The sequence below is a fragment of the Primorskyibacter marinus genome (assembly GCF_003313245.1).
GTDB classification, from domain to species: Bacteria; Pseudomonadota; Alphaproteobacteria; order Rhodobacterales; family Rhodobacteraceae; genus Primorskyibacter; species Primorskyibacter marinus.
Genome location: NZ_QJSD01000003.1, coordinates 224113 through 279894 on the forward strand (window position 1 = coordinate 224113; position 55782 = coordinate 279894).

The 55782-nt window shown below is 61.6% G+C and carries 55 protein-coding genes and 1 pseudogene (2 of these 56 cut by a window edge); 28 read left to right on the top strand and 28 right to left on the bottom strand.

What is annotated here, in order from left to right:
* From DMZ65_RS07875 to trpS, 11 genes are all read right to left on the bottom strand, one after another.
* On the bottom strand, positions 1-727 hold the 5' portion of the coding sequence (locus DMZ65_RS07875; RefSeq protein ID WP_116598349.1) for a sulfite exporter TauE/SafE family protein. It extends 188 nt beyond the left edge of the window; only the first 727 of its 915 coding nucleotides appear in the window; its start codon is at positions 725-727; its stop codon lies off the left edge, out of view.
* Between the two features lie 99 nt (positions 728-826).
* A complete protein-coding gene (locus tag DMZ65_RS07880; RefSeq protein WP_116598350.1) occupies positions 827-1792 on the bottom strand; it encodes an ABC transporter permease in 966 nt (321 codons plus the stop codon).
* Positions 1792-2886 (bottom strand): ABC transporter permease, encoded by a 1095-nt coding sequence (locus DMZ65_RS07885; protein ID WP_116598351.1) that lies wholly within the window; start codon positions 2884-2886, stop codon positions 1792-1794. Before DMZ65_RS07885 ends, DMZ65_RS07880 begins: the two co-directional genes overlap by 1 nt.
* A 38-nt stretch (positions 2887-2924) precedes the next feature.
* Entirely contained in the window at positions 2925-4625 is a 1701-nt protein-coding gene (locus DMZ65_RS07890; protein WP_232824925.1) for an ABC transporter ATP-binding protein, read from the bottom strand.
* A gap of 5 nt (positions 4626-4630) precedes the next feature.
* Positions 4631-5620 carry a BMP family lipoprotein gene (locus DMZ65_RS07895; RefSeq protein ID WP_116598433.1) on the bottom strand — a complete coding sequence of 330 codons (990 nt, stop codon included), beginning with the start codon at positions 5618-5620 and terminating at the stop codon, positions 4631-4633.
* A gap of 153 nt (positions 5621-5773) precedes the next feature.
* Positions 5774-6208, bottom strand: a complete 435-nt coding sequence (locus DMZ65_RS07900) for a GNAT family N-acetyltransferase (RefSeq protein WP_232824926.1) — start codon at positions 6206-6208, stop codon at positions 5774-5776.
* On the bottom strand, positions 6205-6888 hold the full coding sequence (gene tsaB / locus DMZ65_RS07905) for a tRNA (adenosine(37)-N6)-threonylcarbamoyltransferase complex dimerization subunit type 1 TsaB (protein ID WP_116598352.1): 684 nt from the start codon (positions 6886-6888) through the stop codon (positions 6205-6207). The genes DMZ65_RS07900 and tsaB overlap by 4 nt, the downstream gene beginning before the upstream one ends.
* Before the next feature lie 20 nt (positions 6889-6908).
* Positions 6909-7472: a NifU family protein gene (locus DMZ65_RS07910; protein ID WP_116598353.1), complete on the bottom strand. Its 564-nt coding sequence runs from the start codon at positions 7470-7472 to the stop codon at positions 6909-6911.
* Between the two features lie 186 nt (positions 7473-7658).
* The gene (locus DMZ65_RS07915; RefSeq protein WP_116598354.1) at positions 7659-8114 is read right to left on the bottom strand and encodes a universal stress protein; all 456 of its coding nucleotides are present in this window, start codon (positions 8112-8114) and stop codon (positions 7659-7661) included.
* 108 nt (positions 8115-8222) lie between these two features.
* The gene (locus DMZ65_RS07920; protein ID WP_116598355.1) at positions 8223-9089 is read right to left on the bottom strand and encodes a branched-chain amino acid aminotransferase; all 867 of its coding nucleotides are present in this window, start codon (positions 9087-9089) and stop codon (positions 8223-8225) included.
* A gap of 297 nt (positions 9090-9386) precedes the next feature.
* Complete coding sequence (gene trpS / locus DMZ65_RS07925) at positions 9387-10433, bottom strand: tryptophan--tRNA ligase (RefSeq protein WP_116598356.1); 1047 nt, start codon at positions 10431-10433, stop codon at positions 9387-9389.
* Positions 10434-10509: 76 nt separating this feature from the next.
* On the opposite strand from trpS, the gene DMZ65_RS07930 reads away from it, so the two are divergent.
* On the top strand, positions 10510-11199 hold the full coding sequence (locus tag DMZ65_RS07930; RefSeq protein ID WP_116598357.1) for a rhomboid family intramembrane serine protease: 690 nt from the start codon (positions 10510-10512) through the stop codon (positions 11197-11199).
* Positions 11200-11221: 22 nt separating this feature from the next.
* Here DMZ65_RS07930 and DMZ65_RS07935 read toward each other — a convergent pair whose 3' ends face one another.
* From DMZ65_RS07935 to DMZ65_RS07950, 4 genes are all read right to left on the bottom strand, one after another.
* A complete protein-coding gene (locus DMZ65_RS07935) occupies positions 11222-12706 on the bottom strand; it encodes a phospholipase D family protein (RefSeq protein WP_116598358.1) in 1485 nt (494 codons plus the stop codon).
* A 9-nt stretch (positions 12707-12715) separates the two neighbouring features.
* Entirely contained in the window at positions 12716-14260 is a 1545-nt protein-coding gene (gene murJ / locus DMZ65_RS07940; protein WP_116598359.1) for a murein biosynthesis integral membrane protein MurJ, read from the bottom strand.
* An 87-nt stretch (positions 14261-14347) separates the two neighbouring features.
* Positions 14348-17161: a [protein-PII] uridylyltransferase gene (locus DMZ65_RS07945; protein WP_116598360.1), complete on the bottom strand. Its 2814-nt coding sequence runs from the start codon at positions 17159-17161 to the stop codon at positions 14348-14350.
* A complete protein-coding gene (locus DMZ65_RS07950; protein ID WP_116598361.1) occupies positions 17121-18302 on the bottom strand; it encodes a penicillin-binding protein activator in 1182 nt (393 codons plus the stop codon). The genes DMZ65_RS07945 and DMZ65_RS07950 overlap by 41 nt, the downstream gene beginning before the upstream one ends.
* A gap of 92 nt (positions 18303-18394) precedes the next feature.
* On the opposite strand from DMZ65_RS07950, the gene rsmI reads away from it, so the two are divergent.
* From rsmI to DMZ65_RS07970, 4 genes and pseudogenes are all read left to right on the top strand, one after another.
* Entirely contained in the window at positions 18395-19273 is an 879-nt protein-coding gene (gene rsmI / locus DMZ65_RS07955) for a 16S rRNA (cytidine(1402)-2'-O)-methyltransferase (RefSeq protein WP_116598362.1), read from the top strand.
* Positions 19263-19605: pseudogene (locus DMZ65_RS07960) on the top strand (YraN family protein). Before rsmI ends, DMZ65_RS07960 begins: the two are co-directional and overlap by 11 nt.
* Positions 19606-19681: 76 nt before the next feature.
* Positions 19682-20617: a glutathione synthase gene (gene gshB / locus DMZ65_RS07965; protein ID WP_116598363.1), complete on the top strand. Its 936-nt coding sequence runs from the start codon at positions 19682-19684 to the stop codon at positions 20615-20617.
* Positions 20614-21528, top strand: a complete 915-nt coding sequence (locus DMZ65_RS07970) for an alpha/beta hydrolase (RefSeq protein WP_116598364.1) — start codon at positions 20614-20616, stop codon at positions 21526-21528. Before gshB ends, DMZ65_RS07970 begins: the two co-directional genes overlap by 4 nt.
* Here the strand turns inward: DMZ65_RS07970 and DMZ65_RS07975 are convergent.
* Positions 21494-23008, bottom strand: a complete 1515-nt coding sequence (locus DMZ65_RS07975) for a YifB family Mg chelatase-like AAA ATPase (protein ID WP_116598365.1) — start codon at positions 23006-23008, stop codon at positions 21494-21496. The genes DMZ65_RS07970 and DMZ65_RS07975 overlap by 35 nt on opposite strands.
* Before the next feature lie 406 nt (positions 23009-23414).
* On the opposite strand from DMZ65_RS07975, the gene DMZ65_RS07980 reads away from it, so the two are divergent.
* The 6 genes from DMZ65_RS07980 (at position 23415) to DMZ65_RS08005 (ending at position 30145) form a co-directional block, all read left to right on the top strand.
* Entirely contained in the window at positions 23415-24293 is an 879-nt protein-coding gene (locus DMZ65_RS07980; protein WP_116598435.1) for an RNA polymerase factor sigma-32, read from the top strand.
* A gap of 214 nt (positions 24294-24507) precedes the next feature.
* Positions 24508-25707, top strand: a complete 1200-nt coding sequence (gene coaBC, locus DMZ65_RS07985; RefSeq protein WP_116598366.1) for a bifunctional phosphopantothenoylcysteine decarboxylase/phosphopantothenate--cysteine ligase CoaBC — start codon at positions 24508-24510, stop codon at positions 25705-25707.
* Between the two features lie 19 nt (positions 25708-25726).
* Positions 25727-26206 carry a dUTP diphosphatase gene (dut, locus tag DMZ65_RS07990; RefSeq protein WP_438942705.1) on the top strand — a complete coding sequence of 160 codons (480 nt, stop codon included), beginning with the start codon at positions 25727-25729 and terminating at the stop codon, positions 26204-26206.
* A complete protein-coding gene (locus DMZ65_RS07995; protein ID WP_116598367.1) occupies positions 26206-27249 on the top strand; it encodes a HesA/MoeB/ThiF family protein in 1044 nt (347 codons plus the stop codon). Before dut ends, DMZ65_RS07995 begins: the two co-directional genes overlap by 1 nt.
* 64 nt (positions 27250-27313) lie before the next feature.
* Positions 27314-29326, top strand: a complete 2013-nt coding sequence (locus tag DMZ65_RS08000) for a M3 family metallopeptidase (protein ID WP_116598368.1) — start codon at positions 27314-27316, stop codon at positions 29324-29326.
* Positions 29327-29479: 153 nt separating this feature from the next.
* Positions 29480-30145: a DUF2161 domain-containing phosphodiesterase gene (locus DMZ65_RS08005; RefSeq protein WP_116598437.1), complete on the top strand. Its 666-nt coding sequence runs from the start codon at positions 29480-29482 to the stop codon at positions 30143-30145.
* Positions 30146-30155: 10 nt separating this feature from the next.
* Here the strand turns inward: DMZ65_RS08005 and DMZ65_RS08010 are convergent, their stop codons facing one another.
* Positions 30156-31100, bottom strand: a complete 945-nt coding sequence (locus DMZ65_RS08010) for a DMT family transporter (RefSeq protein ID WP_116598369.1) — start codon at positions 31098-31100, stop codon at positions 30156-30158.
* 268 nt (positions 31101-31368) lie between these two features.
* Here DMZ65_RS08010 and DMZ65_RS08015 point away from each other — a divergent pair, with 268 nt between their 5' ends.
* From DMZ65_RS08015 to DMZ65_RS08030, 4 genes are all read left to right on the top strand, one after another.
* The gene (locus tag DMZ65_RS08015; protein ID WP_116598370.1) at positions 31369-31680 is read left to right on the top strand and encodes a co-chaperone GroES; all 312 of its coding nucleotides are present in this window, start codon (positions 31369-31371) and stop codon (positions 31678-31680) included.
* A 57-nt stretch (positions 31681-31737) separates the two neighbouring features.
* Positions 31738-33384: a chaperonin GroEL gene (groL, locus tag DMZ65_RS08020; RefSeq protein ID WP_116598371.1), complete on the top strand. Its 1647-nt coding sequence runs from the start codon at positions 31738-31740 to the stop codon at positions 33382-33384.
* A gap of 183 nt (positions 33385-33567) precedes the next feature.
* Positions 33568-34209: a phage tail protein gene (locus DMZ65_RS08025; protein ID WP_232824927.1), complete on the top strand. Its 642-nt coding sequence runs from the start codon at positions 33568-33570 to the stop codon at positions 34207-34209.
* 70 nt (positions 34210-34279) lie between these two features.
* Entirely contained in the window at positions 34280-34762 is a 483-nt protein-coding gene (locus DMZ65_RS08030) for a GNAT family N-acetyltransferase (protein ID WP_232824928.1), read from the top strand.
* Between the two features lie 4 nt (positions 34763-34766).
* Here DMZ65_RS08030 and DMZ65_RS08035 read toward each other — a convergent pair whose 3' ends face one another.
* Positions 34767-35204: an NUDIX domain-containing protein gene (locus DMZ65_RS08035; protein WP_116598373.1), complete on the bottom strand. Its 438-nt coding sequence runs from the start codon at positions 35202-35204 to the stop codon at positions 34767-34769.
* A gap of 62 nt (positions 35205-35266) precedes the next feature.
* Between DMZ65_RS08035 and DMZ65_RS08040 the strand changes: the two genes are divergently transcribed.
* Both DMZ65_RS08040 and DMZ65_RS08045 read left to right on the top strand, forming a co-directional pair.
* Positions 35267-36046 (top strand): alpha/beta fold hydrolase, encoded by a 780-nt coding sequence (locus DMZ65_RS08040; RefSeq protein WP_116598374.1) that lies wholly within the window; start codon positions 35267-35269, stop codon positions 36044-36046.
* A complete protein-coding gene (locus tag DMZ65_RS08045) occupies positions 36015-37181 on the top strand; it encodes an alpha-D-ribose 1-methylphosphonate 5-triphosphate diphosphatase (protein WP_116598439.1) in 1167 nt (388 codons plus the stop codon). The genes DMZ65_RS08040 and DMZ65_RS08045 overlap by 32 nt, the downstream gene beginning before the upstream one ends.
* Before the next feature lie 93 nt (positions 37182-37274).
* Here the strand turns inward: DMZ65_RS08045 and DMZ65_RS08050 are convergent, their stop codons facing one another.
* From DMZ65_RS08050 to DMZ65_RS08060, 3 genes are all read right to left on the bottom strand, one after another.
* Entirely contained in the window at positions 37275-38345 is a 1071-nt protein-coding gene (locus tag DMZ65_RS08050; protein ID WP_116598375.1) for a 5-(carboxyamino)imidazole ribonucleotide synthase, read from the bottom strand.
* Positions 38346-38424: 79 nt separating this feature from the next.
* Positions 38425-38922 carry a 5-(carboxyamino)imidazole ribonucleotide mutase gene (gene purE, locus DMZ65_RS08055; RefSeq protein ID WP_116598376.1) on the bottom strand — a complete coding sequence of 166 codons (498 nt, stop codon included), beginning with the start codon at positions 38920-38922 and terminating at the stop codon, positions 38425-38427.
* Between the two features lie 61 nt (positions 38923-38983).
* Positions 38984-39208 carry a YdcH family protein gene (locus tag DMZ65_RS08060; RefSeq protein ID WP_116598440.1) on the bottom strand — a complete coding sequence of 75 codons (225 nt, stop codon included), beginning with the start codon at positions 39206-39208 and terminating at the stop codon, positions 38984-38986.
* A gap of 156 nt (positions 39209-39364) precedes the next feature.
* On the opposite strand from DMZ65_RS08060, the gene DMZ65_RS08065 reads away from it, so the two are divergent.
* Together DMZ65_RS08065 and DMZ65_RS08070 are read left to right on the top strand one after the other, a co-directional pair.
* Positions 39365-39778: an Hsp20 family protein gene (locus DMZ65_RS08065; protein ID WP_116598377.1), complete on the top strand. Its 414-nt coding sequence runs from the start codon at positions 39365-39367 to the stop codon at positions 39776-39778.
* Between the two features lie 4 nt (positions 39779-39782).
* On the top strand, positions 39783-40010 hold the full coding sequence (locus DMZ65_RS08070) for a DUF1150 family protein (protein ID WP_116598378.1): 228 nt from the start codon (positions 39783-39785) through the stop codon (positions 40008-40010).
* Positions 40011-40546: 536 nt separating this feature from the next.
* Here DMZ65_RS08070 and DMZ65_RS08075 read toward each other — a convergent pair.
* Positions 40547-42259, bottom strand: a complete 1713-nt coding sequence (locus DMZ65_RS08075) for a bifunctional sulfate adenylyltransferase/adenylylsulfate kinase (RefSeq protein WP_116598379.1) — start codon at positions 42257-42259, stop codon at positions 40547-40549.
* 209 nt (positions 42260-42468) lie between these two features.
* Positions 42469-43440 carry a thioredoxin-disulfide reductase gene (gene trxB / locus DMZ65_RS08080; protein ID WP_116598380.1) on the bottom strand — a complete coding sequence of 324 codons (972 nt, stop codon included), beginning with the start codon at positions 43438-43440 and terminating at the stop codon, positions 42469-42471.
* A 218-nt stretch (positions 43441-43658) separates the two neighbouring features.
* Here trxB and DMZ65_RS08085 point away from each other — a divergent pair, with 218 nt between their 5' ends.
* On the top strand, positions 43659-44159 hold the full coding sequence (locus DMZ65_RS08085) for an Lrp/AsnC family transcriptional regulator (RefSeq protein WP_116598381.1): 501 nt from the start codon (positions 43659-43661) through the stop codon (positions 44157-44159).
* Between the two features lie 51 nt (positions 44160-44210).
* Here DMZ65_RS08085 and pgeF read toward each other — a convergent pair whose 3' ends face one another.
* From pgeF to lgt, 3 genes are read right to left on the bottom strand one after another with little or no spacing between them, the layout of a single operon-like run.
* The gene (pgeF, locus tag DMZ65_RS08090; protein WP_116598382.1) at positions 44211-44966 is read right to left on the bottom strand and encodes a peptidoglycan editing factor PgeF; all 756 of its coding nucleotides are present in this window, start codon (positions 44964-44966) and stop codon (positions 44211-44213) included.
* A complete protein-coding gene (locus DMZ65_RS08095) occupies positions 44963-46024 on the bottom strand; it encodes a class I SAM-dependent methyltransferase (RefSeq protein ID WP_232824929.1) in 1062 nt (353 codons plus the stop codon). Before DMZ65_RS08095 ends, pgeF begins: the two co-directional genes overlap by 4 nt.
* On the bottom strand, positions 46021-46917 hold the full coding sequence (gene lgt, locus DMZ65_RS08100; RefSeq protein WP_116598383.1) for a prolipoprotein diacylglyceryl transferase: 897 nt from the start codon (positions 46915-46917) through the stop codon (positions 46021-46023). Before lgt ends, DMZ65_RS08095 begins: the two co-directional genes overlap by 4 nt.
* A 96-nt stretch (positions 46918-47013) precedes the next feature.
* Here lgt and DMZ65_RS08105 point away from each other — a divergent pair, with 96 nt between their 5' ends.
* On the top strand, positions 47014-47265 hold the full coding sequence (locus DMZ65_RS08105; protein WP_116598384.1) for an accessory factor UbiK family protein: 252 nt from the start codon (positions 47014-47016) through the stop codon (positions 47263-47265).
* Positions 47266-47284: 19 nt separating this feature from the next.
* Here the strand turns inward: DMZ65_RS08105 and DMZ65_RS08110 are convergent, their stop codons facing one another.
* Positions 47285-47938 (bottom strand): TetR family transcriptional regulator C-terminal domain-containing protein, encoded by a 654-nt coding sequence (locus DMZ65_RS08110; RefSeq protein WP_116598385.1) that lies wholly within the window; start codon positions 47936-47938, stop codon positions 47285-47287.
* Positions 47939-48170: 232 nt separating this feature from the next.
* Here DMZ65_RS08110 and DMZ65_RS08115 point away from each other — a divergent pair, with 232 nt between their 5' ends.
* The 7 genes from DMZ65_RS08115 (at position 48171) to DMZ65_RS08145 (ending at position 55028) form a co-directional block, all read left to right on the top strand.
* Positions 48171-49421 (top strand): Zn-dependent hydrolase, encoded by a 1251-nt coding sequence (locus tag DMZ65_RS08115; RefSeq protein WP_116598442.1) that lies wholly within the window; start codon positions 48171-48173, stop codon positions 49419-49421.
* Positions 49422-49547: 126 nt separating this feature from the next.
* A complete protein-coding gene (locus DMZ65_RS08120; RefSeq protein WP_116598386.1) occupies positions 49548-49832 on the top strand; it encodes a GIY-YIG nuclease family protein in 285 nt (94 codons plus the stop codon).
* A 55-nt stretch (positions 49833-49887) separates the two neighbouring features.
* Positions 49888-51348, top strand: a complete 1461-nt coding sequence (hydA, locus tag DMZ65_RS08125) for a dihydropyrimidinase (RefSeq protein WP_116598387.1) — start codon at positions 49888-49890, stop codon at positions 51346-51348.
* Positions 51349-51405: 57 nt separating this feature from the next.
* Positions 51406-52194, top strand: coding sequence for an ABC transporter ATP-binding protein (locus DMZ65_RS08130; protein ID WP_116598388.1), 789 nt, complete (start codon positions 51406-51408; stop codon positions 52192-52194).
* Between the two features lie 159 nt (positions 52195-52353).
* A complete protein-coding gene (locus DMZ65_RS08135) occupies positions 52354-53223 on the top strand; it encodes an ABC transporter permease (RefSeq protein WP_116598389.1) in 870 nt (289 codons plus the stop codon).
* Positions 53220-54002 carry an ABC transporter permease gene (locus DMZ65_RS08140; protein WP_116598390.1) on the top strand — a complete coding sequence of 261 codons (783 nt, stop codon included), beginning with the start codon at positions 53220-53222 and terminating at the stop codon, positions 54000-54002. Before DMZ65_RS08135 ends, DMZ65_RS08140 begins: the two co-directional genes overlap by 4 nt.
* A gap of 42 nt (positions 54003-54044) precedes the next feature.
* Positions 54045-55028 carry an ABC transporter substrate-binding protein gene (locus DMZ65_RS08145; protein WP_198662651.1) on the top strand — a complete coding sequence of 328 codons (984 nt, stop codon included), beginning with the start codon at positions 54045-54047 and terminating at the stop codon, positions 55026-55028.
* Between the two features lie 169 nt (positions 55029-55197).
* Here the strand turns inward: DMZ65_RS08145 and DMZ65_RS08150 are convergent, their stop codons facing one another.
* Positions 55198-55782: the 3' portion of a DUF1045 domain-containing protein gene (locus DMZ65_RS08150; protein WP_116598392.1), read on the bottom strand. Its footprint extends 108 nt past the window's final position; the window shows 585 of its 693 coding nt (coding positions 109-693); its start codon lies off the right edge, out of view; its stop codon occupies positions 55198-55200.

Genomic DNA, 55782 nt, shown 5'->3' on the forward strand with positions numbered 1-55782 from the left:
CCAGCGGCATGTCGACCGTCTGGTTGGTGACCGCGTGCAGCATTGTCGTGAAGGCCGTGACAAAGATGATCTGGAACAGTGACGTGCCGATCACCACTTTGGTGGGCATTCCCAGCAGGTAGATCATCGCGGGGACCATGATAAAGCCACCGCCGACCCCCATCACCGCCGCCAGCACACCGACGGCGAGCCCCACAAGGAGCGGCGGAATCACCGAGATATACAGGCCCGATGTGCGAAACCGCATTTTCAGCGGCAGGCCGTGGATCCAGTTGTGCTTGTGTCGTTTGGCCTTGCGGCCCTTGCGGGTGTTGCGGATGGCATTCAGGCTTTCGATGAACATCAGCGTGCCGATGATGCCAAGAAAAACGACGTAGCACAGCCGCACCAGCAGATCGACCTGACCAAGGCTGCGCAGGTAATTGAACAGCATCACGCCAAGTGCCGCGCCGACAAGCCCGCCGATCAGCAGCACCACGCCCATTTGCAGATCGACGGTCTTGCGTCGGAGATGTGCCAACAGCCCGGAAAAGGACGAGGCGACGATCTGGTTCGCCCCCGTCGCAACGGCCACTGCCGGCGATATTCCCATGAAGAACAGCAGCGGGGTTATCAGGAAACCGCCGCCAACCCCGAACATGCCCGAAAGCACGCCGACAAGCGTGCCCGCCCCGAGAAGCAGGAACAAATTGACCGACACCTCGGCGATGGGAAGGAAAATCTGCATGGGATGAGTTTGCGGCAGGGCAACAGGCGATGCAATATGCGAGCGCGCCTTAACAGCGTATCAAGCCGCCCCGCGGGATATTTTGCGGGGCGGTTCTGTTCAGCGTTCTTTCACATAGGGCTCGCCGCCCGCGCGTGGCGGGATCGCCTTGCCGACAAACCCTGCAAGGATCACCACTGTCAGGATATAGGGCAGCGCGTCCATGAACTGAACGGGGATCACCAGCCCGCCGACCTCGATGCTCTGGTATCGCAGCGCAACGGCTTGCAGAAGCCCGAACAGCAGGCAGGAATACAGCGCGTACCACGGCCGCCATTTCGCAAAGATCAGCGCGGCCAAGGCGATAAAGCCACGCCCGGCCGTCATGTCCTTGACAAAGCCCGCCTGCAAACCCGTCGCCAGATAGGCACCCGCGATGCCGCACAGGACACCGCAGATCGCGACGGCGGCAAAGCGCAGCCCCACAACCGACACGCCCGCCGTGTCCACCGCTGCCGGGTTCTCGCCCACCGCGCGCAACCGTAGCCCGAAACGGGTCCGAAACAGGATCCACCACGTCAGCGGGACTGTCAGAAATCCGACATAGACAAGGATCGAATGGCCCGAGATCAATTCGTAGTAGATAGGGCCGATCACCGGCACGCCGCGCAGCGCCTCGGCGAAGGGCAGGGTGATGCCCTCGAACCGGCCCCCGCCGAACAGCGACGGCGTGCGCCCGCCCTGGCTGAACCAATCCTCGGCAATCAGGACCGTCATGCCTGCCGCCAGAAAATTGATCGCCACGCCCGAAATCAGCTGATTGCCCCGAAAGGTGATAGAGGCCAGCCCGTGAATGCCCGACAACACCAGCGACGCGCCAATGCCCGCCGATAGACCCAGCCAGACCGACCCGGTCAGCGACGCCACGGCGGCAGAGAAAAAGGCCGCGGCCAGCATCTTGCCCTCAAGCCCGATGTCGAAAATGCCCGCGCGTTCGGAAAACAGCCCTGCAAGACATGCCAGCAACAGCGGCGTCGCCAGTCGGACGGTCGAGTCGAGCACCTGAAGAACGGTCATCAGATCCATCAGCTTTTCCTCCGGCGGAAGGACAGGAATATCCGCTCAAGTGGCATGCGCACCATGTTGTCCAGCGCGCCGGTGAACAGGATCACAAGCGCCTGAATGACGACGATCAATTCGCGCGGGATGGTGGTCCAAAGTGCCAGTTCCGCCCCGCCCTGATAAAGAAACCCGAACAGGATGGCGGCCAGAAAGACACCAAGCGGGTGGTTGCGCCCCATCAGAGCCACGGCGATCCCGATGAAACCCGCACCCTCGATGGAGTTCAGGATCAGGCGTTCAGCCTCACCTTGTGTGGTATTGACGGACATCAGCCCCGCCAGCCCGCCAGAGATCAGCATCGCGATGACAACGGTGCGCACCGGGCTGATGCCGGCATAGCGCGCAGCAGGTTCGGAATGACCCAGGGCGCGGATCTCATACCCGAGACGGGTGCGCCAGATCAGCAACCAGACCAGCACACAGGCAATGACGGCCAGAAAGAAGGTCACATTGGCAGGCGCCCCGCGAAACATCGGGTCCGCTGCGGTCGAGAACATGTCCTGAAAGGTCGGAAGATGCGTGGCATCGGGAAACTTGGCCGTTGCCGGGTCCATCGCGCCCACGGGCCGCAGCACGTTGACCAGCACATAGTTCAGCAAGGCAGCGGCGATGAAGTTGAACATGATCGTGGTGATCACGATATGGCTGCCGCGTTTGGCCTGAAGATAGGCCGGGATCAGCGCCCATGCCGCCCCGAACAGGGATGCGCCCACGGCCGATCCCAGCAGCGCCAGCGACCAATGCGGCCAGGGTATGTAGAGACAGACCAGCGCCACACCCAGCCCGCCGATCATCGCCTGGCCTTCGCCACCAATGTTGAACATCCGCGCATGAAAGGCCACGGCGACGGCCAGTCCGGTGAAGATGAAATTCGTGGCGTAATAGAGCGTATAGCCCCATCCGGCAGAGCGCATCAGCGCGCCGTCCACCATCAGCTTGAACGCGGCCACGGGGCTTTCGCCGATGCCGATGATGACCAATGCCGACAGGAAGGCCGCCAGCAACAGCGAAATCAGGGGCACGAGGATCGCATCGGCCCAGCCTGGCATTCTATCCATGCGCGCCACCGTTCAGCCCGGCATCAAATGTCTTGCGTTCAGCCATTCTTTCTGGCCTCCCGAGCCTCTTTTTGGTGTAACTTTTCGTCCACCGCCTCGATCAGAGATTTGCTTGGATCGACTGGTTCTGCGCTTGCGGCATCGGAGATCGTCCAGCCCTGCATCGCCTCTGTATCGGCACCGCCCAGTCCGGCCATAAGACAGCCCAAGCCGACCTGATCGGCGGTTTCTGCGGGGCCGTAGCCCATGATCTCGCCGTCGAACATCACAACGATGCGGTCCGACAGGGACAGGATTTCGTCCAGCTCGACCGAGACCAGAAGCACGGCCTTGCCTTGATCGCGCAGGGCCACGATCTGCTGGTGGATGAACTCGATCGCGCCAATGTCCACCCCGCGCGTCGGTTGCCCGACCAGCAGCAGATCGGGGTCGCGCTCGATCTCGCGGGCGACGACGATCTTCTGCTGGTTCCCACCCGAGAAATTCTTGGCGGTCAGATGCGCGTTGGGGGGGCGGACATCGAATTTCTCGATCTTGCGCTCCGTATCCTCGATCATCGCGCGGTGGTTCATCAGGAGGCCGGATTGGTATTTCGGATCGCGGTGATAGCCGAAAGCCGCGTTTTCCCAGGCAAAGTAGTTCATGATCAGGCCTTCGCGCTGGCGGTCCTCTGGCACATGGGCGATGCCGCGCGCGCGGCGCGACTGGCCATCGGAATGCTTGCCTGTCAGGTCAAGCGACTGACCGTTCAGGCTGATCTGGCCCGTCCCGTCAGCATAGCCGCCCAGCACTTCCAGCAGCTCTGACTGGCCATTGCCCGACACGCCGGCGATGCCGACAATCTCTCCGGCATGCACGTCAAGGTCGACGCCTTTCAGCCGGACAATGCCCTTGTCGTCCTTCACGCGCAGGTCGCGGACCTCCAGCACATTCTTGCCGGGGGTCGCGTGCGTCTTGTCGACCCGCAGCAGCACCTTGCGGCCCACCATCAGCTCTGCCAGTTCGGCGGGATCGGTCTCGGCGGTCTTGACGGTGGCCGTCATCTCGCCGCGCCGCATGACGCTGACCGTGTCGGTGATCTCCATGATCTCGCGCAGTTTATGGGTGATCAGGATGATCGTCTTGCCCTCGCGGCGCAGGTTGTCGAGGATGCGGAACAGGTGATCGGCCTCTGCGGGGGTCAGCACGCCCGTGGGCTCGTCCAGAATAAGAATATCGGCCTGACGGTAGAGGGATTTGAGGATTTCGACCCGCTGTTGATGTCCGACGCTGAGGTTCTGGATCAGCGCGTCCGGATCGACGTTCAACTCATATTCCGCGGCCAGTTGTTTCAGCACGCCGCGCGCCTTGGCAAGGCTGGGACGCAACAAAGGCCCGTCCTCGGCACCGAGAATGACATTTTCAAGAACGCTGAAATTCTCGACCAGTTTGAAATGTTGGAACACCATGCCGATGCCCGCCGAAATCGCGGCTTGGCTATCGGGGATCTCGGTCTTGCGACCGTGGATGAACACCTCGCCGGCATCGGCCTTGTAAAAGCCGTAAAGGATCGACATCAGCGTCGATTTGCCAGCGCCGTTTTCGCCGATGATGCCATGGATTGTGCCCGGCATCACGCGGATCGCAATATCCTTGTTGGCCTGCACCGGACCAAAGGCCTTGGAGATGCCTTTAAGCTCGATCGCCGGCGCGGTGGAAGCGGCCTGATCCGGCCGCCCCCCATTAGTCACGTCCACCACCAGGCTTACTCGACCGGGCAGGCGTTGTCCGACATGTAGTCGTGCACCATCAACTCGCCCGAGCCGATCTTGGCGGCAGCTTCGTCCACGGTAGCCTGCATATCGGCGCTGACCAGATCTGCGTTGAATTCATCCATCGCATATCCGACGCCTTCATTGCCGACGCCCATGACGTAAATGCCGGTTTCGATGTCTGCGCCTGCCTCCATCGCGTCATAAACCGCGTTGTCGACACGTTTTGTCATCGATGTCAGGATCTTGCCGGGATGCATGTAATTCTGGTTGCTGTCGACGCCAATGGACAGAATGCCTTCGTCCGCGGCTGTCTGAAGCACGCCAACGCCGGTGCCGCCCGCGGCCGCATAGATCACGTCTGCGCCCTGACTGATCTGCGATTTGGTCAGTTCCGACCCTTTGACCGGATCATTCCACGCCGCAGGGGTGGTGCCTGTCATGTTCTGGATGACGGTCGCGTCGGGCTTGACGGCTTTTACGCCCTGCACATAGCCGCAGGCGAATTTGCGGATCAAGGGGATGTCCATGCCGCCGATAAAGCCGACAGTGTCCGATTCCGAGGCCATGGCGGCCATCATGCCGACCAGATAGCTGCCTTCATGTTCGTTGAACACGACAGAGCGCACATTGGGCGCATCCACAACCATGTCGATGATCGCGAATTTGGTGTCCGGGTAGTCGGGCGCGACTTCGCCCAGCACGTTGCCAAAGGCAAAGCCGGTCATGATGATCGGATCGTTGCCGTTCTCGGCAAAGCGACGCAGGGCCTGTTCGCGCTGCGCTTCGGACTGAAGCTCGATTTCACGGAAGGTTCCGCCGGTTTCGTCTGCCCAGCGTTTCGCGCCGGTGAAGGCTGCTTCGTTGAAGGATTTGTCGAACTTACCGCCAAGGTCGAAGATCAGCGCGGGCTCTGCCGCGGCGGCACCGGCGCTGAGGGACAGCGCGGCGGCTGTGGCAAGGAATTTGTGCATAAGGGTCATGGATCGCTCCCAGGTGTTGGTCATGCGGGGGCCACGCATGGCCGCACCGTCAATTCTCGGATCGTGTCCGATCAGCCGCAATTAAGGATGGGCAGGCCGACAGGGTCAACTCATTTTTCGCTTAGATGCCGTCACGTTGGCACCGTAGGTGAGTTAACCCAAGGTAAGCGCCTTCGACAGAACCAACGCAGCGACGGCGGGACCGTCCGCTTGCGGGTAGTACCCGCCGCGTTTGCCGATCCCCTTGTATCCGCGTGCGGCGTAAAAGGCGCGGGCCGGGGCGTTTGTTTCCGCCACTTCCAGAAAGCAGGTGGCCGCACCGCGCGTGCGGGCTGTCGTCTCGAACCGGGTCATCAGTGTGCTGGCGATACCGTGGCGCTGGCGGTCGGGGTTCACGGCAAGCGCCAACAGCTCAGCCTCGTCCAGCACGACGCGACCAAGCGCAAAGCCCTGCGGATCGGAGATGCAAAGCGCATGCGCCGAGGCAATCATCTCGGCCAGGGCCAGCGCCGACCAGGGCGGCATATGTTGGTAGGCGCGGGCCTGAAGGGCGGCCATGTCGTCCGGCGACATCACCGCGATGGTCATGGCAGAATGACCGGCGGCGCATCGCGCGGCGGGGCGGCATCGGCGCTGCGGACATAAAGCGGCGCGGGCGGCGGTGGTGAGCCGGGTGCCGCCAGACGGTCCAGCGCGACGCGGGTCAGGGTTTCGGGCAATGTGATGATGGTCGCAACAGTGGCGGGCAAAGCAGCACCGGCAAACGCATTGGCGATCTGTGTGGCCTGCGCGCCGATCACCTGACAGCCTGCGGGAAGGGGCAGATCGGCAGGCGGATTGTCCGGGTCGATCTGGCGGGGTGGCTCGGTCGCGCAGCCCTTGGTGAAAAGTTGCACATAGACGGACCCGCGCGGGGCGGGCAGGCAAAACAATTGATGCTCTGCTGGTTCGGCTTCGGCCGCGAGCATTTCGAATGCCGAGACGCCGGCCGCCGGGATGCCAAGAGCCAGCGCAAGGCCGCGTGCGGCAGAGACGGAAATGCGGATGCCGGTGAAATTGCCGGGCCCGACACCGACCGCAAGCGCATCGAGGTCGGACCACCCCAGGCCCTCCGCGGTCAGCATGTCCTCCAGCAGCGGCATCAGCCGTTCGGCCTGTCCACGGGGCATGTCCTCGGTTCGGCTGAGCAGGACGTTGTCTCCATGTCTCAGCGCGGCCGCGCAATGCGCGACCGACGTGTCAAAGCCGAGGATAAGCGGGGCGTCCATGAGATGTGTGCCGTTGGCGGTCAGACCGCGACGGGGCGCACTTCGGTGACTTCGGGGATGTAATGGCGCAGCAGGTTCTCGATCCCCATCTTCAGCGTCAGCGTGGATGAGGGGCAGCCCGCGCAGGCCCCTTGCATATGCAGGTAAACCACGCCGCGATCGAAACCATGAAAGGTGATGTCGCCACCATCCTGGGCCACGGCAGGGCGCACGCGGCTGTCCAGCAACTCTTTGATCTGCCCGACGATTTCGGAATCCTCGCCACTGTGTTCGGCATGGCCGGAGGACGCCTGCACATCACCGGCCATCACCGGCTGACCGGATTGGAAATGTTCCATGATCGCACCCAGAAGGGCGGGCTTCACATGGTCCCATTCGGTGTCGTCCCCCTTTGTCACGGTGATAAAATCGGTTCCGAAGAACACGCCTGTGACGCCGTTCACCGAAAAGATCCGCTGTGCCAGAGGCGAGGCAGAGGCACCATCCGCGTTCGGGAAATCAGCTGTTCCGACCTCAAGCACGGTCTGGCCGGGCAGAAATTTCAACGTTGCGGGGTTCGGGGTGGATTCGGTCTGAATGAACATGGGACATGCACCTTTTTATGGCTTGTCTTGGATATGCGCCCGGCATCGTCCGGAGTCAAGGTTTGGAACGATTCTAAACATGTTTCTGCGTTCCTGAACGGAGTTGGACTGGGCGGGCGGTGGAGCGAGGGGCCAGCCCCTCGCGCTCCCCGGAGTATTTTTGCCAAGAAGAAGGGGGGGGGGTGATCAGGTGATCGCTTCGAGCCGTTCCTTGGACAAATCGCCCGGAACGATGGTGATGGGGATCGGCAGGGTGCCGGAGTTTCGGGTCAGTTGCGTCACCAACGGGCCAGGGCCTTTGTTGCTGCTGCCGGCCCCTAGCACCAAAATGCCGATTTCAGGATCTTCGTTGATCTGCGCCATGATCTCGGTGACGGGTTCGCCTTCGCGAATCACCAGTTCCGGGTCGACATTCTGCTTGTCGCGCATCCATTTCGCAAAAACCTCGAAATGCGCCTCGATGCGTTCGCGGGCCTCTTCACGCATGATGTCACCAACGCCGATCCAGTGATTGAATTCATCCGGCGGGATCACCGACAGCACCGCGACGCCGCCGCCGGAGTTGGAGGCGCGCATAGCGGCAAACCGCAGGGCATTCAGGCATTCGCGACTGTCATCAAGGACGACGAGGAATTTGCGCATTTGTGGACTCCTGTGGTGCCGATCATGGCGATTTCCGGAGGCATGTGCAATTCATCGATTGCGGTGTTTTCCGCGTTGGGTGGCGGTTTGTTGCGGGTTAGTGGTGGTCTATTCCTGGTTCGAGGCGGCCCAGTCCCAATACAGGGCGCGGATCCGCCGGGTGATGGGACCAACCTGATATTGACGCGCGTCGAAGGCGGTGACCGGCGTGATCTTGTTCATGTTGCCGGACAGGAAGACCTCGTCGGCGTCGTTGAAATCATCGAAGCCCAGCACGCATTCATGCACTGTCATGCCATCGGCGCGCATATTGGCAAGATGGCGCGCGCGGGTGATTCCCGCAAGGAAGGTGCCGTTGGCAACGGGAGTGAAAACCTCGCCGTCGCGGGTCATGAAAACGTTGGATGTGGCGGTTTCCGCGACATTGCCGATCGCGTCTGCGACCAGAGCGTTGTTGAAGCCCTTGGCGCGGGCTTCGGCCAGCATGCGCGCGTTGTTGGGGTAGAGGCAGCCCGCCTTGGCGTTGACCACCGCATCCTCCAGCACCGGGCGGCGGAACCGTGTGCGGGTCAGGGTGACGGACGCTGTTTCAGGGGCCATGGGGATGGCTTCAAGGCAGATCGCAAAGCCGGTCTTGTCGGGTGTGGGGACAATGGCCGTGGCGTCGCCGTCGATGCCCCAATACATCGGACGGATATAGACAGCTTGATCCGGCGTGTAGGCGGCGAGCCCGTCGGCGATGATTTCGAGCATCGCATCGATGGTCACGGTGGGTTGCAGCATCAGCGCCTTGGCCGAGCGGTTCACACGGGCACAATGGGCGCGCAGATCGGGGGTGCGGCCGTTCACCATGCGGGCACCGTCGAACACGCCCGATCCAAGCCATGCACCGTGATCGGCAGCACGCATGATCATGGTGTCGCCGTCATGCCACTGCCCGTTGAAATAGGTGCGGATATCCGTGCCGGTTGCCATTTTGAATGCCCTTTGCTGCCCTGACCAGAACGTATGGCGTGTGTCGGCAGAGGTCCAGAGCGGATGCTTTTCGATCAGGCAACGATCAAAGAGGATCCGGGGACAGGCGGCGGCGCGTGGGGGCAGACGCAGGTTGGGACACGCGCAGCCTGTCAGGACGATGTGACGTTGGTATGGCGGGCGAACAAGTGTGACGGATGGGGCGAGGCCCCGACTCGGGGGCCGGGGCGGGGTGCGTTTGCCGCAACGTTTGGCGCTGTGCGGATGACAGTGCCGCAGGAGAGGCTGCGGGGCGTGTTAGCTGCCGACCAGACCGACGATCTCGTAGGTCTGCTTGATGACAGGCGTTGCGATTTCGCGGGCGCGGGCGGCACCGCGGCCAAGAATGGCGTCAATTTCGTCGGTATGCTGCATCAGGCGTGCCATCTCGGTCGAGATCGGGGCAAGCCGCTCTACCGCGAGTTCGGATAGCTTTGGTTTGAAGGCCGAAAACTGTTGCCCGCCGAATTCGCTTAGCACGGCGTCCACCGTCGAATCCGACAGGGCCGCGTAGATGTTGACGAGGTTGCGCGCCTCTGGCCGCCCTTCCAGCCCCTTGGCGTCCGACGGGAGCGCATCGGGATCGGTCTTGGCCTTGCGGATCTTGGCAGCGATCGTGTCGGCATCGTCGGTCATGTTGATCCGGCTGGCATCGGACGGATCGGATTTCGACATTTTCTTGGACCCGTCGCGCAAAGACATGACGCGGGTTGCGGCCCCCTCGATCACCGGTTCCGGCATCGGGAAGAAGTCGGTCTGGTAGTCGTGGTTGAACTTGGCGGCGATGTCGCGGGTCAGTTCGACATGCTGTTTCTGGTCTTCGCCCACAGGCACATGCGTGGCGTGGTAGATCAGGATGTCCGCTGCCATCAGCGCGGGATAGGCATACAGCCCCAGACTGGCTTTCTCGGCATTCTTGCCGGCCTTGTCCTTGAATTGGGTCATGCGGTTCATCCAGCCCAGACGGGCCACGCAGTTGAACATCCAGGCCAGTTGGGCGTGTTCGGGCACCTGGCTTTGGTTGAACAGGATGGATTTTTCCGGATCGATGCCACTGGCGATAAAGCCTGCCGCCAATTCACGCGTCGCATTGCGCAGATCCGCAGGGTCTTGCCAGACGGTGATCGCATGCAGGTCCACCATGCAGTAGATCGATTGAACACCACGCTCTTGGGCATCGGCAAAGCGCTTTAGCGCGCCAAGGTAATTGCCAAGGTGCAATTGCCCGGAAGGCTGGATCCCCGAAAACACACGCGGCGTGAAACCCGCATCGGCGGCGGGAGGAGTTTGGACCCCCTCGGTCATGGCAATTCTCCGTCTGGATTAATTTGTCCGGCTGGCTTACCCACGGGGCCAAGTCCCGTCAAGCAAAGGTCAAACGATGGCACATCCCGACGATACCAGCCCCCTGAACCCGTTGCCGCCTGTCGTGGCGGCGCTGGCTTTGGTCATCATCGGCATCGAGGTGATCTTTTCGCTGGGCGCGCGCGGCTTGATCGGCGGGGCGGATGCGGTGGGGTGGCGGCTGGCCGCGATGCAGCGGTTTGCCTTCTCGGGCGAGGTTGTCGACTGGATGATCAGCACCGGGCAATATCCGGTGCAACATCTGATCCGCTTTGTGACCTATCCGTTTGTGCATGCCTCCTTCACACATGGATTGTTCGCGGCTGTCATGTTGTTGGCGCTTGGCAAAATGGTGGGCGAGGTGATCGGCAGCGTTCGGGCTTTGGTGATTTTCGTGGTGTCAGGGATCGGCGGCGCGCTCTGCTACGCATTGTTCCTGAATGCAGGCACACCGCTGATCGGGGCGTTTCCGCCGGTTTACGGCATGATCGGGGCCTTCACCTACCTGCTTTGGCTGCGGCTGGGCATGATGGGGGCAAGCCAGATCCGCGCCTTCAACCTGATCGGCGTGTTGCTTGGCATCCAGTTGATCTTTGGCCTGCTATTCGGCGCAAGCAACGATTGGGTGGCGGATCTGGGCGGCTTTGTCACCGGGTTCGTGCTGATCGTATTTCTGGTGCCGGGAGGCTGGGCGCGTATCCTGAGCAAGCTGCGCCAGCAGGACTGACCGACCCAGAATCTGGCCGGGCCTAGAACATGTCGTCCGGGAACAGCGGCATCAGGCGCGCGAAGCGTTTGTTGCGTTCGTAAGGATAGGGCAGCAGGAAGCCGCGCCGGTCCTCGGGCGACATCTGGGCATTTTTTTCGGCATAGCTGCGCCAGTCTGCGGCGCAGGTCGTGTCGAGCCCGTGGCCATCGCCCAACCACTTATTGGCCAGCCGCTCGCGCGTGTGGCGCACGGCTTGCGGGTCGCGGAACAGCACCGAGGCTTCGGTGTCCCAGCGCAATGAGCGACCGTTCAGATTTGCCGAACCGACCATGCCCACCGCGTCGTCAATCAGTAGCACCTTGGAATGCACATAGATCGGTCCGGCCCCGTTGATGCGCCCATCCGCGCCCTTGGGGGCTGTTTCCGTCTTGGCGGGAGACAACAACATCAGCCGGTCGCCAAACGCCTTGCGCAACTGATCCAGTGCCGAGATTTGCAGCGATTGGGCATGGCGGGCGTTCCAGCTTTTATCGCCGTCGAACAGGATGCGGTCCGGTTCCGTCGGCATGACCATGATCAATTGCAGGTCATCGCGGGCGGTCCCGGCAGATGCCAGTGCCTTGGCGATCGGGGCGTGACGGAAAAACTGCGTCTCGATATAGACGTAATCGCGCGCCTCCTCGAAAAGCTGTACCAGCGTTTCTTCGTGTTCGGTCACATTGGGCAACGGACCCAGCACTGTTGGCCCCTGACAGGGCCGCGACAGGGTGCGCACCAGCCGGATATTGTCGCTGGAGGACGGTTCCGTGGCCTCTTCGGGGGCTTCTTCGCCCAGAAGAACCGGCGCGCCGCAGGCCAGAGCCTCGTTCCAGGTGTCAGTGAAATGCGCGCGCAGGATGGTGCAGAAGGGCCCTGTGACGGCCATGCTGACATCGTGCCAAGTCTCATCAGACGGAAGGTCGTGCGATGTGTCATCCCACCGGCGTTCATTGACATCCAGCCCGCCAATCACCGCGCGGGCGCTGTCGGCCACCGCGAACTTCTGGTGGATCGTGACCGGCCGCAGATGGGGTGCGGCAGCCAGAATCGCCTGCTCCACCGGTGTCAGGTCGTCCGCAGGGCGCTCGCGCCATTCGCGCAGCTTGGCAGCGATGCCGCGCCGCATCAAAAGGTGCCACAGCTTGCCTGCCATCTGGCCATGCGGTGCACAGGTCAGATGCACATCGCCTTTCAGGCGTTTTTCCAGCAACCGCGTGGCCCGCCATGCCTGTTCATGCAGATCGTCGGTGAATATCGGGTCGAAATCCGACAGCACGATGCGCAGAGCGACCCCGTTGCTCGCTAGATGTTCGAGAATATCGCCCCAAATGTTCAGGCCCAGCTTTTTGGCCTCGGGGCTGCGGGTGCGGGTTTCGGGATCGAAGATCCGAAACGACATGACATATTCCTGCTCTGCGGACAGGGCCAACCGCTCCAGCGCCGGAAATCCTTCGGCGGCGGTGATCAGCGGTGTGATTTCTGCCATGATGTCTCCTTATCTGCGGCGCCGCAGCGCAAGTTTGAATTCCGAAAGACGGAACGCACCAAGTGCCTGTCCGGTTGCAAAATAGCTGACGATGCCCACACAAATCAGCACGATCAGGGCGATGTAGCGCAGGCCGGGCATGCCCAGAAACGGCCCGATGACCAGCATTGCTGCCCAAAGTATGACACCCATGACGACAGCGGCCAGACAAATCCGCCAGATCCGGCGGCGGAACCGTGCGTCAAACCGGGCGACATCGCCCATCCGCCGCCCGCCGCGCGCCAGCAGGAACACGATCACCCAACCCGCCACGGTTGTGGCAATGGCCGGTGCGATCCAGCCGATCACCTGCGCAAGGCCGATTGCCAGCACCGCGTTCACAGCCATTGCCCAGACCGCGTAGCGAAACGGCGAACGCGTATCTTCGCGTGCGAAGAACAGCGGTTGCAGTAGTTTTTGCAGCACGAAAGCCGGCAGGCCCAGCCCGTAGATCGCCACGGCAATCGCCATGGCGGCGGCGTCGTCTGCGCTTGTGGCACCGCGTTGAAACAGCACCGAGACCAGCGGCAGGGGGATCACCACCAGTGCGACCGAGGCGGGGATGGTCAGCGCCATGCTGATCTCACCGGCGCGCGAGAACGCCTCGCGCGCGCCGGTGTCATCTTCGGCTTTCAGGCGGCGCGACAGGTCCGGCAGCAGCACGATCCCCACCGCGATACCGACCACGCCCAGGGGCAGTTGATACAGACGGTCAGCGGCATAAAGCCAGCCCACGGCCTTTTCGAAATGGCTTGCGACCTGTTGGCCGACAAGCAGGTTGATCTGCATGACACCGCTGGCAAGCGCGGCGGGCACAGCCACCACGATCAGGCGGCGCATATCGGGGGTAAAACGGGGGCGGGCGACTCGCAAACGCACGCCCGCACGCTCTGCCGCGACCCAGACCAGCACCAGTTGCGCCACCCCGGCCAGCGGCACTGTCCAGATCAGCGCCATGACCACATCGCCGCCCGCAAACGCCGCCCAGCCCATCGCGGCGATGACGAAGATATTCAGCAAGACGGGTGCCGCAGCGGCGGCCGCAAAATGCCCGGTGGCGTTCAGCGCGCCGGAAAACAGCGCCGCCAGCGAGATGAACAGGATATAGGGAAACACCACGCGTCCGAAGCCCACGGTCAGATCGAACCGCGCGCTGCCCTCGAACCCGCCCGCCGTGGCCCAGACCAGCGCGGGCATGAAGATCATCGCCAGTGCGGTCAGTGCCAGCAGCACCAGAGCAAGGCCGTTCATCGCGTCGCGGGCAAAGCCCAGCGGATCCTCGCCCGCCTCGTATTTCTTCGAGAACATCGGCACGAAAGCCGCGTTGAAGGCACCCTCGGCGAAGAAACGGCGGAACATGTTGGGCAGGCGGAAGGCGGCGACGAAAGCATCCATCACCGGACCGGGGCCGATCAGGCCAAGGATCAGCACCTCGCGCACCACGCCCAGAATGCGGCTCATCAAGGTCCAGAAGCCAACGGTCAGGACACCGGACATCAGGCGGATGGGTTTCATGTTTGCGGTGCCTTTTTGCGTCCGATCAGCTTGGCAATGGCTTATATCATCGGCAAGAGCGGCGGAAGAGGGCGCGGCGGGACCGGTTCAGGACCGCGCCCGCGCCGATCCGGCAGCAATGGCCTCGCGCAGCTTTTTCTCCAGGGATTTCTGCTTGGACGTCGATCGAAATTTCAGCCCGAACATATCCTTGACGTAAAAACTGTCCACCACCTGTTCGCCATAGGTCGCGATCACCGCCGAGGCGATATAGATATTCTGGTTCGCCAGCGTGCGCGTCAGGTCATACAGAAGGCCCGGACGGTCGCGGGTGTCCACCTCGATGATGGTGTAGATTTCCGAGCCATCATTGTCGAAAGTGATCGAGGTCGGCACCTGGAAAGCACGTTCGCGCTTTTTCATCTTGTCACGGTCTTTGATCGCGTCCTGCGGCACCACTTCGCCCAGCAACGTTTGGTGAATGGACTTGAGCAGGCGGGGCAGGCGCGATTCTTCGAACGGGTGGCCATCGGCATCCTGTATCCAGAAAACCGCCGTGGCATAGCCATCCTTTGACGTGTAGGTGCGTGCGTCCACGACATTGGCACCAACCAGCGCCAGAGCACCGGCAAGGCGGCTGAAAATGCCGGGATGATCGACCAGCGCGAAACAGACGCGGGTGGCATCGCGGTCAATATCGGGATGCAGGTCGATGCGGATCTCGTCGTCGTCGATATCTTTCAGAAGCTTCGCAAAAATCACATGGGCGGTGATGTGCAAACCTTGCCAATAGGGCGGATAATGCCGTGTGGTTTCGATGCGCAAATCCTTGCTGTTCCAATCATGGAGCGCGTCGCGCAGCGCCTTCTTGGCCTCGACCCCGCGATTTTCGCGGTTGAGGATTTCCAGCCCGTCCTCCAACGCCCGGCGGGTTTGCCGGTAAAGCGCGCGCAGCAGGGCGGCTTTCCAGTTGTTCCAGGTGTTCGGACCGACCCCGCGAATGTCGCAGACGGTCAGCACGCAAAGCAGATCCAGCCGTTCGCGCGTCTGCACGGCCTTGGCAAAATCGCGCACGGTGCGCGGATCGGCGATGTCGCGTTTCTGCGCCATGTCCGACATCAGCAGATGATAGCGCACCAGCCATTCAACCGTGGCGCATTCGGCCTTTTTCAACCCCAGCCGAGGCGCGATCTTGCGGGCGATCTTGGCACCCAGAACGGCGTGATCCTCATCCCGGCCCTTGCCGATGTCATGCAGCAGCAGCGCCACATACAGCACTTTGCGGTTGATACCCTCATCCAGAATCGAGGACGCGACGGGCAGTTCCTCGATCAGGTTCTTATGCTCGATCTCGGACAGGTTCCAGATGCACTGGATCGTGTGTTCGTCCACCGTGTAATGGTGGTACATGTTGAACTGCATCATCGCGACGATCGTTTCGAATTCCGGGATGAACGCTCCAAGAAAACCCAGCTCGTTCATCCGGCGCAAGGCACGGTCGGGATTTCCGTGCTTCAGCAACAGATCAAGAAAGATGCGGCGCGCTTCCTTGTTGTTGCGCATCTCGTCGTCGACCAGATGCAGGTTGGCCGCGACAAGCCGCATCGCATCCGGATGGATCAAAAGACCGGTGCGCAGCGCCTCTTCGAACAGCCGCAGCATGTTCAGCTTGTCCGACAGAAACGCCGCGTCATCGACCAGCGCCAGCCGGTTGTTCACGACGGTATAGGCTTTCTTGACGCGCGGGGGGCGGTTGAAGATCCGCATCAGCAGCGGTGCGCTTTTGGTGTGGTCCGCCTCCAGCGAGGTCAGGAAGATCCGCGTCATGTCGCCAACAGTGGTGGCGTGGCGAAAATAGGTTTGCATGAACCATTCCACGGCGCGCCGCCCGCCCTTGTCGGTATAGCCCATTGCCTCGGCTACCTCGACCTGCATGTCGAAGGTCAGTTGCTCCATCGGGCGACCTGCAATCAGATGCAGGTGACAGCGAACCCCCCACAGGAAGCGTTCGGCGACGATGAAGCTATGGTATTCCTCGGAGCGGAATACGCCCTTGCCGATCAGTTCTTCAGTGGTGTCGACCCGGTGGACGTATTTGGCGATCCAATACAGCGACTGGATGTCCCGAAGCCCGCCCTTGCCCTCTTTGACATTGGGTTCGACCATGTAACGCTGGCCGCCCTGCTTTTCGTGGCGCGCGTCGCGTTCGGCAAGTTTGGCTTCGACGAACTCGCGGGCGGTGCCTTTGAACAGATCGTCCCAAAGACGCGCGTCCAGCTCGTCCGCGAGGGCCGCGTTGCCGCACAGAAAACGGTGTTCCAGCATGGCGGTGCGGATGGTGAAATCTTCGGTTCCCAGACGCAGGCAATCCTCGACCGTGCGGCTGGAATGCCCAACCTTCATGCGCAGGTCCCACAGGATATACAGCATCGCCTCAATGACGCTTTCGGCCCAGGGGGTGATCTTGTAAGGCGTCAGAAACAGCAGATCGACATCGGAATGCGGTGCCATTTCGCCGCGACCGTAGCCGCCAACCGCCATGACGGCGATCCGTTCGCCCTTCGTCGGGTTGGGGTTGGGGTAAAGCCGTTCTGTCGCGACCGTCCAGATTTCACGGATCAGGCAATCGGTCAGCCATGTATAGGAACGGGTCGTGGGGCGTCCCTTGAACGGATCGGCCCGAAACGCCTCGGCGATCACGGCACGACCGCGCTTTTGGGTTTCGGCCAGAACCTTGACCAGGGCGGGGCGCGCCGGTTGGCCAGCCTCGACCCCGTCCAGAGCTGCGCTCAGCTCGGCGCGCAGCACTGCCGGGTCGCAGATTTCGGATGCCGGACAAATCAGGTTTTCCGGCATCCCGTTGCTTGTAAGGGGTTTCTGTTCAGAAACCGGCACCGCCGAAGCTTCTTGGGGCAGGGTCAAGGATCACCAATTGATTGTTGCGCACCGTTGCGACGGCAAGCCCACGTTCGTTGGTCCCATCCGCCTTCAGCCGAAATACACCTGACGTGCCCTGGAAGCCAGCCGATTGCGTCAGCGCGCCTCGGGTCAGGGCATTGTTCTTGCCACGCGATGCAAGCGCGCCGATGGCCGCGATACCATCATAGGCCAGCCCGCCCAACTGGTGCGGCGCAGACCCGAATGCGCTGGCATAACGGCCTTCGAACGCCGACACGGTCTGTTGGTTGGGCAAGGCGAACCAGCCGCCCTGGGCCCCGCGCAGTTGCAGCGTTTGCGCAGGCACATCCCAGCGAGAAAGCCCCAGATACTGGGTGCTGGCTGTCGCGACGCCGGCCTCGGGCAGCAATTGCAGCAAGAGCGGCAGAGCGCCTGCAGGCGTCGAGGTCAGGAAGACCGAATCGGCCCCCGTCGCGTTCACGGTGCCCGCGATGCGCGGCGCGGCGGCGGCCACGGCCTGTTGCGAGAAGGCAAAGCTTTCGACAGCCGCGACGTTGACCCCGTTGCGGGATGCGGCCTGTTGGATGGCATTGCGGCCAAAGGCACCTTCGGTATTGTCAGGATGCACGATAACGACACTGCGTTTGCCTTGTCGCGCTGCAAACCCCATCAACCGGTTCGCATTGTCGTCGAAGGTCGGGCCCAGAATGAACAGATTGCCCCCGGCGATCGAGCTGTTGTTGGAGAATGCCAGCACGTTGATGCCTTCATCTGCCACTGCATTGCTTGCGGCCACGGCATTATCGGCAAAAAGTGGTCCCAGGATGATCTTTGCACCCTCGTCGGCGGCGCGTTGCGCAAGTGCTGCGCTTTGAGCCTGATCGCCTGCCGTATCATAAACCCGCAGATCGACCCGAACGCCGTTCAGGTCCGCGATGGCAAGCCGCGCCGCATTTTCTAGGCTGCGCCCCACCGCGCCCGCGCTGGAATGGCTTTTGGGGACCAGCAGCGCGACGGGGATCGGAGCCTTGGGATCGATTTTCTGACCGCCACCGCCCGACATGGAAACGCCACCTTCGGGAAGGCAGCCGGCAAGTGCGATGACCGATGCCAATGCGGCAATTTTTGCCAGCGCCTTGCGGATAGGGGTGAAAACGGCAAACATGAAATAGCGACTCCCTCGATGATGCGGGTTCCCGATCCGGACCCGCGTTTGTACATAACAGATCATAAACGTCCCGAAGAGAGGGTCCAGCGATGAATCCCGGTGAGCAGAAATTGGCGGGTGGCCTTTACTTCGTCGCCACGCCGATCGGCAATGCGCGCGACATCACCCTGCGCGCGCTTGACGTGCTGGCGACAGCCGATGTGCTGGCCGCAGAAGACACCCGCAGCCTGCGCAAATTGATGGAGATTCACGGCGTCAGCGTGGGGGAGCGGCCTTTGCTGGCCTATCACGACCACAATGGCGGCAAGATGCGGCCACGAATCATGGCGGAAATAGCGGCAGGAAAATCCGTGGCCTACGCGTCCGAGGCCGGGACGCCGCTGATTTCAGATCCGGGTTTCGACCTGTTACGCGCGGCGGCCGAGGACGGCTTGCCGGTGCATTCCCTGCCGGGTGCCTCGGCGGTTCTGACGGCGCTGACGATGGCCGGGCTGCCGACAGACAAGTTTCTGTTTGCGGGCTTTCTGCCAAATGCAAAGGGCCAGCGGAAATCCGCACTCAAGGCTCTGGCCAGCGTTCAGGCGACGCTGGTATTCTACGAATCGCCCAAGCGGACCGCGGCGATGCTGGCCGATGCGGCAGAGGTGCTGGGCGCTGACCGTCCCGCCGCGATGTGTCGCGAATTGACCAAGCGGTTTGAGGAGTGCAGGCGCGGCACGCTTGCGGAACTGGCCGAAAACATCGCCTCCGGTCCGATCAAGGGCGAGGTCGTGATCGTCATCGGGCGGGGTGAGGTCAAGGCCGTTAGCGAATCGGTAATGATCGGGATGTTAGAAGACGCATTGAAGCGGATGTCGGTACGCGATGCTGCGGATATCGTCGCCGAGGGCACGGGCGCACCCCGGCGGAAAGTCTACCAGATGGCGCTGAAGCTGGGGCAGGGTGATGGACCGGAGGATGACGGGTGAGGTGTCAAACCTTGCCGGAAAAGCCGCAGAAAAATCGGTCGCGCGCGACTATGAAAGGCGCGGCTACAGCATTGCCCGGACCCGCTGGCGGCGAGATTGACCTGATCCTTGAGCGCGGCAAACTTGTTGTCTTCGTCGAGGTCAAGAAAAGCCGCGATTTTTCGCACGCGGCCTTGCGGATCAGCGCAGCGCAACAGCAACGTATCTTTGGGGCCGCCGAAGAATACCTTGCGTCCTGTCCGAACGGTACGATGACCGACTGTCGGGTGGATGTCGCTTTGGTCGATGCTGCCGGGCGCATCAAGGTGATCGAGAACGCCTTTGCCGCCTGACATCAGCGGCGCGCCCATTGCCTAACCCCGCGCCTTGCGGCATGTAGTTCCCAAATCCGCAAGCGAAGGGGCAAGCATGAAGATCGCGTTTCAGATGGATCCCATCGAGCAGGTCAATATCGAGGCTGACAGTACGTTCCGGCTTGCCGAAGAGGCACAGGCGCGCGGACACGAGCTGTTTTACTACCTGCCCGACCAGTTGGCCTATCAGGAGGGGCGCATCACCGCCCGCGGTCAATCGCTGCAAGTTCAGCGCAAACAGGGTGCCCATGCCACGCTGGGCGAGATGCAGGAAGTCGATCTTGCGGATTTCGATGTCGTCTGGCTGCGGCAAGACCCGCCGTTCGACATGCATTACATCACGCTGACGCATCTGTTGGACCGAATTCACCCCGGCACGCTGGTGGTCAATGATCCATTCTGGGTGCGCAACTATCCTGAAAAACTGTTGGTGCTTGATTTCCCGGATCTGACGCCGCCCACGACGATTGCCCGCGACCTTGCCACGATCAAGGCGTTCAAGGCCAAGCACGGTGATGTCATCCTCAAGCCGCTTTATGGCAATGGGGGCGCGGGCGTGTTCCGGCTGGATGCCAATGATCGCAACCTGTCCTCCTTGCACGAGCTGTTCACCGGGTTCAGCCGCGAGCCGTTGATTGTGCAGAAATTCCTGCCCGACGTGTCCAAGGGCGACAAGCGCGTGATCCTTGTTGACGGCGAACCGGTTGGCGCGATCAACCGGGTGCCCGCCAAAGGCGAAACCCGTTCCAACATGCATGTCGGGGGGCGGCCCGAAAAGGTGTCCCTGACCGAGCGTGATCTTGAAATCTGCGCGCGGATCGGTCCGAACCTTCGTGAAAAGGGGCAGGTTTTTGTCGGGATCGACGTGATCGGCGACTGGCTGACCGAGATCAACGTAACCTCGCCCACTGGCATTCAGGAGCTTGAGAGGTTCGATGGCGTCAACATCGCCGCCAAGATCTGGGAGGCCATCGAGGCGCGCCGCGCATGAGCTTGCGCAGTGCCCTGCTCAATCACTGGCTGCGCCTGACTGAAAAACGGCATCTTGCCCGTGCTACAACACCACAGGCCCTGCGCGTCAGCTTTGAGCGGAAGGCGCGCTTCTTTTTCCATGCGCCGAAGGGCAGCGCGTTCCAGCGCGGCTCAATTGCCGAGGTGCCAGTGCTTTGGGTTTCGGCCCCGGAGGCGGATGATGATCTGCTGATCCTCTATTTTCACGGTGGCGGCTATGTCTTCGGTTCGCCGCGCACCCATCGCGCGATGCTGGCCTGGATCTCTTCAATGTGCAGCGCCTGGGCCTGTCTGCCTGACTACCGGCTGGCACCGGAGCACGCGTTCCCCGCCCCGGTCGAGGATGCGGTCGCCATCTATACGGACCTGCTTGACGGCGGCACGCTGCCGGACCGCATCATCCTAGGCGGTGACAGTGCCGGTGGCGGGCTGGCGCTGGCGCTTCTGGCCGAGATTTGCCGTCAGGATCTGCCGCGACCAGCGGGATGCTTTGCCTTTTCACCGCTGACCGATCTGCGCTACGCAGGCGCGTCTATTCACGAAAATGCCGATAGCGATGTCGTTCTGCCCGCCGAGCGCGTGGACGAAATGGCTGACATGTATCTGCAAGGCGCTGACCCGGACGATCCGCGCGCCTCGCCCCTGCATGGGGATTTCACGGGGGCTTGTCCGGTCTGGCTGGCCGCGAGCGACACAGAGATACTGCTGGATGATACGCGACGCATGGCCGAGGTCTTGCGCGCCCAAGGCGTCGAAGTGGAGGTTGAGATCAAGCCCAACATGCCGCATGTCTGGCCCCTGTTTCGCGGGTTGATCCCCGAAGCGGACGCCACGTTGCGGCGGCTGGCGAAGTGGATCACGCGTCTCGCGCGGCCGTCAAACGGTAGCTGATCGCTTCGGCGACATGCGGACGACGCACTTGGGCGGACCGGTCGAGATCGGCGATGGTGCGGGCGACGCGCATCACCCTGTGATAGCCGCGCGCGGTCAATCCCATGCGGTCGGCGGCACGCCCCAGCAATTCTTTGCCTTCCGCATCCGGACGAGCGATTTCTTCCAGAACCGCGCCCGCAGCATCGGCATTGGTGCGCATGCCGTCATGGCCGTCGAACCGCGACGACTGCACGTCGCGGGCCATAGAAACCCGCGTCGCAACCTCGGCAGAGCTGTCGCCGGAGGGTGGCAGATCCAGATCGGTGAAGCCAACGGGCGGTACTTCGATCCGCAGGTCGAACCTGTCCATCAGCGGGCCGGAAATGCGGCCCATGTAATCCTCGCCGCAGGTTGGTGCGCGCGAACAGGATCGGTCCGGTTCGCTGAGATAGCCGCAGCGGCAAGGATTGGCCGCTGCAATCAACATGAACCGGCAGGGATAGCGGAAATGCGCGTTGGCGCGCGAAATCATCACCTCGCCCGACTCGATGGGCTGACGGAGCGTTTCCAGCACGTTGCGCGGAAATTCCGGGAACTCGTCCATGAACAACACGCCGTTATGCGCCAGGCTGATCTCTCCGGGTTTGGCGCTGCGACCGCCGCCAACAATTGCCGCCATAGAGGCCGTGTGATGGGGTTCGCGAAATGGCCGGTGCCGCGAAATGCCGCCTTCATCGAGCAATCCCGCCAGCGAATGGATCATCGACGTCTCCAACGCCTCGGACGCGCTGAGCGGCGGCAGAATGCCGGGCAGGCGGCTGGCCAGCATCGACTTGCCAGAGCCGGGCGAGCCGACGAACATCAGGTGGTGACGCCCTGCGGCGGCGATTTCCAGCGCCCGTTTCGCACGCTCCTGCCCACGCACGTCCCGTAGGTCACGGCCCGAAGGGGCGGGCTGGACCTCTCCGGGTTCGGATGGCGGCAAGGGCGACTGGCCGGTGAAGTGGCGCACCACATCCGCAAGCGAATTTGCGCCAATGACCTGACAACTGCCAACCCACGCGGCCTCTGCCCCCGAGGCGCGGGGGCACAGCAGCGCGCGGTCATCCTCTGCGGCGGCCATTGCGGCGGGCAGGGCACCCAGCACTGGCACCAGCGTACCGTCAAGCGACAATTCCCCCAGCGAAACGATCCCGGCCACGGCATCATGCGGAATGATCTCCAACGCGGCCAACAGTCCCAAAGCGATCGGCAGATCGAAATGCGACCCTTCCTTTGGCAGATCGGCGGGCGACAGGTTGATGGTGATCCGCTTTGACGGCAAGGCAATCGCCATTGACGCAAGCGCCGTGCGCACCCGGTCGCGCGCCTCTGACACCGCCTTGTCAGGCAGGCCGACGATAGAAAAGGCAGGCAGGCCCGGCGTCACGGCGCATTGCACCTCGACGGTGCGCGCCTCCACGCCTTCAAAGGCGACTGTATAGGCGTGAGAGACCATTCCGTCCTGTTCCGGCAAGATTTGGTTAACGCTATGCCGGGGCGGGTTTCAGAATGGTTAACGGTAGCCAGCCATGTCAGGAAACGATGCGCTTTCGGCTGGTGCCCGGCGTTGGACATCTGTTTTGGGGCTGTCGGGCGCGGCGTTCTGATCGATACTCGTGCGGCTACGTCGCGCTGCTGATGGGGCCACCAAACGGTGTGCGGTTTCATCATCGGTCCTGGTGAAACGAACTGGCACAGTTTGTTTTTCCTCGACGAGGGAACCTTACGCAACTTTCTTGCGTTTATCTTTCTGAGATGGTGCCTCGCGCACCCAGTCTATGAACAGTGATCTGTTTTCGATGTGAAGCCGTATCAATATTATTATTCGGTTGATCCAGAAACCCATCACTGGGGAGCGCAAGATGGCACTAGACGCATTCAACGACCGCACCTTGACCCGCCGCGCGATGAAGGCAGAGCTGCTGGACGCAGAGACAGAGCTGGCTTTGGCTTATGCTTGGCGCGACAACAGGGACGAGCGCGCTTTGCACCGTTTGATCACCGCCTATATGCGCTTGGCGATTTCGATGGCGGCGAAGTTCAAGCGTTATGGTGCCCCGATGAATGATCTGATTCAGGAGGCCGGGTTGGGGCTGATGAAAGCCGCAGACAAGTTTGACCCGGATCGTGGTGTGCGGTTTTCGACCTACGCGGTCTGGTGGATCAAGGCGAGCATTCAGGACTATGTGATGCGCAACTGGTCGATGGTGCGCACCGGGTCCACATCCAGTCAGAAATCGCTGTTTTTCAACATGCGCCGGGTGCAGGCGCGGCTGGAGCGCGAAGCGGCCGCCGAGGGGCGCAAATTGCCGCGCCATGAACTGCGCCAGATGATCTCGACCGAAGTAGGCGTGCCGCTGCATGATGTGGAGATGATGGAAGGCCGCCTGTCGGGGTCGGATTTTTCGCTGAACGCAACGCAGTCTGTCGATGAGGATGGCCGCGAATGGATTGACGCGCTGGAGGATGACGGCGCACAGGCGGCCGAGATCGTCGAGAATTCGTTAGATAATGCGCAGCTGCGTGAATGGCTGATGCATGCGCTGGACAATCTCAACGAACGCGAACGTTTTATTGTGCGCGAGCGCAAGATGCGCGACAGCCCGCGAACGCTGGAAAGCCTTGGGACAGAGATGGGCCTGTCGAAGGAGCGTGTTCGCCAGCTTGAAGCCGCGGCATTTCTGAAAATGCGCAAGAACCTCGAATCGCAGTCTGAAGAAGTGTTCGAATTTCTTGGATGACGTGTCGCTTGCCTTCTTCGGCTTGGCTTGTTTCGCGCCTTGCAGGTTCGAAAAGCTATGATCAGGCATCTTTGATGAGGCGCAGGGTGGCGTGGTTCGACCGAGCGCGGAAGCGCCTGCGTGGCGTGCAGCAAACAGCAGAGCATTGACAGCACCGATTGAGTTTCCCTGCGCGGCTGCGTAACACTGTTGCGCAATCAGGCGAGGGGACGACATGCTGGCGGGAAAACGCATTCTGCTTATCATCGGGGGCGGCATCGCGGCCTTCAAAATGCCCGCGCTGATCCGGCTATTGCGGCAACAGGGGGCGTGGGTCACGCCTGTGATGACCGCTGCGTCCAGCCAATTCGTGACACCGCTGACAGTCTCGGCACTGGCCGGAGAGAAGGTTTACGGCGATCTGTTCGATCTTACCGACGAGGCAGAGATGGGCCATATCCAACTGTCGCGTGTGGCGGATCTGGTGCTTGTGGCACCGGCAACGGCGGATCTGATGGCGAAGATGGCGCAGGGATTGGCGGGGGATCTGGCCTCGACCCTGCTGCTGGCAACCGATACGCCGGTGATGATCGCGCCCGCGATGAATGTGCGGATGTGGCTGCACCCTGCGACGCAGCGCAATCTGGCATTGTTGAAAGGCGACGGTGTGCAGGTGGTCGGCCCGGATGAGGGCGACATGGCCTGCGGTGAATTTGGCCCTGGTCGCATGGCCGAACCGGAAGAGATTGCCGCCGCTTGCGCCGGGGCCTTGACGGACGGCCCTTTGAAAGGGCGTCGGGTGCTGGTCACCTCGGGGCCGACGCATGAGCCGATCGATCCGGTCCGTTACATTGCCAACCGGTCATCCGGTGCGCAGGGCACGGCGATTGCCCGTGCGCTTGTCGCTTTGGGGGCAGAGGTGATCTTTGTGACCGGCCCCGCAGAGGTGCCGCCGCCCGAAGGCGTGACGCTGGTGCAGGTCGAAACCGCGCGTCAGATGCGCGATGCGGTTCAGGCGGCTCTGCCGGTTGATGCAGGGGTCTTTGCCGCCGCCGTGGCCGATTGGCGCATGGCGACGCAGAGCGCCTCGAAGATCAAAAAGGGCGCGTCCGGGTTGCCGGTGCTGGAATTTGCCGAGAACCCCGACATTCTGGCCGAGGTGTCCCAGATGACCGAGGGGCGTCCGGATCTGGTTGTAGGCTTCGCGGCCGAGACGGATGACGTGGTGCCCCATGCCACCGCCAAGCGGACCCGCAAGGGGTGTGACTGGATTCTGGCCAATGATGTCAGTCCGGACACCGGAATCATGGGCGGCAGTGAAAACGCAGTTGTGTTGATCTCGGACTCCGGGGCGGAGCCGTGGCCCCGCATGGGCAAGGCCGAGGTGGCACAGAGTCTGGCGGCGCGTATCGCCGAGGCTTTGGGTGCAGGATGATAGTGCAGGAGTTGAGTATTTGAGCCAAGAAGAAGCGCAGGGCGTGGTAACTTTGCGGATCAGTTGGGACGCGGGCGCGGACCGGGCGCTTGGGTTGCCGCGCTATGAGACCGCAGGTGCGGCCGGAGCGGATTTGCGGGCCAACCTGCCGGATCGCGGCAGCGTGCAGTTGCTGCCGGGCGCGCGGGTTCTGGTTGCCACCGGGCTTCGGGTGGCGGTGCCGGACGGCTATGAGGTGCAAATCCGGCCCCGGTCCGGCCTGGCGCTGAAACACGGGATCACGTTGCCCAACAGCCCCGGCACTATCGACAGTGACTATCGCGGGCCGCTCGGTGTGATCGTGATGAATGCGGGCACGGAGCCTTTTGTGATCGAGCACGGGATGCGGATCGCGCAAATGGTGGTGGCACCGGTGGTGCGGGCTGTTTTTGAAGAGGTCGTGACACTGGACGATACGTCGCGCGGCGCGGGCGGTTTCGGCTCTACCGGAGTCGCTTGATGCTGCCGGTACTGCTGATCGCGGGCGTACTTTGGGGGATTGGTGCCGCGATGGGCGCGCCGTACCGCTTGCGCTGGGGAATGATCGCGCTGCTATATCTCGCCGTGGTGCTGGCGCATTTCGTGCTGCCCGCAGGCAACCCGGTGCGGATGGCCACCGGAGAAGACGCCTCGGGTTGGCTGATCCTTGCTGGATTCATCGGGATCGTGATGGCGTATCGCTGGGGGCTGGGCTTGTTGAGGGCGCGGGCGCGCAAGGAGGTGCCAACCAGTGTGACCGAACGAGCCGGGGCCTTTACCGAGACCGAACTGGAACGCTATGCAAGGCACATCGTCCTGCGGGAGCTTGGCGGGCCGGGGCAGCGCAAGTTGAAAGACGCCCGTGTACTGGTGGTGGGTGCAGGGGGGTTAGGCGCACCTGTGATGCAATATCTGGCGGCGGCGGGCGTGGGCAGCATTGGCGTCATTGACGATGACGTCGTTGAGAATGCCAATCTGCAACGTCAAGTTATTCACCGCGACAAGGATATTGGCCGGGCCAAGGTGTTTTCGGCGCAAGAGGCAATGCAGACGCAGAACCCTGCCGTGCAGGTTCGTTCTTATCACCGCCGGTTGGACGGCGACATTGCCGCGGTGCTGATTGCGGATCACGATGTGATTCTGGATGGCACGGACAATACCGAAACGCGCTATCTGGTGAACTGTGCCTGTGTCGCGGCGGGCAAGCCGTTAGTATCCGGCGCGCTGAGCCAGTGGGAAGGACAGCTTAGCGTCTTCCATCCGGCCTCTGGCGCGCCTTGTTATCAGTGCATCTTTCCACAGGCCGCAGCGCCGGGGCTGGCACCGTCCTGCGCCGAGGCGGGCGTTCTGGGGCCCTTGCCGGGTGTGGTGGGGGCGATGATGGCGGTCGAGACGGTGAAGCTGATCACCGGGGCGGGCAAGGCGTTGACCGGCGAGATGCTGATCTATGACGCGCTGTGGGGAGAGACCCGCAAGATCGCGCTGAAGCGCTGCGCTGATTGTCCGGTTTGCGGGCAGGGGTAATTGGCCAATCAGGTCTGGAAGACAAGTGCCGCAGCACATAGCTTGACGCTCAAAGGAGACCCTGATGACAAACCCGCTTTTGCAGGACTGGACCACGCCCTTTGGTCTGCCACCTTTCGATCAGATTGACGACGAGGATTTCGCGCCCGCGCTGGATGTCACGTTGGCCCGCCATATGGACGAAATTCATGCGATCGCCGATAATGCCGACGCGCCGACATTTGCCAACACGATAGAGGCGCTGGAAGGCGCGGGGAAGGATCTGGACAAGGTCCTGTCGCCCTTCTTTGCACTGGCAGGTGCCGACAGCACGCCGCGCCGTCAGGAATTGCAGCGCGAATTTACGCCCAAACTGTCCGCGCATAGTTCGGCGATCTATGCAAACCGGGCGCTGTTTGATCGGATCCGTCAGTTATGGAGCGCACGCGAGACGCTGAATCTGTCTGCGGAAGAGGCGCGTGTGCTGATGCTGGCCCATCGCGGCTTTGTTCGCGCCGGTGCCGCGCTGGATGGCGACGAGGCAGAGCGGATGACCGCGATCAAGGCGCGGCTGGCCGAACTTGGCACCAGTTTTACCCAAAACCTGCTGGCGGATGAGGCGGGCTGGACGATGGTGCTTGCCGAAGACGACCTGGAGGGTTTGCCTGATTTTGTGCGTGCGACGGCGCGGGCCGCCGGCGAGGAACAAGGTGCGGATGGCCCGGTGATCACGCTCAGCCGGTCGCTGATCGTGCCCTTCCTGCAATTCTCGTCACGCCGTGATCTGCGCGAGAAAGCCTGGCGGGCCTGGGTCTCGCGTGGTGCCAATGGCGGCGAGACCGACAACCGTCAGATTGCCGGCGAAGTGTTGGCCTTGCGTGAAGAACGCGCCAAGCTGTTGGGCTATGACAGTTTTGCCGCCTACAAGCTGGAAACCGAAATGGCGGGCAGCCCAGACCGGGTACGCGACCTGCTGATGGCCGTCTGGGAGCCCGCCCGCGCGCGGGCCGAGGCAGACGCGCAGGTTCTGTCGGACATGATGCATGCGGACGGCACGAATGGCGATCTGGAACCGTGGGATTGGCGGTACTATTCCGAGAAGCGCCGCCGGGTCGAGCATGATCTGGATGAGGCGGCGCTGAAACCTTATCTGCAACTCGACCGGATGATTGAAGCGGCCTTTGACTGCGCAAGCCGCCTGTTCGGGCTGGAGTTTCGCGCGCTCGATGCGCCGCTCTACCACCCGGATTGTCGCGCGTGGGAAGTCACGCGCGGGGGCGAGCATCTGGCCGTGTTCATCGGGGACTATTTCGCGCGGGCGTCAAAGCGGTCCGGCGCGTGGTGCTCTGCGATGCGGATGCAGGCAAAGCGGCCCGAGACGCGCAGCCCGATCGTGATCAACGTGTGCAATTTTGCCAAATCCGATCCGGCATTGCTGTCCTATGATGATGCGCGCACCTTGTTCCATGAATTCGGCCATGCGTTGCACCAGATCCTGTCGGATGTGGAGTTTGGCTCTGTCGCGGGCACGTCCGTGGCGCGCGATTTTGTCGAGCTGCCGAGCCAGCTATACGAACACTGGCTGGAGGTTCCGGAAGTGCTGGAACGCTTTGCCACCCATGTCGAAACCGGCGAGCCGATGCCACGCGACATGCTGGACCGGGTGCTGGGTGCCGCCACTTATGACATGGGTTTTCAGACTGTCGAATATGTCGCCTCGGCGATGGTCGATCTGGATTTCCACGATGGCACGGCCCCTGCGGACCCGATGCAGGCGCAGGCAGAGAGTTTGGAGCGGCTGGGTCTGCCCCATGCCATCGCGATGCGCCACGCCACGCCGCATTTCGCGCATGTCTTTGCCGGGGACGGCTATTCCAGCGGTTATTACAGCTACATGTGGTCCGAGGTTATGGATGCCGATGCCTTTGCCGCCTTTGAAGAGGCGGGCGGTGCGTTTGACGCGGACACTGCGCAGCGGCTGGAAAAACATATTCTGTCCGCTGGCGGCTCGGCCGAGGCAGAGGATCTGTACAAGGCATTTCGCGGCAGGATGCCAGGGGTCGAGGCGCTTCTCAAGGGGCGCGGCCTCGCTGCCTGATATTGCGGGGAACGTGGTGGCGGTGGCATTGGTACTGCGCGCAGCCTCTATGGACATGCATTGCACTTCTAACCGCTGCCGTAATTGCGGCGCGGAATGGGGGGCGCGGTGGTGCGCTCTGGACAAGGCGGGCCGCGCGGGCATGATCGCGCAATGAACCGTGAAAGCGATTTATATCCGCCCGTGAAGGCGCTGCTGGAACGTCAGGGCTATGATGTCAAGGGCGAGGTCGGCGCCGCCGATCTGGTGGCGCGCCGCGGCGACGATCCGCCGGTGATCGTGGAGTTGAAGCTGCGCTTTGCGCTGACGCTGTTCCATCAGGCGGTGCGACGGCTTTCGATAACCGAGGCGGTGTATATCGCGGTGCCCAAGCCCACCGGCAAGACCGCCCGGCGGATGCTGAAGGACAACCTGTCGCTCTGCCGCAGGCTGGGCTTGGGGCTGATGACGGTGCGCGCGGATGGCCGGGTCGAGGTGCATTGCGATCCCGGTCCTTTCGCGCCGCGCCGCAACCGCAAGGCGCAAACCCGGTTGCTGCGCGAATTCGACAGGCTGGAGGGCGATCCCAACGAAGGGGGTGCCACGCGGCACGGCATCGTTACCGGCTACCGGCAGGACGCGCTGCGCTGTGCCGGCTATCTGGCGCAGGCCGGTGCCAGTCGCGGACGCGATGTGGCGGCGGCGACCAATGTCGCGGCGGCCACGCGGATCATGCGTGAAAACCACTATGGCTGGTTCGAGAAGATCAACACCGGCGTCTATGCCCTGACGGATCAAGGGCGCGAGGGGCTGGTCCACTGGGCCTATAGTTGGGACTAGAAGGGCAGGCCTAGTCCTCGCGTGCCGGCAGTTTGTTTTTGCGTTCCTTCTGGCGCGCGCGCAGCCTTTCGCGGCTAAGCGTGAAAAGGCCCGAAGCGACGATGATGGCGCAGCCGATCAGGGTCCATTGGTCCGGCAAATCACCGAACACGAAATAACCGTAAAGCGTGGCCCAGATGATCAGTGAATATTGCAACGGGGCGACAACAACGGCTTGGGCCATCTCAAGCGCGCGGATGATCAGCAATTCGCCAATGGCTGCGGCAATCGCAATTGCGATCAGATAGGCTATCACCCGTGGATCGGACGGTGTGATCCAGACAAACGGCATGGCCAGCGAAATCAACACGGTCGCCGAGATGGAGGTGTAGGCGACGGTTGTCGCAATGCCGTCTTCCCCGGACAACATCCGCGACAGAATTTGCCGGGTGGCAAAGCACAAAGCGGCAAGGACAATGAAAAAGATTGCCGGGTCAAATACGCCAAACCCCGGACGGATCACGATCAGCATCCCCAGAAAGCCGGTCGCCACGGCCAGCCAGCGACGTATGCCGACGGGTTCTTTCAACACCAGTGCCCCTGCGACGGTTACGACAAACGGGGCGATGAAGGTCACGGCGGTCGCGTCCGCTAGCGGCACCTTGCTGACGCCGAAGATGAACAGGGTTGCAGAGACGGCCGCGAGTGTGCCGCGCGAAATCTGTATGCCGGGATGCGCCGTCCGCAGTATTTTGGGGCCTTTGATGCATAGCAGGACCAGCACGCCCAGAAACAACCCGATCAGGCGGAACCAGACAATCTGGCCCGGATGCAGCGATTCCGTCAGCAGCTTGGCCAGCAGATCGGTGCCGGCAAAGGCAAAAAAGCCCAAGGCCATGAGGATGATGCCGCGCGTATTGTCGGACGGCGCAGGACTGCGCTGCGCCCGAAGGGGGGCAGAGGGATGAATTGCCATATCGGAACCTTGTGCGAATCTTCCCGGCAAGCGGGGCGTGGCCATCCAATCACGAAACCGCGCGCATTGCACGGCACCCCCGCGGATTTGAGGCAGGAGCCTTCTGGCGAAGATCGTTTCTGCAACAATTCTGGAACCCGCCCGTTGACACGGCCCTGCGACTTGCCTACCTAAGCGTCGTTAGCACTCGACTGATGTGAGTGATAACGATCCTGCCGGATGCCACCGGAGGGTCTGAGGAAACTTAAGAGCCAGGGAGCTTCTTGCAATGGCATTCAAACCGCTTCATGACCGTGTGCTGGTCCGCCGTGTAGAAAGCGACGAAAAAACCAAGGGTGGCCTGATCATTCCAGACAGTGCCAAGGAAAAGCCCGCTGAAGGTATCGTCGTTGCTTGTGGCGAAGGCGCACGCAAGGATTCAGGCGAACTGATCGACATGGCCGTTTCGGCCGGCGACAAGATCCTGTTCGGCAAATGGTCGGGCACCGAGGTCACCGTAGATGGCGAAGAACTTCTTATCATGAAGGAAAGCGACATTCTCGGGATCATCGAGGACGACGCAGCCGCCAAGGCCGCCTGATCCTCCGCGATCAACCCCATCTCCAGAAATTTACGGAAACCTGAGGAGTAATCCCGAATGTCCGCTAAAGACGTCAAATTCGAAACAGACGCCCGCAATCGCATGCTTAAAGGCGTCAACATCCTGGCCGATGCGGTCAAGGTGACGCTCGGCCCCAAGGGTCGTAACGTTGTGATCGACAAATCCTTCGGCGCACCGCGCATCACGAAGGACGGTGTCACTGTCGCCAAGGAAATCGAACTGGAAGACAAGTTCGAAAACATGGGCGCGCAGATGGTCAAGGAAGTGGCCAGCCGCACCAATGACGAGGCCGGCGACGGCACAACCACCGCGACGGTTCTGGCTCAGGCCATCGTCAAGGAAGGTCTGAAATCGGTTGCCGCTGGCATGAACCCGATGGACCTGAAGCGCGGCATCGATCTGGCAACCTCCAAGGTTGTTGAAGGGATCAAAGCAGCGTCCCGTCCGGTAAACGACAGCGCCGAAGTCGCGCAGGTCGGCACCATCTCTGCCAACGGCGAAGCTGAAATCGGTCGTCAGATCGCAGACGCGATGCAGAAAGTCGGCAACGAGGGTGTTATCACCGTCGAGGAAAACAAAGGTCTGGAAACAGAGACCGATGTTGTCGAAGGCATGCAGTTCGACCGCGGCTACCTCAGCCCCTACTTCGTCACCAACTCCGACAAGATGATTGCAGATCTCGAAGACTGCATGATCCTGCTGCACGAGAAGAAACTGTCGTCGCTTCAGCCGATGGTTCCGCTGCTCGAGCAGGTGATCCAGTCGCAGAAGCCGCTGCTGATCATTGCAGAAGACGTCGAAGGCGAAGCGCTGGCGACCCTCGTGGTCAACAAGCTGCGCGGTGGCCTGAAGATTGCTGCTGTCAAGGCACCGGGCTTCGGTGATCGTCGCAAGGCCATGCTGCAGGACATCGCGATCCTGACAGGCGGTCAGGTGATCTCGGAAGATCTGGGCATGAAGCTGGAATCCGTGACCATGGACATGCTTGGCACCGCCAAGAAAGTCTCGATCACCAAGGATGAGACCACCATCGTTGACGGTGCAGGCGAGAAGGCCGAGATCGAAGCGCGCGTCGCTCAGATCCGTAACCAGATCGAAGAAACCACCAGCGATTACGACCGTGAGAAGCTGCAGGAACGTGTTGCGAAGCTCGCAGGCGGTGTTGCGGTTATCCGCGTCGGTGGCATGACCGAGGTTGAAGTCAAAGAGCGTAAGGACCGTGTCGATGACGCGCTGAACGCAACCCGCGCTGCCGTTCAAGAAGGCATCGTGGTTGGCGGTGGCGTCAGCCTGATCCAGGCGGCGAAGACGCTTGCAGGCCTGACCGGTGAAAATGCCGACCAGAACGCCGGTATCACCATCGTGCGTCGCGCGCTGGAAGCGCCAATGCGCCAGATCGCGCAGAACGCGGGTGTCGACGGATCCGTTGTTGCTGGCAAGGTCCGCGAATCCGATGACCTGAAGTTTGGCTACAACGCGCAGACCGACGAATATGGCGACATGTTCAAGTTCGGCGTGATCGACCCGGCCAAAGTGGTCCGCACCGCGCTTGAGGACGCTGCCTCGATCGCCGGGCTGCTGATCACCACCGAGGCGATGGTTGCCGACAAGCCTTCGAAAGAAGGCGCAGGCGGTGCCGCCGGCGGCATGCCCGACATGGGCGGCATGGGCGGCATGATGTAATCTGCCCCTTTGGCAAGTTGATTGGGGGTCGCCTTCGGGCGGCCCCCTTTTTGTTTCTGCAGGATACGTCGAGCCTTTGATTGACTAAACGTCAACTTTATCCTTTTCGCGGCGCGTTATTTCATCTTATGGTTGTTGGGATTTGATTGATTACAATCAAATTTCGAACCATCAGGAGTGAAAATGTTGAAATCACTGGCAATTATTGCCGCCACAGCCGGAATAATGTTGACCACCGCGCCGGGATCGGCGCTCGCAGGTCCGGACCCCTATATTGGGGATATCGTCATGGTCGGAGAAAATTACTGCCCGCGCGGATGGGCTGAAACCAACGGACAGCTGATGCCGATCTCTCAGTATTCGGCGCTGTTTTCGTTATTGGGCACGACCTATGGGGGCGATGGACGCACCACATTCGCCCTGCCGAACCTGCAATCGCGGGTCGTGGTCGGCATGGGGCAGGGCGCTGGTCTGTCCAACATCCGTCAGGGTCAGGTGGGCGGCGTCGAGACAGTGACGATCACGCAGGCACAACTGCCGAACCACACCCATACGGCGACCAGCACGGGTTCGACGGTGCTGAATGCGACCAATGAAGGCGCAACCGAACAAAGCCCCGAAGGCGCAATCCTTGCCGAGGGCAGCGGGGCCAATTACGATAGCGGTGCCGCAGTCGATGCCACGTTGCGCAGCGATGCGGCGACCACGACCGTCAGCACGACGATCGGGGCAACCGGCGGAAGTCAGCCCATGACCGTGGTGCAGCCGTATATCGGGATGAAGTTCTGCATCGCCATCACGGGTGCGTATCCCAGCCGCTCGTGACGCTGAAGGAAACATGCAAATCGAAACGATGGGGCGCCCGGTGCGCCCCTTCTGACAGGAGAAACCTCTGGTGATCCGACGACCGGGATTCTTGCGCGAAATGCGCGGCACGGAACTGTCTCAGGTGGACCGTTTGCTGGAAAAGGCCTTCGGGCGACGCGATGAGGCTGATCTGGTCAAGAAACTGCGCAGTGATCGTGTGCTGGCAGGCGAACAGGTCTTGCCCTTCGAGGACCGCATTGCGGGCTACGCCGCCCTGTCGGAAATGCGCAGCCCGGATGGCTGGCTTTGTCTTGCCCCGGTTGCCATCGCGCCCGAGTTTCAGGGCTTTGGCCATGGCCGTCGCATGGTGGGTATTTTGGCCGAATGGGCGCGCAGGTCGGGCGTATTCCTTGTAGTTCTGGGCGAGCCGGAGTTTTACCGACGCTGCGGGTTTTCGTCAGAACGGGCCGCAGGTCTGACCGCACCTTATCCCGTATCGCACCTTCTATTGGCCGGGCCGGGAGACGATGCGCCGAAAGAGGTGCTGAAATATCCCCACGCTTTCGACTGAGCAGTCAGGTGGCCAGCGGTTCGATCGGATCATATAAGGGCAGCGAGGGCGGCCCGAATGCCACTTGTGCAAGGCTGTCGGGTTTATGTCGCAGGCCGGCCAGTTCGGTCTGTGTGACCCACAGACGCCGGTTCACCACGCCTTCGGGGTCGGTCCATGCACCGTGACGGTCGCCGGCAATAATCCGGCAGTGAAAGAACAGCTCTACCTGATGAAAGCCGCGCGCCTCGTCGTGATATTCGTTCAGCAGACAGACCGGCCCGACCTCGACGGTCAAGCCGCATTCCTCCCACACCTCGCGCGCAAGGTTTTCCGGCAAGGACTGGTGCATTTCCGCGCCGCCACCGGGGGCGCACCACAGGTCACTGTCTTTCCATGCGTTGACGATCAACAGCCGCGCATCCTCGACAATGACGGCGCGCAGGGCAAGACGTGGCGGCATAAGGATGCTCCGTGTGCGATTGCCCCTGTTGTAGGGCGGCCGGGCGGACTATCTCAAGGTGCATGCGGTGGTTTTTGCTCATTCTCTTTCTGCTTCCCGGCACGGCCCTGGCCGATTGCGTGGTGTTGCTGCACGGTCTGGCGCGGACGCAGGCCAGCCTGACGCCAATGGCGTGGAGCCTTGAGGCCGCAGGCTACCGCACCGTCAATCCCGGCTACGATTCCACGCATGAACCGCTGGAGCCGCTGATGCAGGAAACCCTGCCCGCCGCGGTCGCGGAATGCGGCGAGGACCGCGTGCATTTCGTGACCCATTCGATGGGCGGCATCCTGTTGCGCCTGTGGCTGGCAGAGGGCAACCGACCCGAAAACATGGGCCGCGTCGTGATGCTTGGCCCGCCAAACGCGGGCAGTGAGCTTGTCGACCATCTGCGCAGTCTGGCGGCTTTTGGATGGGTAAACGGCCCGGCGGGCGATCAGCTTGCCAGCGACGGGCCGGTGCCGGATCTGCCTCCCGTCGATGCCGATCTTGGTGTGATCGCGGGCAACCGGTCGCTGAACCCGATCTTTTCGCTGATGATCGACGGGGCGGATGACGGCAAGGTCTCTGTCGAGTCGACGCGCGTCGCGGGCATGGACGATTTCATCGTGCTTCCCGTCACGCACACATTCATGATGCAAAGCCCGCTGGTGATTGCGCAGGTTCTGGAATATCTGGGCACCGGCCATTTCAGGCCGGATATGGGATGGGCAGAGGTGCTGGATCGCAGCGGCCTGACCTGTGCCGTCAGGGGCTGTCAGGAGGATGATGATGACTCGATCGACTTTGGGCCCGGCCCTTGACCTGACGCTGACTGGCGCGCGCGTGCTGCGCCCTGATGGGTTCGATGGCGGCGCGCTTTCCGTGTCGGGTGGGGTGATTGCCGACGCGCCCGCAGGCCGGCAGGTGGATCTGTCGGATTGTCTGGTGCTGCCGGGGCTGATTGACGTGCATGGTGACGGGTTCGAACGGCATATGGCACCGCGGCGCGGGGCGCTGCGCGAGGCTGCAAACGGTGTGATTGCCACCGCGGCAGAGCTGGCGGTCAACGGGATCACCACCGGCGTGATGGCACAGTTCTTCAGTTGGGAAGGCGGGCTGCGCAGTCCGGAATTCGCCGCATCGGTGTTTGATGCCGTGGGGGCCGCGCGCCACAGTCTACCGATAGATCTGCACCTGCAATTGCGGTTGGAGACCCATATGATGGACGACTTCCCTCAGGTGCTGGACATGGTGGCTGCGCATGACATCTCCTACGTTGTGCTGAACGACCACCTGCCACACAAACGTCTGTCAGAGGGGCGCAAACCCCCGCGTCTGACCGGGCAGGCGCTGAAATCCGGCCGCTCGCCCGAAAAGCTGCTGGCCCTGATGCAGGGGTTGCATGCCCGAACCGCCGAGGTGCCAGAGGCCGTGGCGGCGCTATGCCAGACTTTGACGGCGCGCGGTGTCCGGCTGGGCAGCCATGACGACCACACGGCAAAGGCGCGTGCGAATTGGCGGGCCATGGGGGTCCATGTGTCCGAATTTCCCGAGACATCCGAGGCTGCCGTCGCCGCGCGGCAAGGTGGCGATGCGGTTGTGCTGGGCGCACCAAACGTGGTGCGTGGGGCCAGCCATGCGGGCAATGCCTCGGCCACGGAGCTGGTGCGCGAAGGGCTGTGCGATGCGCTGGCGTCGGATTACCACTACCCGGCGATGCGGCAGGCGGTCTGGCGGCTGGTCGATCAGGATATTCTGAGATTGGAGGACGCATGGGCGCTGGTGTCCAGCGGCCCCGCACGGGTGCTGGGCCTGACCGATCGCGGTGCGCTTGAAGACGGCAAGCGCGCCGATATTCTAGTGCTGGAAGCCGATACAAGGCGCGTGGGGGCCGTGATCAGCGGCGGACATATCGCCTATCTGACCGGCCGGATCGCGGCGCGTTTTCTGGCCTGATCCGTGCGGCTGGCTGCTGTGACTTTTCCGGCGATGCCAAAGGATATGTCGAAGAGCTGGCGATGCATGGTCGTGTGACGTCTGGAGTGAGGCCTAGGCCTTCTGAATACGGTTCACATGGCCCATCTTGCGGCCGGGTTTGACCTCGGCCTTGCCATAGAGGTGCAGCGCACAACCGGGTTCTGCGGCCAGATCGGGCACGCGGTCCATATCGTCGCCGATCAGATTTTCCATCACCACATCCGTGTGCCGCTGCCCGTCGCCAAGCGGCCAACCGGCGATGGCGCGGATGTGCTGCTCGAACTGGTCGATGGCACAGCCATTCTGTGTCCAATGACCTGAATTGTGCACACGCGGCGCGATTTCGTTCACGATCAACCCCTTGGGGGTCACGAACAGTTCCACCCCCAGGACGCCCACATAGTTCAACGCATTCAGAATCCGCGCAGCCAGCAGAACAGCGTCCGAGCGTTGCGCGGAACTGAGCCGCGCAGGCACGGTGGTGGTGCGCAGGATGCCGTCCTTATGCACATTCTCGCCCGGATCGAAGGCGGTAACAGAGCCGTCCAGCCCGCGCGCGGCAATCACCGACACTTCGTGGCTGAAATCCACAAACCCTTCGAGAATCGCTGGCGACCCGGCCATATCGGACAATGCCTGCGCGGCCTCTTGCGGGGCAGAGATCCGTGCCTGCCCCTTGCCGTCATAGCCGAAACGGCGGGTCTTCAGGATCGCGGGCATGCCGATTTGTGTCAGCGCGGCATCCAGATCTTCGGCCGTATCAACCGCTTTGTAAGGTGCGGTCGCGAGGCCCAGATCGCAAAGGAAATCTTTCTCTGTCAGGCGGTCCTGGCTGATGCGCAATGCCTCGCGGCCCGGAAAGACGGGGGTGATCGCCTCCAGCACGTCAAGCGCCTGGGTCGGGATATTCTCGAACTCATAGGTGATGACATCGACGCTGTCCGCAAAGGCGGTCAGGGCGGCGACATCTTCATAGGAGGCCGTGGTTACCGCATGCGCCACGTCGCCCGCTGGCGGGGTGGCACCCGGCTCGAAGATATGGGTGCGCAGGCCAAGCCGTGCCGCTGCGACTGACAGCATCCGACCCAGCTGGCCACCGCCCAGAATGCCGATGGTCGATCCTGTTGGAAGCGGGTTTGTCATGGTCGGAAACCTCCGGTCTGTCGTCTGGGCCTGTGTTCTTTCGCGGGTTACAGAACGCCGTGCAGGACCGCAAGCGGCGTCAGTCGTCGATTGGCACCTCGGGGATCGATGCGGACAGGGCATTGCGCCACTTGTCCAGCCTGTCTGCAAGAGCTGCGTCCTGAAGCGCCAGAATGCCCGCCGCCATCAGCCCGGCATTGGCCGCACCCGCCGCGCCAATGGCCATAGTGGCCACCGGAAACCCGCGCGGCATCTGGAGAATGGAATACAGGCTGTCGACGCCGGACAATGCGCGGGTCTGCACGGGCACGCCAATGACCGGCACACGCGTCTTGGACGCCATCATGCCGGGCAGATGCGCCGCCCCGCCAGCCCCCGCGATGATGACCTGAAGGCCACGATCCACGGCTGTCTTGCCATAGTCCCACAGGCGGTCCGGGGTGCGATGGGCAGAGACGATGCGCTTTTCATAGGGAACATCAAGCGCGTCCAGCATATCCGCAGCTTCCTTCATCGTGGGCCAGTCAGACTGGCTGCCCATGATGATGCCAACCCGGATCAAAGTGTCGTCGCCCATGCCGCCCTCCGCGAAATCAGAGCGCGCACTATAGCTGGATCGCATCTGGAGGCAACGATTGTCAGGCGATGATGTCGGGCAGCAACCGATCCTCAATCCGGGCGATCAGATCCTTCAGCCGCAGCTTCTTTTTCTTCAGCCTTTGCAAGGTAATCTGATCCGCCGTGCCACTTGTGGACAGGGCGCGGATTGCGTCGTCAAGATCGCGATGCTCGTGGCGGAAAACCTCCAGCTCCACACGCAGCACATCGTCATTCTTCATGGAGAGATCGGTGGGCGCGTTCATGGGATCATACCTGATAGATTGTTCGCCCCCAGGATACTGCCTTGCATTGCGTTTGGCAAAGGTCTTGCAAGCCTGCGAAGGGCAACCCATATTTGTGTTGCGGGGGTGCCTACAAGGGCCGCCGCAGCACTGTCGCTTGAGTGATAAGGACACGGCATGACGAAACTGACACTAGGCTCATACCCTCACATGTTGGGGTTCGAGCAGCTGGAGCGGGCGTTGGAACGCACCGCGAAATCCGGCAACGAAGGCTATCCGCCCTACAATATCGAACAAACGTCAGAATGCTCTTACAGAATCACCTTGGCCGTGGCCGGGTTCTCCGAGGGTGATCTGGCCATTACGGTCGAGGATCGGCAGCTCGTGATCCGTGGCAAGCAGGACGATGACGATGAGGGTCGCATCTTTTTGCACCGTGGCATCGCAGCGCGACAATTCCAGCGGTCCTTCGTTCTGGCCGAAGGGGTCGAAGTGGGCGACGCAATCATGGAAAACGGGCTTCTTCATGTCGATCTGGAACGATCGCGACCCGAGGCCGTTGTCCAGACAATTCAGATCAGGAAAGGCTGACGTCATGCATACTGAAATCGAACTCCCGAAGAAAATTGATGATCGCATCGTATATGTGCGTGCGGTCGATGTCTCTGAATTGCCCGAAGAGGTTCAGAATCAAGCGGTTGGGATAAAGCAGCTTTACGCCGTCCACAGCGCCGATGGTGAACGGCTGGCGTTGGTCAAGGATCGCGATATGGCCTTTATCCTGGCGCGTCAGAACGATCTGGCACCGGTGACGGTGCATTGATCCAGCACATCCAGACTCATTCAGGCTGATGAACCACCGGCCTTCATTGTGAGTAGTCGATAAAATGCGGCAAAAAGGGCCAGTCTTCATTCGGAAGATTGGCCCATCGCTCTTAAGAACGTCGCGCAGAAGAAGTGAACATAAGAGTCATTCTTCAAAACCGAAACGTCATTGGAAAGTTTCTCAAATCCGTTTCATTCGCGCCCAATGGGGACTGCAATTTTCTCTGTGCGCGTAAAATGGACTTCAAAACAATCGCGGCAGAAGAATGAAACGCAAAACCTACGAGCGTCACAGCTCCAGCGGCCGCGATGGGTATATTCAGAGAACTAAAAAAGGCAAATTCGGAAAACAAAAGAAGCCTGCTACGCCCCGGTGTCGTCGTGGCATCGCGCGTTTGAAGCTGTATTCCGCTTCCACCACCTTACCTTGGGTGGCAATCGCTTAGCCGTTCAAGCGAGACACGATTGCTTTATGGATCATGGGGCCGGACGCATCTGCACCCGGCCCCATGATCTTTTCATCAAAGCGCGATCTCAGCCTGCGATCAGGCCCATTGATTCCAGCTTCAGAATCACCTGATGCGCGCAGTTGTCGACATCGACGTTTTCCGTCTCGACGACCAGTTCGGCATTCTGAGGGACGTCATAGGGGTCAGAGATCCCGGTGAATTCCTTGATCTTGCCTTCGCGGGCCAGCTTGTACAGACCTTTGCGGTCGCGGCGTTCGCATTCCTCGATCGAGGTCGCCACATGGACCTCGATAAAGGCACCAAAGGCCTCGACGTCTTCGCGCACGGCACGGCGGGTCGCGGCATAGGGCGCGATCGGTGCACAGATGGCGATACCACCGTTCTTGGTGATCTCGGAGGCGACATAGCCGATGCGGCGGATGTTCAGATCGCGGTGCTCTTTCGAAAAGCCGAGTTCCGAGGACAGGTTTTTGCGAACGATGTCACCGTCCAGCAGCGTCACCGGACGGCCACCCATTTCCATCAGCTTGACCATAAGCGCGTTGGCGATGGTCGATTTGCCGGAGCCGGAGAAGCCGGTGAAGAACACGGTAAAGCCCTGCTTGGCGCGCGGCGGCTTGGTCCGGCGCAATTCCTTGACCACGTCGGGAAAGGAAAACCATTCGGGGATTTCCAGCCCTTCGGCCAAGCGACGGCGCAATTCGGTGCCCGAGATGTTGAGGATCGTGACCTTGTCCTTGTCCTCGATCTCATCCATCGGCTCGTATTGTGCGCGTTCCTGCACATAGACCATGTGTTTGAAATCGACCATCTCGACGCCGATATCGTCCTGATGTTTGCGGAACAGTTCCTGCGCATCATAGGGGCCGTAGAAATCCTCGCCCTGGCTGTTCTTGCCGGGCCCGGCATGATCGCGGCCAACGATGAAATGGGTGCAGCCGTGATTGGCGCGGATCAGGCCGTGCCAGACGGCCTCGCGCGGGCCGCCCATGCGCATGGCCAGGGGCAGCAACGACATGGTGGTGGTCGACGCAGGGTATTTGTCGAGCACCGCCTCGTAGCAGCGCACACGCGTGAAATGATCGACGTCGCCGGGTTTGGTCATGCCGACCGAGGGGTGGATCAACAGGTTGGCCTGCGCCTCTTTTGCGGCTCGGAAGGTCAGTTCCTGATGGGCGCGGTGCAGCGGGTTGCGGGTTTGGAAGGCGACAATCTTGCGCCAGCCCAGTTTGCGGAAATGGGCGCGCAACTCGTTGGGTGTGTCGCGGCGGCCGCGGAAATCATAGTGGACCGGCTGCTGGATGCCGGTGACGGGGCCACCCAGATAGACCTTGCCGGCAGTGTTGTGCAGGTAGTTCACGGCGGGGTGCGCGGAATCGTCGGCGCCGAAGACCTTCTCGGCCTCACGCGACTTGTCGGGGGTCCAGCGGTCGGTCACGGTCATGGTGCCCAGGATCACGCCTTCCTGGTCGCGCAGGGCAATATCCTGCCCCAGTTCGAGCGTTTCGGCAAATTTCTCGGACACGTCGAGCGTGATCGGCATCGGCCACAACGCGCCGCTGGCGAGACGCATGTTTTCAACGACACCGTTGTAATCTTCTTCGGTCAAAAAGCCCTTGAGCGGATTGAAGCCGCCGTTCATCAGCAGTTCCAGGTCACAGATCTGGCGCGGCGTCAGGTCATGCGACGTCAATTCGGCAGCTTCGTTTTTCAGCTTCTGAGCGCTGTCATAGGAAACATAAAGCTCCGGGATCGGTGCCAGATTCGACATGGTCATCTCTCTTATTCTCGTTTGAAACAATTCGCACAGGCGGGATCCGGAGGCCCCATCATCTTCGCGCGCCTTTAGACCCGTGATGCCCTTTGTATCAAGGGGTTCTCATGGGTTTTTAGCCCGTGGTGCGGAAATGCCGCGTTGCTCCGGGCGCATGGCTTGGTGCCGGTGGCCCGTCGGCAGGACGGGCTTGGCAAGGAAAAACCTTTCATTCAGGCCTCTTGCGGCACCGGTTCGACATCCGCTTCGTTTTCAGCCAGAAACTTTTCGGCATCCAGCGCGGCCATGCAGCCCATTCCGGCGCTGGTGACGGCCTGCCGGTATTTGTGATCGGTCAGGTCGCCTGCGGCGAACACGCCGGGGACACTGGTTTCGGTCGTTCCGGGTTTCACGCTGACATAGCCGCCATTGTGCATCTCCAGCACATCCTTGACCAACTCGTTGGCGGGCGCGTGGCCGATGGCGACAAACACACCCTTGGCGGGGATTTCGGTGATCTCGCCGGTCTTGACATGCTTGACTTTGATGGCCTCGACGCCCAGCGGGGTGTCCGTGCCAGTCACTTCCTCAAGCTGATGATCCCAGAGCGGGACAATCTTGGGGTTTTTCATCAAGCGGTCGATCAGGATCTTTTCGGCGCGTAATTCGTCGCGGCGGTGGACCAACGTCACCTTGGAGGCAAAATTGGTCAGGAAAAGCGCCTCTTCCACGGCGGTATTTCCGCCGCCGATGACCACGATTTCCTGGCCGCGATAGAAGAAGCCGTCACAGGTTGCACAGGCCGACACGCCAAAGCCTTTGAACTTTTCCTCGGACGGCAGACCAAGCCATTTCGCTCGTGCGCCTGTGGCAAGGATCACGGCGTCGGCGATATAGGTGTTGCCGCTGTCGCCCTTGGCCACAAAGGGCCGTTTGGACAGGTCGAGACTGGTGATGATGTCGCCGACAATCTCGCAGCCCATCGCCTTGGCATGCGCTTCCATGCGGACCATCAGGTCGGGGCCCTGCACCTCGGTGTCACCGGGCCAGTTTTCCACTTCAGTGGTGGTGGTCAACTGGCCGCCCGGCTCGATTCCCTGCACCAGAACCGGGTTGAGCATGGCGCGTGCAGCATAGACGCCGGCCGTATAGCCTGCCGGGCCGGAGCCGATGATGAGTACCTTGATATGGCGCGTGTCGGACATCGCGAAGCTTCCTTCGTGCAGATTTTGAGGGCTTGTCGGCCCGGTGTCGTGCTTGCATATAGAGATGAGACGCCAAGACGGAAACCCTTGCACCGTTCTGACGCCTGTAGAACTGCCCAAAATGCCGATCAGTTAATAATGTTGCGCAGTTGTGAAAGATTATTGCGCGTGCGACATTGGTGGTATAACAATCCGGCAGCTTTGGGAGAGCATGAAGGATGCGCGCTGTGCGGCTTGATCCAATTGATCGCAAAATCTTGTCAGAATTGCAGGCCGACGGTCGGATGACCAATGTCGAGTTGGCAAAGCGCGTCGGAATTTCCGCGCCCCCTTGCTTGCGGCGCGTCCGCACGCTGGAAGAGCAGGGATTTATCCGTGGCTATCATGCCGATATCGACCCGCGTGAACTGGGGTTCGAGGTGCAGGTTTTCGCCATGGTGGGGCTGCAAAGCCAGGCAGAGGCCGATCTGCGCGCCTTTGAGGACCGTTGCCGCGCCTGGCCGCTGGTCCGCGAATGTCACATGCTGAACGGCGAGGTGGATTTCATCCTAAAATGCGTGGCACCGGATCTGAGCACGTTTCAGACCTTTCTGACGGATCAGCTTCTGACCGCCACGAATGTCGGGTCCGTCAAGACATCGCTGGTGATCCGCGGTGCAAAGGATGAACCCGGCGTGCCTTTCGAGGTGCTGGAAGACCGGCTGAGTCGCAGCGCCTGAGCCACGACAGTGGGGCGCTGCGTGCGGTGGGCAACGCCGCCGCATTTCGTCTCAAAGCCGGATGGTTGAGATCAGCCGCCCGTAATCCGCTTCCTTGGCATGTGTCGCCCGCCGGTAGGAATAGAACCGGGCCGCGTCCGAATAGGTGCAATGCCGGGTCCATTCGGCATTTACGCCAGCGGCGCGCAACCGGTGCAGGCCAAAGCCGGTCAGATCAAAATGCAGCCGGTCCCCGTCGCCGTTGGCAAAGAAGCGCGCGTTTTGGGGATCCTCGTCGAGGAAATTGTCAAAGAACTCCGCCCCCACCTCATACGCGCGCTGGCTGATCGAGGGGCCGATGACGGCATGGATCTGCGCACGGCGTGCGCCCAGGGCTTCCATCGCGTCGACCGTTGCTTCCAGTACCCCGTCCAGCGCCCCGCGCCAACCGGCATGGGCCGCGCCGATCACACGGGCCTCATGATCGGCAAACAGAACCGGCTGACAGTCAGCCGTCAGAACCGCAAGCGCGATGCCGGGAGTGGCTGTCACCAGCGCGTCGGCCTTGGGGCGTGGATCGGTTTGGGGCGCGTCCACATGGACCACATCCGCCGAATGCACCTGATGCACAGAGGCAAGGTGGTCGGGGCTGACCTCCATCGCGGCTGCGACGCGGGCGCGGTTGATCGCCACGATTTCGGACTGGTCCGACGATCCGGGGCCGCAGTTCAGCCCGAAGAACACGCCGGACGATGCCCCGCCGCGGCGGGTAAAGAACCCGTGTCGCAGGGGGGCCAAACTATCGGCGGTGATGATTTCCAGTGTCATGCGTCCAGTCCCGGCGGCGGTGGAGCGGTCTGCGGGAAAAGCCCCAGCAGTTTGAACAGCGTCCCCATTTCCGAGGGGTGCGTCAACCGGCGATGTGCGGCGATATGCGACTCGCGTGCCGTACCGCTTAGCACTTCGGCCAATTGCTGCGCGCGGGCAGTGATTCCCAGCCGCTCAAGGAACACGCCCTGCGTGGTCAGCCTTGTGTGGGCAGAGGGCGTGGCGCGGGCCAGTGCCTCGAAATCCACATGCGCGGTCAGGTCAGCCTCGCCCGGCGCGGCCAGCGGATCAACCGAGGCATGCGCTTGCAGCGCCTGAAGCGTGTCGCCAAGGCTGCGCCAATCGCCATAATCCGCAATCAGTGCCGCGCCACCGTGATCGGCGATGCGTTGGCCGACGGTCTGGATGATCGTGGTGGCCGCGGGGCAATGCTCTACCAGATCGCCGTCTTTTGCGTCGTCCAACCGGTGCGCCAGCGCGCTGACGGGGGCGGGGGCCGCACTCCCGAATCGCAGCCCCTCATCGGATTGTCCGACCCGGCGTTCGCACCATGCAGCGCCATTGCGGACATATTGCCGGATGGGCAGGGCGTCGAAGAACTCGTTTGCCACCAGCCAGAGCGGCGCGTCGGGCAGATCCGCCGCGTTATCCAGCCATGTCGGCGCATGGCCAGCCAGCACCTCTGCCTGACGCGCGCGCAGCGTTGCGGACGCCTCGACAAGGTAGATCCCGGCGGCGTCGTGAAAGCCCGGCACGCGGGCCGTGGCGCGCAGAATGTCGGCCATCATTGTACCGCGGCCCGGCCCGAGTTCGGCCAAGGTGAAGGACGCAGGCGCACCCTGATCCAGCCAGCTTTGCGCAAGGCAGAGGCCGATCAATTCGCCGAACATCTGGCTGATCTCGGGGGCTGTCGTGAAATCGCCCCTGGCACCCAGCGGGTCGCGCGTGGCGTAATAGCCGTGGACGGGGTGCAGCAGGCTTTCGGCCATGAAATCCGCAACCGGGATTGGCCCTTCGGCGGCGATCCGCGTGCGCAAGATCCGCATCAGCGGGGTCACTTCGATACCATGCGCCGCTGCGTCCAGCCGATCAACGTCAACCCGATCAGGATCATCGGTAGTGACAAAAGCTGCCCCATCGTCAGCCCGTAGCCGTTGATTTCGACCGCCAGCCCCAGCGGATTGCCAAGTGCCACGAACTGCGCGTCAGGCTGCCGAAAGAACTCCACAAAGAACCGTGCGCAGCCATAGCCCGTCAGAAAATAACCGGTCAGCCGTCCGGGGACTTTGAAGGCACCGCGCCGCCAAGCCTGCCAGAGCAGGAAACCGCCCAGCAGCAGCCCCTCCAGCGCGGCCTCGTACAATTGTGACGGGTGCCGCGCGCAGAGTTGATCCAATGCCTGCCCGCAATCCTGTGCCGCAGCGCCGGGGAAGATCACCGCCCATGGCGCGTCGCTGGGGCGGCCCCAAAGCTCGGCATTCACGAAATTCGCCAGACGCCCGAAAAGCAGCCCCGGCGGCGTTGCCAAGGCCATGATGTCGGCCACGGACAGCACCGGCGCGCCGACCCGACGCGCGAACAGCAGGCCAGCCAGCGCCACTCCCAGCATTCCGCCATGAAAGGACATCCCCCCCTGCCAGACCATCAGGATCTCTGCCGGGTTCGAAAGGTAATAGGCGGGTTGATAGAACAGCACGAATCCCAATCGTCCGCCGAGGATAATGCCAAGGATGACCCAAGTGACCAGATCTTCCAGCTGTTTGGGCGACATCGGCGGCGTGTCGGTCCGCCAAAGCCCGGTGTTTCGCAAGGCGCGGGCGGCCAGCCACCACCCGACAAGGATGCCTGCAATATAGGCCAGCGCATACCAGCGCAGCGCAAATTCGACACCGAAAGCGGTGATCGAAAAGACCTCGGGCGAGAGGGGCGGGAAGGGGATGCCAGCGTTCATGTGCGTCTCTGTGCCTCTGTCCATCGGGGGAAGTCAACCTTGTGATATGCACTCTCGACGCCCATATAGAAGCTGGACCCAATGCCGGAGTGACACATGCAGACCCGCAACAAAGTATTCGACGACATCTCGCAGTTGATGACCAATGCGATGGGCGTGGCCCAGGGCGCACGGCAAGAGGCCGAGACCGCGATGAAATCGATGATGGACCGCTGGCTCGCGGATCGCGATTTTGTCACGCGCGAAGAATTTGATGCCGTGCGCGCGATGGCGCAAAAGGCCCGCGAAGAGAACGAGGCATTGTCCGCGCGGATTGCGGCGCTGGAATCTGCTGCGAAAGACGACTGACCACCGTCCGGGCGGCGCGTCAGGGTGTCCTGACGCTGTAACCCGGCGGCGTCAGCAGTTTGCGGAACAGCGCCTCGACATGGGCCTCTGCGCCTGCGCGAGTTTCTGCCTTGCGGGGCATCAGCACCTCTACCTGTGCTTCAAAATCCGCATAATGTTGCGTGACCGCCCAGATTGAAAAGATCAGGTGCCCCGGATCGACCGGGGCCAGCTTGCCGCGTTGCACCCAACTGGCAATCAACGCGCATTTCTCGTCAAACAGTGTTTTCAGCCCCGAGGCCAGATGCGGCCCCATCCTTGGTGCGCCTTGAATGATCTCATTGGCGAACAGACGGCTTTCGCGCGGGTAGGCATGGCTCATCGCCAGCTTGCGCGAAATATACCGCATCAATTCGTCCAGCGGCTCACCTTCCGGGTCCATCTCTTGCAGCGGTGCCAGCCATTCGGCCATCAGCGTGTTCAGCAAGTCGACATGGATCGCTGCCTTGCCATCGAAATAATAAAGGATGTTGGGCTTTGACAGCCCGGCCTCGGTCGCGATCTGATCCAGTGTCGCGCCGCGATACCCGTGCTGCGAGAACACATTCAGCGCTGCGTCCAGAATGCGCTTGCGGTTCCGTTTCTGGATCCGGCTGCGTTTGGGTGCTTCGGGCGGGGGCTTGCCGTCATCCATGCGGTTTTTCACCTGCTGATTAGTTGGGCAGTCTCTGTCCCGCGTGGATGGTTCCGTGCGGGGGGTGGAAGTCAATCCTTGACACAATTCGGTACCCTTGCAATCGTGCCTTTACCAATTGGTAAAAAACATGCGGCGCGGTGGCAAGCCTTAAGGCAGGATCTCTTGGCTTACCGGTGGTGCCACTTGGTCGGCAGGAGGCCCGACCGACAGATAAGGTAGGATGATGGATATGGCAGCACCGGGCGAAAACCTTCGGATCAATGGCGACCGGCTTTGGGACAGCTTGATGGAAATGGCGAAGATCGGTCCTGGTGTGGCGGGCGGCAACAACCGCCAGACGCTGACGGACGCCGATGCCGAGGGTCGCGCGCTGTTTCAGTCATGGTGCGAAGCGGCTGGTATGGAAATGGGCCTTGATACGATGGGCAACATGTTCGCGCGCCGGGACGGCACCGACCCGGAGGCGCTGCCGGTCTATGTCGGCAGCCATCTGGATACCCAGCCCACGGGCGGCAAATACGATGGTGTGCTGGGCGTGCTGGGCGGGCTGGAGATTGTCCGCTCGCTCAATGACATGAACATCAAGACCAAGCACCCCATCGTCGTCACGAACTGGACCAATGAGGAAGGCACGCGGTTTGCCCCCGCCATGTTGTCCTCGGGTGTGTTCGCAGGCGTTCACGATCAGGACTGGGCTTACGCGCGCGAAGATGCCGAGGGTAAGAGCTTTGGCGCAGAGTTGGAACGTATCGGCTGGAAGGGCGACGAGGAGGTCGGCACCCGCAAGATGCATGCGATGTTCGAGTTGCATATCGAGCAGGGGCCCATTCTGGAGGCCGAGGGCAAGGATATCGGCGTTGTGACCCACGGGCAGGGCCTGTCCTGGACGCAGGTGACCGTGACCGGCAAGGAAAGCCATACCGGCTCTACCCCGATGCCGATGCGCAGGAATGCAGGCCTTGGCATGGCGCGTATTCTGGAATTGGTGGATCAGATCGCCTGGTCGCACAAACCGGATGCGGTCGGCGCGGCGGGCCATATCGACGTCTATCCCAACTCGCGCAACGTGATCCCCGGCAAGGCGGTCTTCACCGTCGATTTCCGCTCGCCGAACCTGAGCGTGATTGAGGATATGGAAAAGCGTCTGCGCGACGAGGGCGCGAAGATTTGCGAGGATATGGGTCTGGAGGTCGCATTCGAAAAGGTCGGCGGTTTCGATCCGGTGGAGTTTGACAAGGATTGCGTGACGGCCGTACGAAATGCGGCCGAACGGCTGGGTTATTCTCATCGCGACCTGATCTCTGGTGCTGGCCACGACGCCTGCTGGATCAACCAGGTCGCCCCCACGGCGATGGTGATGTGTCCTTGCGTGGACGGCCTAAGCCACAACGAGGCCGAGGAGATCAGCAAGGACTGGGCCACAGCCGGAGCGGATGTTCTGCTCCATGCCGTTGTAGAGACGGCAGGGATCGTGGAGTGAGGTTTTTGCTCGCACAACCCGTCCCGGGCTTGACCCGGGACCTTCTGGCCAGCGCGGGACAAGGTCCCGGGTCAAGCCCGGGACGGGATTTACTCAATCGTAACGCTATGCGTAGAATTGTACGGCATGGCGCATTTTGTCTACATTATGGCTTCCCGGCCTTGCGGAGCCATGTACACGGGAAGGACGACGGATCTTCGCGCTCGCGTAGAGACGCACCGCGCCGGGTTGTCCGGGCATACAGCGAAATACAATATTCGTCGTCTGGTCTGGTTCGAGGAACACGACTGTTTCGAGGCGTCGATCCGGCGCGAGCGAGCGATCAAGCGCTGGCGTCGCGACTGGAAAATCGCTCTGATAACGCAGAGCAATCCGAATTGGCACGAATTAACACCCCAAATCCCTGGTTGAGCCGACGCAAGGTCCCGGCTCAGGGCCGGGACGGGTTGGCACAGGGAGGCAAGATATGACCAAAGTCATCAAAAACGGCACCGTCTGCACGGCGGATCGCACTTGGAAAGCGGATGTCCTGATCGAGGGCGAGGTGATCAAGCAGATCGGTGAAGACCTGAAAGGCGACGAATATATTGACGCCGAGGGCGCTTATGTCATCCCCGGCGGAATTGACCCGCACACTCATCTGGAGATGCCCTTCATGGGCACCACGGCGGCAGAGACCTTTGAGTCCGGCACCTGGGCGGCGGCCACCGGCGGCACGACGATGCTGGTGGATTTCTGTCTGCCCGGCGCGGATGGGTCGATCAAGAACGCCATTAACGAATGGCACCGCAAATCCGCCCCGCAGATCTGCTCCGACATCGGCTATCACATGGCGATCACCGGCTGGAACGAGACCATCTTCAACGAGATGAAGGACGCCGTTGATATGGGCGTCAACTCTTTCAAGCATTTCATGGCCTATAAAGGCGCGCTGATGATCGAGGATGACGAGATGTTCGCGTCCTTCAAGCGCTGCGCCGAACTGGGCGCGCTGCCGATGGTGCATGCTGAAAACGGCGATCTGGTTGCCGAGATGCAGCAGAAATACTTCGATCAGGGCATCACCGGCCCCGAGGGCCATGCTTATTCCCGCCCGCCGGAATTTGAGGGCGAGGCGGCCAACCGTGCCATCACCATCGCCGATGCCGCGGGCGTGCCGCTCTACATCGTGCATGTCTCCTGCGAGCAGGCGCATGAGGCGATCCGGCGGGCGCGCCAGAAAGGCATGCGTGTGTATGGCGAGCCGTTGATCCAGTTCCTGACGCTCGACGAATCCGAATATTTCAACAAGGATTGGGACCATGCCGCCCGCCGCGTGATGTCGCCGCCCTTCCGGTCCAAAGATCACCAGAATTCACTATGGGCCGGGCTGCAATCGGGGTCGTTACAGGTGGTGGCAACCGACCACGCGGCCTTTAACACCGAACAAAAGCGCGCCGGCCGCGATGATTTCCGGATAATCCCCAACGGGTCGAACGGCGTCGAAGAACGGCTGGCCGTGCTCTGGACCGAAGGGGTCGAAACCGGTCGTCTGACGCCGAATGAGTTTGTCGCGGCGACCTCGACCAATGTGGCAAAAATCCTCAACATCTACCCCAAGAAGGGGGCCATTGTGGAAGGCGCGGATGCGGATATCGTGGTGTGGGATCCGAAAATCTCCAAGACGATTTCGCCCGCGAACCACCATTCGGTGCTGGATTACAATGTATTCGAGGGATTCAACGTGTCCGCGCAAAGCCGCTACACGCTGTCACGCGGAGAGGTGATCTGGGCATGGGGCCAGAACAGCCAGCCGCAACCCGGCCGCGGCAAGTTCGTGCCCCGCCCTGCCTTTCCGTCGGCACACGAGGCGCTGTCCAAGTGGAAAGCGCTGAATGCGCCGAAGATGATCCAGCGCGACCCGCTGAACATACCAGCGGGGATCTAATAGGTGCAAAACGCAAAGCCAGGGGATCGACCGCTGTCCGATCCGCTTAGCCAAGACATGACAACCCCTGGCGCGGTGATCTCCGCGCGGGGCTTGTCGCTCACCTTCCAGACAAATGATGGCCCGGTGCATGCGCTCAAGGATGTGAGCCTCGACATCAAAAAGGGCGAGTTTGTCAGCTTCATCGGCCCTTCGGGCTGTGGCAAGACGACCTTCCTGCGTTGCATGGCGGATCTGGAGCATCCGACGGGTGGCAGCATCACAGTCAACGGGGTCTCGGCCCAAGAGGCCCGCAAGGCGCGGGCCTATGGGTATGTGTTCCAGGCGGCGGGGCTGTATCCGTGGCGCACGATTGGCGGCAATATCCGCTTGCCACTGGAAATCATGGGCTATTCCAAGGCGGATCAGGCCGAACGGGTGGCTCGCGTGCTGGAACTTGTGGAGCTTGCCGGGTTCGAGAAGAAATTCCCGTGGCAGCTTTCGGGGGGGATGCAGCAGCGGGCCTCTATCGCGCGGGCACTGGCGTTTGACGCCGATATTCTGCTGATGGATGAGCCCTTCGGGGCGCTGGACGAGATCGTCCGCGATCATCTGAACGAGCAGCTTCTGGCGCTGTGGGCGCGGACGGGCAAGACCATCGCCTTTGTCACGCATTCGATCCCCGAGGCGGTGTACCTGTCCACCAAGATCGTGGTGATGAGCCCGCGTCCCGGACGGATCAGCGATGTGATTGACAGCCCATTGCCCAAGGAGCGTCCGCTGGAAATCCGCGACACGCCCGAATTCATCGAGATCGCGCATCGGGTGCGCGATGGGTTGCGCGCGGGGCATGGGTATGACGACTGATGCCTGCGTTGCGCGTCGTGGTGCCTGCAAGGCCGCACTGATGTCCGTCCGCCCGGAAGCCGAAACATCGACCGATGATGCCTGTGTCGCAGCCGACAGTTTAAAATGGGGTCCGACGCTGCATGCCTGTATTGCGCGCTTGCGGACGGAGTGGCGGCGATGAAGCGTTTTGGTCCGGTGCTGGTGGTCGTGCTGACGATCTTTGCGATCTGGTATGTCGGCAGTTTTCTGATGAACCGTACATGGGTGATGGATCAGGCCGCGCGGGCCGGGACCGATCCCGGCTTTACGGAAGTGTTGCGCGATACGATGAATCAGGATCGTGCCAAACTGCCCGCGCCGCATCAGGTCGCGGCAGAGCTGTATGATGGGGTGGTCAACAAGAAAGTGACCTCGAAGCGCAGTCTGGTGTATCACGGCTTCATCACCTTTCAGACGACGATGGCGGGCTTTGTGCTGGGGATTGTTGCGGGCGTTGTGCTGGCGGTTGCCATCGTGCTGAGCCGTTTTGCGGATCTGACGCTGATGCCATGGGCGATCATCAGCCAGACCATTCCGGTGGTCGCGCTGGCACCGATGATCGTGGTTCTGGCCAATGCCGCGGGGGCTGGCAGCCTGTTGGTACCCAAGGCGATCATTGCAGGGTATCTGAGCTTCTTTCCGGTCCTCGTCAGCATGGTGGCGGGGCTGCGCAGTCCGGGCGGAATGCAACTGGATCTGCTGCGAACCTATGGCGCATCTCCGGGTCAGGTGTTCTGGAAATTGCGCCTGCCCGCCTCCTTGCCCTATTTCTTCGCCTCGTTGAAAATTGCGGTGGCGGCCAGCCTTGTCGGGACCATCGTGGGCGAGCTGCCGACAGGCGCGATCTCAGGGTTGGGCGCGCGGATGCTGATCGGCTCGCAATTCGGCAATCCGATGATCATGTGGTCGGCGCTGTTTGCTGCGGCAATCCTTGCAGCCATGCTGATCTGGATCGTGTCGGGGATTGAGAAGATCGCAGTTCGGATGATGGGCGGGGGGCAGACATGAACGGGCAGCCATCCTTGGTTTTGCGGATCGGCTTGCCGCTTGGGTTCGGGATCGCCGTACTTGTCTTGTGGGAGCTGTTTGTCGTCACTTTCGACATTCCGCGTGCGATCTTGCCGGCACCGTCTGAGATCTGGGCCGCCATCCAACGCTCGACAGAGATCTTGTGGGTCGATTGGGTGCAGACCGTGCTGAAAGGGGCGTTGACCGGCCTTGTGATCGGGGCGGTTGCGGGCTTTGCGGCTGCATTGGCTATTGACCGCGTGGATTTCTTGCGTCGCGGCCTGTTGCCGGTGGCCAATTTCGTGGCGGCCCTGCCGATCGTCGGGGTCGCGCCGATCATGGTGATGTGGTTCGGCTTTGACTGGCAGTCCAAGGCTGCGGTTGTGGTGGTCATGGTGTTTTTCCCGATTCTGGTGAACACGCTGGCAGGGCTGGCGGCAACTGACAGGATGCAGCGCGATCTGATGCGCACATATTCTGCCAACCATACACAAACCTTAGGCAAATTGCGCCTGCCTGCCGCCATGCCGTTTATTTTCAATGGGCTGAAAATCTCGGCCACGCTTGCGCTTATCGGTGCTATCGTGGCGGAGTATTTCGGGTCGCCGACCAAAGGCATGGGGTTCCGCATCTCGACAGAGGTCGGTCGGTTGGGGATTGATATGGTCTGGGCCGAAATCGCCGTTTCTGCGCTGACAGGGACGGTTCTCTACGGGTTCGTCGTGCTGATCGAGCGTTGGGTGACCTTCTGGCACCCCTCGCAGCGGCGAAGCCGATAACAATGAAACTGCGATCAACAACACGGAGTGTGTACCATGACGATGAACAGGATTGCCGGACTGGCCTTGGCTGCGGGGCTGATCGCCTCGGGCGCGCAAGCGGCGGATGATCTGACGCTGCAACTGAAATGGGTCACACAGGCCCAGTTCGGGGGCTACTATGTGGCGCTGGAAAAAGGCTTTTACGAGGACGAGGATCTGAACGTCACGATCAAGCCGGGTGGCCCGGATATCGCGCCCACACAGGTGATCGCAGGTGGCGGTGCCGATGTGGTCGTGGAATGGATGCCCGCCGCACTGGCCGCGCGCGAAAAGGGGTTGCCGCTGGTCAATATCGCACAGCCCTTCAAATCGTCGGGCATGATGCTGACCTGTCTCAAGGAAAGTGGCATCGAAGGCCCCGAGGATTTCCCCGGCAACACGCTGGGTGTCTGGTTCTTCGGCAATGAATACCCGTTCCTGTCCTGGATGAGCCAGCTTGGTATCCCGACAGAGGGCGGCGAGGACGGTGTCGAAGTTCTGAAACAGGGCTTCAATGTCGATCCGTTGTTGCAGAAACAGGCGGTGTGCATCTCGACCATGACCTATAATGAGTATGGGCAGGTTCTGGATGCGGGAATCGCGGCAGAGGATCTCGTGACGTTCAAATATGAGGATCAGGGCGTCGCCACTCTCGAAGACGGGTTGTATGTTCTGGAGGACAGGCTGTCGGATGAAGCGACCGTTGATAAACTGGCTCGTTTCGTACGCGCCTCGATGAAGGGTTGGAAATACGCCGAAGAGAACCCGGATGAAGCCGCAGAGATCGTGCTGGAATATGACGAGACGGGCGCACAGACCGAGGCGCATCAAAAACGGATGATGCGCGAAATTGGCAAACTGACCTCAGGCTCGAATGGCGCGCTGGACGAGGCGGATTACCAGCGCACCGTTGACTCGTTGTTGTCCGGCGGGTCCGATCCGGTGATCACCAAGCAACCCGAGGGTGCCTGGACCCACGCCGTCACCGACAAGGCGCTGAATTAACGCCTGACTCTATCGCAATTTGATGCAGAATTGGGGCGGTCCGATGGGCCGCCCCGACGCGTTCTGAAACGTTTTGGGGGTTGCGGCTGAATTTCTAACTTTCCAGCCACAATTTGATTAAAGGTGTGATGTAACGTCGATATGACGAGGCGTTTCGGAAACCGCCGAATTATGCTCGGCCGCGCAACCGGTGCGTGGAAATCGCATGAAACATCCCATCGGCGTCTTCGCCCGCAAGGGTCAGCGCGTCCAGTGCGAAGGGCGTGGGCAGGATCGGTGCCAGATGATCGGCAAGCGTCGCCTCAAGCATCCGCGCCTGAGCGACAGGCAACTTGCTGCTCAGCGTCATGTGAAACCGGAACTGATCCATCACATAAGGATAGCCCCAGCGTTGTAACATTTGCTTCTGCCGGTCGGATAAAGGGCGTGACCCGTAGCGATCAAGGTCGGCCTGACTTAACGGCGCGCGGAAATCATCGAGCGTCTCTACCGTCCGCGCCGCAAGACTGGCAATCGCGGTGGCCTCTCCGACAGGTGTCAATGCCACGAAACGGCCCAGACGAGTGACCTTCAGAGAATCGGCAAGCGCGGGGGGCAGGCGCAGGGACAGTGTTTCCAGGGCCGCTGCAAGTGTGGTGGCGCTTTGCCCATCGGCCAGCCGGAAGGGCGGCTTGATCGTGGCGTGAAACCCGTAGCGGCGTGGTGTTTCGGTCAGGCTATGCGCAGGCGCATGCAGCCCGTTTACCTCCGGCGC

Excerpts from the sequence above, each read along its gene's own strand:
- DMZ65_RS07880 (WP_116598350.1), bottom strand. The coding sequence starts at position 1,792 with ATGGATCTGATGACCGTTCTTCAGGTGCTCGACTCGACCGTCCGACTG.
- DMZ65_RS07885 (WP_116598351.1), bottom strand. The coding sequence starts at position 2,886 with ATGGATAGAATGCCAGGCTGGGCCGATGCGATCCTCGTGCCCCTGATT.
- DMZ65_RS07895 (WP_116598433.1), bottom strand. The coding sequence starts at position 5,620 with ATGACCCTTATGCACAAATTCCTTGCCACAGCCGCCGCGCTGTCCCTC.
- DMZ65_RS07900 (WP_232824926.1), bottom strand. The coding sequence starts at position 6,208 with ATGACCATCGCGGTGATGTCGCCGGACGACATGGCCGCCCTTCAGGCC.
- tsaB (WP_116598352.1), bottom strand. The coding sequence starts at position 6,888 with ATGGACGCCCCGCTTATCCTCGGCTTTGACACGTCGGTCGCGCATTGC.
- DMZ65_RS07910 (WP_116598353.1), bottom strand. The coding sequence starts at position 7,472 with ATGTTCATTCAGACCGAATCCACCCCGAACCCCGCAACGTTGAAATTT.
- DMZ65_RS07915 (WP_116598354.1), bottom strand. The coding sequence starts at position 8,114 with ATGCGCAAATTCCTCGTCGTCCTTGATGACAGTCGCGAATGCCTGAAT.
- DMZ65_RS07920 (WP_116598355.1), bottom strand. The coding sequence starts at position 9,089 with ATGGCAACCGGCACGGATATCCGCACCTATTTCAACGGGCAGTGGCAT.
- trpS (WP_116598356.1), bottom strand. The coding sequence starts at position 10,433 with ATGACCGAGGGGGTCCAAACTCCTCCCGCCGCCGATGCGGGTTTCACG.
- DMZ65_RS07930 (WP_116598357.1), top strand. The coding sequence starts at position 10,510 with ATGGCACATCCCGACGATACCAGCCCCCTGAACCCGTTGCCGCCTGTC.
- DMZ65_RS07935 (WP_116598358.1), bottom strand. The coding sequence starts at position 12,706 with ATGGCAGAAATCACACCGCTGATCACCGCCGCCGAAGGATTTCCGGCG.
- murJ (WP_116598359.1), bottom strand. The coding sequence starts at position 14,260 with ATGAAACCCATCCGCCTGATGTCCGGTGTCCTGACCGTTGGCTTCTGG.
- DMZ65_RS07950 (WP_116598361.1), bottom strand. The coding sequence starts at position 18,302 with ATGTTTGCCGTTTTCACCCCTATCCGCAAGGCGCTGGCAAAAATTGCC.
- rsmI (WP_116598362.1), top strand. The coding sequence starts at position 18,395 with ATGAATCCCGGTGAGCAGAAATTGGCGGGTGGCCTTTACTTCGTCGCC.
- gshB (WP_116598363.1), top strand. The coding sequence starts at position 19,682 with ATGAAGATCGCGTTTCAGATGGATCCCATCGAGCAGGTCAATATCGAG.
- DMZ65_RS07970 (WP_116598364.1), top strand. The coding sequence starts at position 20,614 with ATGAGCTTGCGCAGTGCCCTGCTCAATCACTGGCTGCGCCTGACTGAA.
- DMZ65_RS07975 (WP_116598365.1), bottom strand. The coding sequence starts at position 23,008 with ATGGTCTCTCACGCCTATACAGTCGCCTTTGAAGGCGTGGAGGCGCGC.
- DMZ65_RS07980 (WP_116598435.1), top strand. The coding sequence starts at position 23,415 with ATGGCACTAGACGCATTCAACGACCGCACCTTGACCCGCCGCGCGATG.
- coaBC (WP_116598366.1), top strand. The coding sequence starts at position 24,508 with ATGCTGGCGGGAAAACGCATTCTGCTTATCATCGGGGGCGGCATCGCG.
- DMZ65_RS07995 (WP_116598367.1), top strand. The coding sequence starts at position 26,206 with ATGCTGCCGGTACTGCTGATCGCGGGCGTACTTTGGGGGATTGGTGCC.
- DMZ65_RS08000 (WP_116598368.1), top strand. The coding sequence starts at position 27,314 with ATGACAAACCCGCTTTTGCAGGACTGGACCACGCCCTTTGGTCTGCCA.
- DMZ65_RS08005 (WP_116598437.1), top strand. The coding sequence starts at position 29,480 with ATGAACCGTGAAAGCGATTTATATCCGCCCGTGAAGGCGCTGCTGGAA.
- DMZ65_RS08010 (WP_116598369.1), bottom strand. The coding sequence starts at position 31,100 with ATGGCAATTCATCCCTCTGCCCCCCTTCGGGCGCAGCGCAGTCCTGCG.
- DMZ65_RS08015 (WP_116598370.1), top strand. The coding sequence starts at position 31,369 with ATGGCATTCAAACCGCTTCATGACCGTGTGCTGGTCCGCCGTGTAGAA.
- groL (WP_116598371.1), top strand. The coding sequence starts at position 31,738 with ATGTCCGCTAAAGACGTCAAATTCGAAACAGACGCCCGCAATCGCATG.
- DMZ65_RS08025 (WP_232824927.1), top strand. The coding sequence starts at position 33,568 with ATGTTGAAATCACTGGCAATTATTGCCGCCACAGCCGGAATAATGTTG.
- DMZ65_RS08035 (WP_116598373.1), bottom strand. The coding sequence starts at position 35,204 with ATGCCGCCACGTCTTGCCCTGCGCGCCGTCATTGTCGAGGATGCGCGG.
- DMZ65_RS08040 (WP_116598374.1), top strand. The coding sequence starts at position 35,267 with ATGCGGTGGTTTTTGCTCATTCTCTTTCTGCTTCCCGGCACGGCCCTG.
- DMZ65_RS08045 (WP_116598439.1), top strand. The coding sequence starts at position 36,015 with ATGACTCGATCGACTTTGGGCCCGGCCCTTGACCTGACGCTGACTGGC.
- DMZ65_RS08050 (WP_116598375.1), bottom strand. The coding sequence starts at position 38,345 with ATGACAAACCCGCTTCCAACAGGATCGACCATCGGCATTCTGGGCGGT.
- purE (WP_116598376.1), bottom strand. The coding sequence starts at position 38,922 with ATGGGCGACGACACTTTGATCCGGGTTGGCATCATCATGGGCAGCCAG.
- DMZ65_RS08060 (WP_116598440.1), bottom strand. The coding sequence starts at position 39,208 with ATGAACGCGCCCACCGATCTCTCCATGAAGAATGACGATGTGCTGCGT.
- DMZ65_RS08065 (WP_116598377.1), top strand. The coding sequence starts at position 39,365 with ATGACGAAACTGACACTAGGCTCATACCCTCACATGTTGGGGTTCGAG.
- DMZ65_RS08070 (WP_116598378.1), top strand. The coding sequence starts at position 39,783 with ATGCATACTGAAATCGAACTCCCGAAGAAAATTGATGATCGCATCGTA.
- DMZ65_RS08075 (WP_116598379.1), bottom strand. The coding sequence starts at position 42,259 with ATGACCATGTCGAATCTGGCACCGATCCCGGAGCTTTATGTTTCCTAT.
- trxB (WP_116598380.1), bottom strand. The coding sequence starts at position 43,440 with ATGTCCGACACGCGCCATATCAAGGTACTCATCATCGGCTCCGGCCCG.
- DMZ65_RS08085 (WP_116598381.1), top strand. The coding sequence starts at position 43,659 with ATGCGCGCTGTGCGGCTTGATCCAATTGATCGCAAAATCTTGTCAGAA.
- pgeF (WP_116598382.1), bottom strand. The coding sequence starts at position 44,966 with ATGACACTGGAAATCATCACCGCCGATAGTTTGGCCCCCCTGCGACAC.
- lgt (WP_116598383.1), bottom strand. The coding sequence starts at position 46,917 with ATGAACGCTGGCATCCCCTTCCCGCCCCTCTCGCCCGAGGTCTTTTCG.
- DMZ65_RS08105 (WP_116598384.1), top strand. The coding sequence starts at position 47,014 with ATGCAGACCCGCAACAAAGTATTCGACGACATCTCGCAGTTGATGACC.
- DMZ65_RS08110 (WP_116598385.1), bottom strand. The coding sequence starts at position 47,938 with ATGGATGACGGCAAGCCCCCGCCCGAAGCACCCAAACGCAGCCGGATC.
- DMZ65_RS08115 (WP_116598442.1), top strand. The coding sequence starts at position 48,171 with ATGGCAGCACCGGGCGAAAACCTTCGGATCAATGGCGACCGGCTTTGG.
- DMZ65_RS08120 (WP_116598386.1), top strand. The coding sequence starts at position 49,548 with ATGGCGCATTTTGTCTACATTATGGCTTCCCGGCCTTGCGGAGCCATG.
- hydA (WP_116598387.1), top strand. The coding sequence starts at position 49,888 with ATGACCAAAGTCATCAAAAACGGCACCGTCTGCACGGCGGATCGCACT.
- DMZ65_RS08130 (WP_116598388.1), top strand. The coding sequence starts at position 51,406 with ATGACAACCCCTGGCGCGGTGATCTCCGCGCGGGGCTTGTCGCTCACC.
- DMZ65_RS08135 (WP_116598389.1), top strand. The coding sequence starts at position 52,354 with ATGAAGCGTTTTGGTCCGGTGCTGGTGGTCGTGCTGACGATCTTTGCG.
- DMZ65_RS08140 (WP_116598390.1), top strand. The coding sequence starts at position 53,220 with ATGAACGGGCAGCCATCCTTGGTTTTGCGGATCGGCTTGCCGCTTGGG.
- DMZ65_RS08145 (WP_198662651.1), top strand. The coding sequence starts at position 54,045 with ATGAACAGGATTGCCGGACTGGCCTTGGCTGCGGGGCTGATCGCCTCG.